We start from the raw sequence: 57,671 nt of genomic DNA on the forward strand, positions 1-57,671 counted from the left end.
TGACGCCATCCAAGCTGCCGAGCAGCTCTTTTAACTTGTCCACGCTCAAGTTGTAGGCTTCCGCCATTTTTTGGAGTTCTTCCTCCACCTCTTCATCGGTTACCTCGATGTTTTCTGCTTTGGCGATCGCTTCGAGCGTCAAGGCCGCACGCACCCGTTTTTCGGCGTCTTCTTTCATTTGCTCACGCAGCGCCGCTTCATCCTGACCTGAGAATTGATAGTACAGCTGCAAGTTCAGCCCTTGCATTTGCAGTCGTTGATCAAATTCGCGAAGCATCCGGTCCGTCTCGTTTTGCACCATGACAGCCGGAATATCGATTTCCGCATTGGCTGCCGCTTTTTCGACGACCGCATTGCGCAACGCCGTTTCCGCTTCATTCTTTTTCGCTTCTTCCAGACGGGCGCGGATTTTCGCTTTCAGTTCGTCAAGCGTTTCAACTTCTTCATCGACGTCTTTCGCAAACTCGTCGTCCAAAGCCGGCAATTGCTTCGCTTTCACTTCATGCACTTTCACTTTGAACGTCGCCGGTTTGCCAGCCAGCTGCTCAGCGTGGTATTCTTCCGGGAACGTCACTTGAATTTCTTTTTCTTCGCCGGCTTTCATACCGACAAGCTGTTCTTCAAACCCCGGGATAAAGGTGCCTGAACCGATTTCGAGCGAATAGTTTTCCGCCTTGCCACCTTCAAACGGTTCACCGTCGACAAATCCCTCGAAATCGATGACGGCCGTATCGCCGTTTTCCACCGTTCCGTCTTCTTTCACGACGAGTTCGGCGTAATTTTCTTGCAGGCGTTTCAGCTCGTTTTCGACGTCTTCATCCGTTACCGTCGCATCCATTTTTTCCACTTCAAGCCCTTTGTATTGGCCGAGCTTCACTTCCGGTTTTACCGTCACTTTCGCTTTAAAAATCAGGCTTTTCCCTTTTTCCATTTGTTCAATGTCGATTTCCGGCATCGATACCGGCTCAATGCCTGCTTCTTCGACCGCTTTCGCATACGCTTCCGGCAGCAAAATATCGAGCGCGTCTTGATAGAGCGCCTCAACGCCAAACCGTTTTTCAAACAGGACGCGCGGCACTTTCCCTTTGCGGAAGCCCGGCAGCGCAATATTTTTCACCACTTTTTTAAATGCGGCATCCAAGCCTTTGTTCACTTGCTCGGCGTCGACTTCAACCGTCAATACGCCCTCATTTCCTTCGAGCTTTTCCCATTTGACTGACATACTGTTCCCTCCAACTAAAATCATTGCGCGGATCCATCATGCCATCCGCTTGTCCATTATCCTCTTATTATGCTCTGATTATGTAGCAAGTATGCGAAAACAAATACATAGCACAGCCATTATATTATAACATATGAAAGCCATGTTTCAACATCGAACCCTCTATTTAAAAAAAGGAAAGTTTCTCTACCTCGTGCAACTTTTTGCAAAGTTCCGCCATCTCCGCTTCTGTGACACCGTAGCGAGCCGCCACGTCATTCGTTTCGACGTCGATGCCTTGAAACCGGCTCGCCATCCAGTGAAGGGCAGCCATCCATGCCTCGGCATTGGCGGGCTCCGGTGGAAACGGATATAAGATGTAGGCATAACGGAGCCAAATTTCCGCCGCTGTCTCATATAGGCTCGGGCTGTCTGCAGAAAGCCGCTGTTCCAGCAGGCGAAGCAACATGGAAGCAAACTCCGTCTCCGTCTGCTCGTTTAGCGCGGATGGCACCACGTCAATGCGGCGGCCGAATTTTTCGACTGTCACCGCTTCGTCGACCCGTTTGACGGTCAGCAGGCGAAGCAGCATCGTTTTGGCCATCGGGCTTTTGTCCGGCTCGCGCAAATATTGCTTAAGCAGCGGCAATACGGGGCTGATTTCTTCTTTTTCCAACTGCTTGATAAGCTGCATTTGCTCGGCGATGTCTCCTGACTCAAGCAGCCGCTTAGCCTGTTTCCATTCGGCAGGCGGCAGCGGGCGAGCGCTCATTTTTTCGCTGAAGCGGAGAAGCTGGCGAAGCTGTCCGCGCAGCGAAACGGAAAGCGAAGGACGCTGCAAAGCGGCGCGAATGGCTGCTTCCGCTTCGCTGTACCGGTTCGTCTGCAACAAAAGCGCAATATACATCTGCAACAGTTCGCTGTTGTCCGGCTGTTCCTCAAGCAAAGCCGCCAAGCGCCATTCGGCTTCGTCGTGCTCCCCGAGCTCGTAGCAGCAAACGGCAAGCCCGAGCCGAACCGGAAAGCTGCTGTCGCCGAGCTGCTCAGCGGCGCGCAAAAAGCGGAACGCTTCCTTGTACCGCTTCGCCTCAAGCGCCATAAACGCTTCTTCGATCAGCCGTTCCTTTGTTTGTGGAAACATAATGATTTTTCCTTTTTTTTCGCTTCCCATCTTCGCCCGCTCCTATTTTCATTTACTACAAGTGTAGCAAGTTTTCCCCAGCGACACAAGCTGTGGATTGCAGCACACCGCAGCGACATGATGGAAGCACGCCCATACGTTCACAACCGGACAAAGAAACGGGGCGGCGTTAAAAGGCGGTCTGCCTTCAGACGGGAGGCAAATATAGCCCGAAAGGCCGGAGGAAAATGACGGATTCGCCGGATTGATAAGAAATCGCCAGAAGATGAGGGGATGGCGCCGCGATATTTCTGAATAGAAAAAACGTTGCAGGAGGGCCATGTCCCTTTTGACGATCGACTCGTTATAAAGAAGCGCCAGCGCGTGAACGGACGATAAAAAGGGTGCCCCGTCGCTTTTGGGACACCCTTCGTCCATCCCGCCTTGCCGCGCCAAACGCATAACGGCTACGGCCGTGGGCAATGTTTTTGTTCGTACGCGGCAATGTAAGGTTCATATACAAACGTCAAATCGATTTCATCCCATCCTTTTAACAGCAGCTGCCTCCGGTACGGGTCAATGTCAAACGGGCGCGAAAACCCTTCGTCATCGAACACGCGCTGCTCTTCAAGCGACACCGTCAACTCATAGTCAGCGCGCTCACTTTGGCGCAATAAGTAGCGGACATCTTCCCGATCGAGCCGGATCGGCAGCAGTCCATTCTTTAAACAGTTATTGTAAAAAATATCAGCAAATGACGGGGCGATGATCGCGCGAAATCCGTAATCTTGAAGCGCCCAGGGCGCGTGCTCGCGCGACGAGCCGCATCCGAAGTTTTCATCGGCGATCAAAATCGTCGCTCCTTCGTTCTCCGGGCGATTCAGCTCAAACTCCGGATTTGGTGTGCCATCGCTCAAATACCGCCAATCATAAAATAGAAACTGGCCGAATCCGGTGCGCTCGATTCGTTTTAAAAACTGCTTCGGAATGATCTGGTCCGTATCGATGTTCGCCCGGTCGATGCCGGCGGTTTTCCCGCGGTGAATCGTAAACGGCTTCATCCCGTCTCTCCCCTTCCGTCCCGTGTATCGTTCGTTTCTATGCCGCTTTTGAGAAGATAGCCCCAAAACGGGGGCGGCCATATCAAGGAGCACCCGTCATCGGACCGGCTCAGCTTCAAGCTGGCGCACATCGACAAAATGTCCGTAAATCGCAGCCGCCGCGGCCATCACCGGGCTGACGAGATGCGTGCGCGCTCCTTTTCCTTGCCGCCCTTCAAAGTTGCGATTCGACGTTGACGCACAGTGCTCGCCTTCCGGAATGATGTCCGGGTTCATGCCCAAACAGGCGCTGCAGCCGGAGTCGCGCCATTCAAAACCGGCGTCGATGAAAATTTGCGCCAACCCTTCCGCCTCGGCTTGTTTTTTCACTTGCTGCGATCCAGGCACGACGAGCGCCCGTACACCCGGAGCCACTTTTTTCCCTTTCACGATGCTCGCCGCCGCACGCAAATCGCTGAGGCGTGAGTTGGTGCACGAACCGATGAAGACGTGCTGCACCGGAATATCCGTAATCGGCGTGCCCGGCTTGAGCCCCATGTACTCAAGCGCCCGGCGCACCGCGTTTTGCTCTGTTTTGCTTTCAAACTGCTCGGGATGCGGCACGACGCCATCGACCGATGTGCTCATCGCCGGGGTTGTACCCCATGTCACCATCGGGGCGATCGTCGACGCGTCGATTTCAATCGTCTTGTCGTATTCCGCCCCCTCGTCGCTGGCGAGCGCCCGCCACCGTTCGACCGCTTGCTCAAACGCTTCGCCTTTTGGCGCATATTTGCGGCCGCGCAAATAGGCGAATGTCGTTTCATCCGGGCTGATGAGCCCGGCTCTCGCCCCCGCTTCAATCGACATGTTGCAAATCGTCATCCGTTCTTCCATCGACATGCGGCGGATCGCCTCACCGGTAAACTCAATAATATAGCCGGTGCCGACGCCGACGCCATAGCGGCCGATAATGGCCAAGATGACGTCTTTGGCGGTCACCCCTTTGCCGAGACGACCGTTGATGCGGATTTGCAGCGTTTTCGGTTTATGCTGCCAAAGCGTTTGCGTCGCCAGCACGTGCTCGACCTCGCTTGTGCCGATGCCAAACGCCAACGCGCCAAACGCCCCGTGCGTCGACGTATGGCTGTCGCCGCAGACGATCGTTTTCCCCGGTTGGGTCAAGCCGAGCTCCGGACCGATGACGTGCACGATTCCTTGCTCTTCGCTATGCAAATCTGCCAGTGGGATGCCGAACTCGCGGCAGTTGCGCTCAAGCGCAGCGATTTGGTTGCGCGCCACTTCGTCGGTAATCACAAATCGGTTAACGGTCGGCACGTTATGGTCCATCGTCGCAAACGTCAAATCCGGCCGCCGCACCTTCCGCCCGTTTTGCCGCAGCCCCTCAAACGCTTGCGGCGAGGTCACTTCATGCACTAAGTGCAAATCGATGTACAGCAAATCCGGTTTGCCTTCCTCGCGGTAGACGACATGGTTTTCCCATATTTTATCGATGATCGTTTTTGGCTTCATTGGCTTTCACCTCGCGCGTTTTAGGCATAAACGGTCATAATTTGCGCAATGGCTGTGTAATCGAGCACCGCGTTTTTGATTTCTTCCACCATTCTATCTGTCGACACCGCGCGGCCGCCAAACGCCAAATCCGCAGTGCGCAAGCCTTGATCGAGCACCTGCCACACCGCGTGCTCGACCGCCTCCGCTTCCGCAGTGAGCCCGAACGACAGGCGAAGCATCATCGCGGCCGACAAAATCGCGGCAATCGGATTGGCTTTGTTCATGCCGGCGATATCAGGCGCTGAACCGTGCACCGGCTCATACAAACTCGGCCCGGAAGCGGATAAGCTGGCTGACGGCAGCATCCCGAGCGAACCGGACAGCATCGAGGCCTCGTCGCTCAAAATATCGCCAAACATGTTTTCTGTCACAATGACATCAAACTGCTTCGGCGCGCGGATGAGCTGCATCGCGGCATTGTCAACAAGCATATGCTCAAGCGTGACGTCCGGAAATTCCTTCGCCACCTCTTCGGCCACTTCTCGCCATAATCGGCTTGACGACAGGACGTTCGCCTTGTCGACCGACGTCACTTTTTTCTTCCTCCCGCGCGCAAGCATAAACGCCATGCGCACGATCCGTTCGATTTCTTCCTTTTTATATAAGAGAGTGTCAACCGCTCTTTCTTCCCCGTTTTCCACGACGCGGCCGCTCGGCTGGCCAAAGTAAATGCCGCCGGTCAACTCGCGGACGATGATAAAATCGACGCCGCGGATGACATCCGGCTTGAGCGGCGAGGAAACAGCCAAGCTGTCATAACAGACAACCGGCCGCAAATTGGCGTACAAGTCGAGTTGTTTGCGAATCGAAAGCAGCCCTTTTTCTGGACGCAAGTGCGGAGGATTTCCGTCCCACTTCGGACCGCCGACCGCCCCAAGCAGCACCGCATCGCTCTGTTGGCAAAGGCGAAGCGTCTCTTCTGGGAGCGGCGTCCCGGCTTCATCGATCGCGGCTCCGCCAATCAATCCATACTCAAACGCAAACTCGTGGCCAAACCGGATGCCGACCGCTTTTAATACCTCGACCGCTCCGGACGTCACTTCTTTGCCGATGCCATCGCCCGGCAAGACGGCAATCCGATAGTTTCCCATGTTTGAATCCCTCCGTTTTATGATGTTGCCACCTTTTCGTTTTCAGCACGCATCGCTTCGATCATAAACACGCGGTTCATGGCGTTGATGTACGCTTTCGCCGACGCCTCAAGCACGTCTTGCGCCGTTCCGCGCCCGCTCGTTTCAACATCGCGCACGCGCACTTTCACAAACACTTGCGCTAGCGCATCGCGGCCGCCGCCGACCGACTCAATCCGGTAGTCAAGCAGTGTCACCGGCGTTTGGAAGCAACGTTCCAATGTATTGTACAGCGCCTCGACGCTGCCGGCGCCGGTCGCCGCTTCTTGGATTTCATTCCCCTTCCCGTCTTTCAGTACCACGACCGCTGTCGGAATTTGATTCGTCCCGTATTGCACTTGAATGGAAGACAATTGATAAAAATCTTTGAAGTGGTCGAACTTCTCTTCGAAAATCAACGCGATTAAATCGTCGTCGGTAATATCCTTCTTTTTGTCCGCCAGTTCTTTAAAACGGACAAACAGCTGATTGATCTCTTCATCGGACAACGTGTAGCCGAGCTCCTCAACCCGGTTGCGAAGCGCATGGCGGCCGGAATGTTTGCCGAGCACCATCGAATTCGACGGCACGCCGACGAGCTCCGGTGAAATGATTTCGTACGTCGTTTTTTCTTTTAAGACGCCGTCTTGATGGATGCCGGATTCATGCGCAAACGCGTTTTTGCCGACGACCGCTTTGTTGGGTGGAACGACGACCCCGGTCAGCTTGCTGACGAGATTGCTTGTGCGCTTAATTTCTTGCAAATTGAGGCGCGTTTCCACTTGATAATAATCTTTGCGGATGTGAAGGGCGACAGCGATTTCCTCAAGCGCCGCATTGCCGGCCCGCTCGCCGATGCCGTTGATCGTGCACTCGACCTGCGTCGCTCCATGTTCAATGGCCGACAGCGAGTTCACCACCGCCATGCCCAAGTCATCATGACAATGAGCGGAGAGTGAAACATTTTCAATATTCGGAACATTGTTTTGCAAATAGAGGAAAATTTCCCCGTATTCTTTCGGCGTAATATAGCCGACCGTATCCGGAATGTTGATGACCGAGGCGCCGGCTTTGATCACTTCGGCGACGATTTTCGCCAAAAACGGCAGCTCGCTCCGGCACGCATCTTCCGCTGACCATTGGACGATCGGGAAAAAGCGCTTCGCGTATTTCACTGCCTCAACCGCCGCTTCAATCACTTGTTCCGGCGTCATCCGCAATTTATGCACCATATGGATCGGCGAGGTGGCGATGAATAGGTGGAGCCGCGGCTCCGCGCCGCCTTTTAACGCCTCCCACGCCGCATCAATATCGCTTCGGACCGAGCGCGACAGCCCGGTGACCGAGCATGTTCTCACCGTTTCGGCAATTTGTTTGACCGCCTCAAAATCGCCTTTCGATGAGGCGGGGAAGCCCGCCTCGATGATGTCAACCCGCAGCCGTTCAAGCTGACGGGCAATTTCCAACTTTTCTTGCAAATTCAAGTTCACACCAGCGGATTGTTCCCCATCACGCAATGTGGTATCAAAAAACTTAATGTTTCGCACCTGGCACCACCGCCTCGATTTGTTTTGCCTTCACAAACGGCATCATGCTTCGCAGTTCGCGTCCGACAATCTCAATCAAATGCTCATTCTCACGCCGGTTGATGGCGTTGAACTCCGGACGGTTCGCTTGGTTTTCCAAAATCCAGCTTTTCGCGAATTTGCCGGTTTGGATGTCATAGAGCACCTTTTTCATTTCCGCTTTCACAGCGTCGTTAATAATGCGCGGGCCGGTGATAAAGTCGCCCCATTGCGCCGTATCGGAAATCGAATAGCGCATCCACGACAAACCGCCTTCATAAAGAAGATCAACGATGAGCTTCATTTCATGCAAACACTCGAAATAGGCGACTTCCGGCTGATACCCGGCTTCAACGAGCGTTTCAAACCCGGCCTTGATGAGCGCCGTCAGCCCGCCGCACAGCACCGCTTGTTCACCGAACAAGTCGGTTTCCGTCTCTTCTTTGAACGTTGTCTCCAACACCCCAGCTCGAGCAGCACCAATCGCTTTCGCATAGGCGAGCGCCGTTTCTTTCGCGTGTCCGGTTACATCTTGATAAACGGCGATGAGCGCCGGCACCCCGGCTCCTTCCGCATATGTGCGACGCACGAGATGGCCTGGTCCTTTCGGCGCCACCAAGAAGACATCGACATGCTCCGGCGGGACGATTTGGCTGAAATGAATGTTAAACCCGTGCGCAAACACAAGCGCGTTGCCCGGTTCAAGCCCCGGTTCAATCTCTTCCTTGTAGACAGCCGGCTGTTTCTCATCCGGCAGCAACACCATCACAATATCCGCTTGTTTTGCCGCTTCGCGCACCGAGTATACTTCAAAGCCGTCCTGTTCCGCCTGCTCCCACGATTTCCCTTTGCGCAACCCGACAATGACGCGGACGCCGCTGTCGCGCAAGTTTTGCGCATGGGCGTGGCCTTGTGAGCCGTAGCCGATGATCGCGACCGTTTTCCCTTGCAAATATTGTTCGTTTGCATCCCCGTTATAGTAGACTTTTGCCATGATTACCCTCTCCTTTGTCGTGTAGTGTAAATGGGCCGCCATGCGCCCTCATTGCGCACAGGCGCGGTTATTCGTATCGACAATGTTTTGACAACGATCATTGCAACGGAGACAGCGGCCGTTAAATGATAAACGCCGTTTTCTGGTTGGCCGCCGCTTTTTGCGCCCCGCGGGTGAACGCGGTCGTACCGGTGCGCGCCACTTCTTTGATGCCATAGGGGCGCAACAGCTCAATCAACGCCTCGACTTTTTCCGGCTCGCCGGTGACTTGAATGACGAGGCTGTCTTTGCTGACGTCGACGATCGAGGCGCGGAACGGCTCAATGAGCGTGTAGATTTCTTGGCGGATCGCCGGAGCAGCCGCCACTTTCACAAGCGCCAGCTCACGGGCGACGATCGCCTGATCCGTGATGTCATTGACTTTCAATACATCGATCTGCTTGTTTAGCTGTTTGATAATTTGTTCCGCGGTCCGTTCGTCGTCGACATTGACGACAAATGTCATCCGCGAGACTCCATCGATTTCCGTATGCCCGACGGTGATGCTTTCGATATTGTAATGCCGCTTCGTAAACAGCCCGGTGATGCGGTTTAACACGCCCGGGCGGTTGTTGACCGTCATCGTGATAATTCTTCGCACGCTTTCACCCCCACCATTTCATGAAGCCCTTTGCCGGGCGCCACCATCGGATACACGTTCTCGTCGGCGCGGACGTGGAAATCCAACAGCACCGGGCCGTCCATCGCAAACGCTTGTTTTAACACTTCAGCTGCTTCCGCCTCCGTCTTCGCCCGCAGCCCCGGTATGCCGTATGCTTCAGCGAGTTTTACAAAATCCGGCTGATTCGGGATGAGCGAATGGGAGTACCGTTTTTCGTAAAACAGCTCCTGCCATTGCCGCACCATGCCGAGCGCCTGGTTGTTGACGATGACGATTTTAATTGGCAACCCCAGCTCTTGAATGACCGACAGCTCTTGAAGCGTCATTTGGAAACCGCCGTCGCCGACGATGGAAACGACGGTCGCGCTCCGATCCGCCAGCTGGGCGCCGATCGCTGCCGGAAGCCCAAAGCCCATCGTGCCGAGCCCCCCGGACGTCACCCACCGGTGCGGTCGATTGAACTTGTAATATTGCGCCGCCCACATTTGGTGCTGGCCGACGTCCGTTGTGACGATCGCTTCGCCATTTGTCAATTCGTAAATCATTTCGACAAGCTTTTGCGGCTTGATCGTCCCGGCTTCCGGCTCGTAATGGAGCGGGAAGCGCCGCTTCCACTCATTGAGCTGTTCGAGCCACGCCGCGTTGTCAGCCGGTTTGCCTTGCTGGGCGATCAGTTCCTGCAGCGCCGCTTTGGCGTCGCTGACAATCGGAATTTTGGTCGGCACGTTTTTGCCGATTTCCGCCGGGTCGATGTCGATATGAGCGACAGTCGCCTTTGGCGCGAAGTATTTCAAGTTGCCGGTGACCCGGTCGTCAAAACGGGCGCCGATGTTGATAAGCAAATCGCACTCATAGAGCGCCATGTTCGCCGTGTACGTCCCGTGCATGCCCGCCATCCCCAAGAAAAGCGGATGGTCTGCCGGGAAGCCGCCAAGGCCAAGAAGCGTATGAACGACCGGAATGTTTTGCTGCTCGGCGTACTGCCGCAATTCGTTTGCCGCGTCGGCGTGCAAGACGCCGGCGCCGGCTAAAATGACCGGCCGCTTCGACTGGCTGACCGCCTCGACAAGACGGCGGATTTGCCAATGGTTCGGCTGCGTCGTCGGCTGATACCCAGGCAAGCAAACTTCTTCATCGTAATCGAATTCCCCTTCGGCCGTTGTGATGTCTTTCGGAATATCGATCAACACCGGCCCCGGCCGTCCAGTCGTTGCGATGTGGAACGCCTCTTTGATGATTTTCGGCAGCTCACTGATGTCGCGCACTTGGTAGTTGTGTTTCGTAATCGGCATCGTAATCCCGACGACATCGGCTTCCTGAAAGGCGTCCGAGCCGATGACGCTCGTCGCTACTTGCCCAGTGAACACGACGAGCGGCAACGAATCCATCATGGCGTCGGTCAGTCCGGTGACGATGTTGGTCGCTCCCGGCCCCGATGTTGCGATGACGACCCCCGGTTTTCCCGAAATGCGCGCGTACCCTTCCGCCGCATGAATGGCTCCCTGCTCGTGCCGCGTCAAGACGTGAAACACACCGGCTTTATACAGCTCATCGTAAAGCGGAAGCACCGCGCCGCCCGGATAGCCGAAAATGACTTCGACTTGCTCCGCCTTCAGCGCTTCGATCAACATCATCGACCCGCTCATCCTCGTCTTCGTCTTCGCCTGCTCCTCCACGTTCATCTTTGCCATCGTCGATCCTCCCCGTTGGTTGTGATCCATATAAAAAACCTTTTCACCCACCATGACTGGCATTTCCAGCCAAAGGGGCGAAAAGGTTTCCTTTCCGCGGTACCACCCTTCTTCACGGCCATGACGGCCGCCTCAGGAGCAGCCAGCCGAAACCGGCTGCTCGTTTTTTGTAACGGGTGAAGCGCACATCCCCACCCGTCCGGCCCTACTGGCGAATCTGCGTTCAAGCCGGCGCTCGGAGGTGAGTTCATCAAGCGGCAACATCACCGGTTCGCAGCTCCCCCGGCTCTCTGTGGATGTTGGCCCCGCTGACTACTTATCCTCGTCAACGCTTTCTCGCTATATGGTTGTCATTCTTGCTCAACTGACATTGGCGTTCGTCGGATACACCTTTACTCCTTCGACGACTACGCGGCGGCGGAATTCTTCAAGCAGCCGCTTCGTATGCGGACCCGGCGTCCCGTCGCCGATCGTCCGGCCATCGACTTTAATGACGGAAATGACTTCGGCTGCCGTCCCGGTTAAAAACACTTCATCTGCCACATACACGTCATGGCGGGTGAACGGCTCCTCTTTCACCGTATAGCCGAGATCAACGGCAATTTCCATAATCGCCTGACGCGTGATGCCTTCCAGCGCCCCGACATACCCTGGAGGCGTGTAAATGACGCCGTTTTTAATGATGAAGACGTTGTCGCCGGAACCTTCGGCCACATATCCTTGGTCGTTTAAGATCAGCGCCTCGCTCACGTTGGCCAAATGCGCTTCGATCTTCACGAGAACATTGTTCAAATAGTTGAGCGATTTGACCTTCGGACTCAGCACATCAGAGCGGTTGCGGCGCGTCGCTACTGTCACCACTTCGATGCCGGTTTCATATAAATGTTTTGGAAAGAGCGCGAGCGGCTCCACGATAATGACGATTTGCGGCGTTTTGCATTTGTACGGATCAAGGCCCAAATCGCCGACCCCGCGCGAAACGACTAAGCGAATGTATGCATCCTGATAGCCGTTGCGGCGGATCGTTTCGAGCACGTGGCCAATCATTTCTTCCTTCGTGTACGGAATGTCGAGCAAAATCGACTTGGCCGAATTGTACAGCCGATCTATGTGCTCCTCAAGGCGGAAGACGTTGCCGCTGTAGACGCGGATGCCTTCAAATACGCCGTCCCCATACAAAAATCCATGGTCATACACGGAAATTTTGGCGTTTTCTTTTGTCACAAATTCTCCGTTTAAAAAGATCCATTGTTCGCCCACTTCGGTTCCCCTCTTCCTTGATCAGTCAACGGTTGCTTTAAACGGCTCGGTGATGTGTTTGAGGCGTTTCTCTTGTTTGAAAATTATAATAATCCGAAACGACCGCGCCGTCAATAACGTTTTTTTGAAAATTTCGATTCGTCAAACTACTTGTATGCGCTTACAATGTGATAGAATCAAGGATTTGCCGTTTAAAAAATTTTTTCTTCGCCCAGCAGTGAAGAGGGAAGAAGCTATGTTTCCCCATTCGCAAAAGCAACGCAACGCCGCCGGCTCGAGAAACCCGTCGGCCTCTTGAAAACGTCCGGAAAACGAAAAAGGCGGACGCTTTGTCCGCCTAGATGGAAAACGTTTGTTGCAAGCCTGGGACCGGCTTCCCTGCTGTGTCGTAAAATTCCACTGTCGCCCGGCCGTTTGCAGCGGTCAGCACCGCGTACGTTCTTTCTTTTCTCCCGCGCGGCAAGGCGATGCTGCCGGGATTGATGAACAGCACCCCCTCGATTTGCTCGGCCCCAGCCAGGTGGGAATGGCCGAAACAAACGACATGGGCGCTCGTTTCTTTCGCCCGGTAGTAGAGGCGCAGCAGCGACGTTTTGACGCCGTACAAATGGCCGTGCGTGATGAGAAAGCGAAGGCCTTCCGCCTCCTCGGTCCGCTCATTCGGAAACGCCGCTTCAACATCGCAGTTGCCGCGCACGACAACAAATGGAGCAAGTTCGGCCGCTTGAGCCGACAGCTCGGAATCGCCGCAATGAATAAACAGATCGGCTTCATGGCGATGGCGCTCGACAATGGCGGAGAGTTCGCCGCTGAGCCCGTGGCTGTCGCTTACAACGACCGCTTTCATTCCGTCCGTCCCTCCCCTCCCATGATGTCATCCCATTGCTCGTCAAGCTTGGCCAGCGCCTTCGCCCGGTGGCTGATCTCATTTTTCTCTTCCGGGGTGAGTTCCGCCATCGTCTTCCCCTTTTCCGGAAGATAAAAGACGGGGTCATAGCCAAAACCGCCTTCTCCCCGCGGCGCTTCGGCGATGTACCCTTCGCACGCCGCCTCCACAACGGCCGTCGGCCGCCCGGGGATGGCGACCGCCAGTGCGCAATGAAACCGGGCGGTGCGCTGTTCTATCGGCACGCCTTCCAACTCGTGAAGCAGCTTCGCGATGTTGCGCGCATCGTTTTTGTCTTCACCGGCATAGCGGGCTGAATAGACGCCCGGCCGGCCGCCGAGCGCATCGACCACGAGCCCGGAATCATCGGCGATCACCGGGCAGCCGAAACGGCGAGATATGGCTTCCGCTTTTAACCGGGCGTTTTCGGCAAACGTGCTTCCCGTCTCCTCGACGTCCGGAACGTCCGGAAAATCAAGCAGCGATTTGACGTCGATGCCCCGCTTCGCAAACAAAGCGGCAAATTCGCGCACTTTTCCGGCATTTTTCGTCGCGATCACAATCTTGTTCACTCTGTCCCCTCCTCCTGCTTCGCTTCTTGCTTCGTCCCGATGCGAGCCGCCCAATCGCCCAAAACGCGGCGCTGCACGGCGATCAGCTGTTCAATGCCGATGTGCGCCGCCTCAAGCAATTCATCGAGCTCGGCGCGAGAAAAAGTCGCTTCTTCCCCGGTCCCTTGAATTTCAACAAACTGGCCGGATCCGGTCATGACGACGTTCATATCGACTTTTGCCCGCGCGTCTTCATCGTAATTCAAATCGAGCACAACGCCATGCTCCGGATCGATGCCAACGGACGTAGCGGCAAGAAAATCGCGGATTGGAAGCGCCTCGAGCTTCCCTTCGTCAACGAACTTGGAAAGCGCCAGCACGAGCGCCACGTAGCCGCCGGTGATCGAGGCGGTGCGCGTTCCGCCGTCCGCCTGAATGACGTCGCAATCGATCCAAACCGTTCGTTCGCCAAGCCGCTCCAACTCAACGACCGAGCGGAGCGCGCGGCCGATCAGGCGTTGAATTTCCATCGTCCTCCCCGACACTTTCCCTTTGCTTGCCTCCCTCGCATTCCGCTGCTCTGTCGCCCGCGGCAGCATCCCATATTCGGCGGTGATCCATCCTTTTCCGCCGCCGCGCATAAACGGCGGCACTTTTTCTTCCACCGTCGCCGTGCAAATCACTTTCGTGTCGCCGATTTCAATCAACACGGACCCTTCGGCATGTTTCACATAATGCGGCTGTATATGTACAGGGCGCAGCTCACGGTTATGTCGTCCGTCTGCTCTCATTCACTCTTCCTCCTTTTTCCTTCCCGTTTGCCAGCAGGAGCCGGTCGGTCCTGCCTCCTTCCCTGCATCACGACTCCGTGCCGCCGTTGCCAAAAAACAAAGAGGCGGAGCACGCTTCCACCTCTTTGTTATACCATAACAGCCTATTCGTTTCCAGCTTGGGTGAACACCCCACCACCTACGCTTCGCTTAGAGGCGGGGGCTTCAAGCGACTTGTGCGTGTTCGCCGAACGGTAAGCCACACACAAGAACCCTTTACGCTTTCCTTCGTTCCGAAGGGGTCCGTTCTAACCTTATTTTATCCTATTCGTTGGCTAACGCCAACCGACATTCATCTCCCACTTTCACTTTGCTTAGAAGCGGGAGACTTCTTTCGGAAAGATGTTAAAACGCCCCGGTATTGACGTTTTGTGGGCGGGCGACCGGTTTTGTGAGCGGTTTGCCGTCTTCCGTAACAAGATCGGCTTTGCCGTTCACCGTAATCGTGACGCTCTCAACGCCGCTTTGCTCGGTGAGCGACAACACAAGCGAGTTCAAGACGACGTCAGAAATCACATTTTTCTTGTTGCTGCCAAAAATGCCTTCGTTAAAATTGAGCGTGACTTGGCCATCTTCGTATTTTGGCTTGTCAAGCAGCTTGGCGTCCGGCTGGAAGACGCCGACAAGCCCGCTGCCATGTTCCGGCCCTTGAATAAGTTCATGGACCGCCGCCGCGATATCATCTTTCTCTTGGTTGGAAACACGTCTTGTCACAGGGACATAATACGTCGTTTCTCCCTGTTGGGCAACAAAATACACGGTGACGGGATGCGTATTCGTAATGTCCGGCACACCGCCCGCCTCCATGTTGATGCCGTCGGCGCGGCTCACCCCGTCTTGAATCGGCGTTTTATTGACCGGCATCACCTCTTGGTCATAACCGTTAATGCGGATTTTGACGCGCTTAATGTTGTCAAACTGCGTCAACGTCCACACAATGGCTTGCAAAATCCGCTTTTCGTCTTCCGGTTTGTATTGCTTGAATTCCGGTGAAAAATCGGCGATCAACGTCCCGTCTTTTTCAAGTTTGGTGCCAAGCACGGTTGTCCCTGCCGGAATGACGGCGCGGAAACCGTTCGGCAACATATTCGACACCGGGCCGTCTTCAACCAAATACTCAAGCACTTGTTTCGCAACAGCCTGCGTTTTTGGCAACTCAACCGTTTGCGGCACGACATATCCGTTTTTGTCAATCAGGTAAAGCTCTCGCTTGACCGTCTCGGTCGCCTTCGCTTCCTCTTTGGCCCCCTCTTTCCCTTTCGTTGCCTCCTCGAGCGCCTGGCCGTCTTTTACATAGCTCGTGTCTTGCGGCGGATCAATTTCCTTCACTGCTTCATCTTGGCCAAACAAGCCGCAGCCGCCGAGCAGCAAAAGCGAAGCGAGCACCGGCGCCGTCCATCTATGAACCGTCCGTTTGCCCATTGACGTTCCCTCCTACTCGTGGTTTGTACTACTATGTATACGAGCCGCTGTCCAAAATAGAATAAAAAAATCCTTTAGCGTCTATGCGCTAAAGGATTTTTTTGCCTACAGGCGAATCGATTCCACCGTGCCGATCGGTCTGCCAAACCACTTTCTTGAAATCTTTTCAAAAAGCTCTTTCGGACCGGTCGTAAAAAACAAATGCTCCGGCTCGCGCTGGCCCGTATAAAGAAGGTGGCTGTGATGCAAAATGGCGCTCACTTCGCGGGCCGTTTCACCGCCCGAGCAAATCAGTTTCACTTTTTTGCCCATGTAGGCCCGGATCAGCGGGGCAAGCAGCGGATAATGCGTACAGCCTAAAATAAGCACGTCAATCGGCAGCGGGCGCAGCGGAGCAAGCGACTCGGCGACGACCGCCTTCGCTTTCTCCCCTTCAAAATCGCCGCTTTCGACCAGAGGGACAAACTTCGGGCACGCCAAGCTTTCGACATGGACGTGCGGATTGATCGATTGGAGCGCCTTTTCGTACGCCTTGCTTCTCACCGTGCCGATCGTGCCGATCACGCCAATATGCCCATTTTTTGTCGCCTTCAAGGCGGCGCGGGCGCCGGGATGAACGACGCCGAGCACTGGAATGTCAAGCCGCTCCCGCACTTCATCGAGCGCGACCGCGGTTGCCGTGTTGCAGGCAATGACAAGCATTTTCAACGGATATTGCCGCAAGTAGTGAATCATCTGCCATGTAAATCGGCGAATTTCTTCAACCGGGCGCGGCCCGTACGGACAGCGGGCGGTGTCGCCAAGGTAAATGATCTGTTCCTTTGGCAGCTGCCGCATAATTTCTTTGGCGACGGTTAAGCCGCCGACTCCTGAATCAATGACACCAATTGCTCTTTCCAAGTGATCGCCTCATTCTTTCATCATTTCTTGATGCAGTTTGCGCAAACAGCGCTCAAAAACGACAATTTCTTCATCCGAAAAGTTTTCCAGCACTTGGGCCAAATCGCGCTGGCGTTTTTCAATCACTTCCTCAATGATGCGCTCGCCTTTTTCGAGCAGGTGAATGCGGACGACGCGCCGATCATGTTCATCACGCACTCGGGCGACGAGACCGTTTCGCTCCATACGATCGACCAAGTCGGTCGTCGTGCTGCACGCCAAATACATTTTGTTCGATAACTCGCCAACCGTCAAGTCCCCTTCTTCAAGCAGCCATTGCAACGCGACAAACTGCGGAGGCGTGATGGGGTAGTTCGTTAAAATTTCGCGGCCGCGCTGTTTTAAGTTGGCGGCGATATAGCGAAGCAATTTTTCCAACTCGGCAACCGTTTTTTCGTTCATCGCAGACGACATACAATCTCCCCTTGATCATTTTCGCGGCCTGGCCCCAAAACAACGTGCCTCAGCCAACGGCCATTCTATTTTTCATTTTACAATACCGAGGGACATAATCAATACAAAATAATATAGAACGCCGCTGCAGACAAAAGGCCAGACAGGCGGCAAAGCCTCGTCCGGCCGCAAAGGAACATAACAGCCGGCCACCCGGAAAGGGAAAAGCCGGCATTGTTTAAAGTTTCAGTTCGCCCATTCGAAGCAATTCAATCACAGCTTGCGAGCGCCCCTTGACCCCAAGCTTTTGCATCGCATTCGTAACATATTATGATTGCATAACGAACATTTTAAAAAAAATTCACGTGAATTTACGTTAATGTTCCGAGTGGTGTAAAGATCTCGGTATTTCCGTGTTTATCCACGGTAATTTCATCGACGATCTGTTTTAAAACGAGCTGGAGTTCCGCTACATTTTCATAATTCAAATTGGCTAAATCGTTTAGCGCGTTTTTGATTCTTCTTTTAACCAGTTCATCGTCGTGTTTTTGTTCTTTGATTTTTTTTAACTTATTTAATCGTTTTTCCAACGCTTCAATTTCTTTTTCGTATTCGACTTTTTCAAATTCATACTGCTCTTTGGATACGTCCCCATTTTTAAATTCTTTTCTCAATTCGAATAGGTGTCTTCTTGTGTTCAGCAGCTTTCTTTCCACTTTTTCGATTTCTTTTTCTGCGTCTTTTTCTTTATTGGAAGCAGGGATCGTAAGGTTTTCGGTAATGTTTTCTACATCAATCCATTTCTTTAATTGCTCGGTAATGTGGGCAAGTAGGGAATTACGAAATTCTTCAAGCGGAATCCAAAGATCGTTTTCGCATGCTGCTGCTCCCATTCGTCTTCTGCTGGAACAAATTAAATAACGATATTGTTGCCCTTTCTTTCCTCGTTTACCGGATAACATCGAAACAAAACTGCTTCCGCAATGTTTACATTTAATCAAACCAGAAAACGGATTGACTTTAACGTTTCTTACACCACCTCTTGTACCTCCACCGCGTACTTGACGGATTTCCTGCGCTTTTTGGAATGTATCCTCATCAATAATCGCTTCCCAATCTTTCCCTTCGTTTCTCATCCATTCATCCTTGGATTTTTGGACCAAACGTTTTCTTCGGTTTGTAGGATTATTTAAATCATAAATAAATTGAACAGCATATTTACTATAGACATTTCTTCCTGTATATGCTTCATTTTGCAGAATTCGTTGAATGGTCGTTACTCCCCAAAGACCACCACGAGGAGACGGAATGTTTTGTTCATTTAACGCGTTGACAATCGCTTTTTCTCCCATGCCATTATGGACATACCAGTGATAAATTAAACGAACAATCGCTGCTTCATCTTTGTTAATTTCTAACGTTTTTTTGCCGTCTTTGATGACTTTTCGATAACCATAAGGAGCAAACGACCCAGTAAAATTTCCTTGCATTGCTCGTGCTTTGATCCCACGTCTTGACGCATTTGAAATTTGTTTTGCGTAGTTTTCATTGATCAACTGATGTAATTCGAATTTATTTGAATCCTTATCTACTAATGAATCAAAATTTTCATCGACCGAAATTAACCGAATCCCCAATGCATCTACTAAAATTCGCTTCATATTTAATGAATCGGTTAAGTCACGCGAAAAACGAGACAAAGAAGCAAAAATAACCGTTTTAAAGTAACCTTTTTTCGCATCTTCCAATAGTAGTTGCATGTCTTCCCGTTCTGTGATGCTTGTTCCAGTAGATCGGTCTTCATAGTAATATTCCACTTTTAGCCCTTTTGATTCCGCTTCTACTTCACAAATTTTTCGCTGGTTTTCCGGTGAAAGTCTTTGTTCTTCTTTCTCGGTCGATACACGTACATAAATGGCGGCGATGTTTTCGCTACTCATCCGTTTCACCCCAATCACAATAAAAAAACCTCATTGTTTTGCAATGAGGTTTCGTTTCTTCTATTATACTATACTTCGTTTCTCTCTTCACTTAGAACTTTCTGGATCGTCCGATGGACTAGCTCCTCGACCACTTTCTTTCCATCTCGGTCCTTTTTTGACGGTTTGATGATAAATGTGAAGCTCGGCTTTTTCTTAGGAAGTCCCATTCCGATCCCCTCCCCGCTTCTCTATATCTCTATTCCCAACCCCGTTTGTCTGATTCCGTTATTAATGTTGTTTTTATTTTTCATTATTTATGTGTTATATGTTATATACATTTTCATTTTATAGCAATTGTTGTATAAAATCAAATTTATTTTGCGTTAGATGTTAAAAAATGATATAGTAGACATGGAATAAATAAAAGGAGGAAACACAATGTCGGTGGAGTTTGCTGCATTCGTGAAACAGGTGCGGTTAGCAAAAGGGGTTTCCGGAAGGGAACTTTCCAGGCGAATCGGAATGAATGGCACTTATATCGGACAATTAGAAAAAGGGTATATCAAAAATATACCCGTTTCGGTTGCCAAACGAATTCTAGAAGAATTGGATGTAAAAAACGAGGAAGACGTTTTGATGAAATTTGGAATTATTGACAAATCGGATCGTTTAATGCTTCTCTTCGATCAAGAAGAAGTGGAACGGAAACGATTACTCGATTTAATTAAAAACGATTTGGAAAACATGCCATTTGAACAAGTCAATGCGATATATACCTTATTCAACCAATATCGAAATTTACTGATGGATCTTTATCGATTACATGAAATAAGCAAATACACACAAAGAAACAATCCAATAAATTCTCTGAAAGACTATCTAGAATTTTTGTTGCAAAAACACGAAGAAAACAATATGCACAAAACGGAATAAAACAGAGAAAACAGTATATACTAACATTAAACGGAGAAGAAGGTTGGTACATGCTTCATTTTTTCCTCTCATTCCTCCTTTTTTCTTTTTTCATATGATCACCTCGACCTGTCAAATGGCAGGTTCTTTTTTTCATTTTATGTTATTTTATTTTACTTTATTGTGATTTTTATTGATTCTTTGCGAATAATTTTCAATCCAATGATGTTTTTACTGTTCTTTGTGTTTGTTTGTTAATTCTAATATCATTTCGTTTACGCATCTTTATTGGTGAATTATGAATCTGAATTGAAAAAGAGTGATCAAGCTACCCTTCGTTTAACTAAGACACGTTTCTAACAAACCTTTTTTCTTGTTACTTTATTTATATAACAATTCGCTTTTTATTAGCTTAAATCATACGAAAACATGTAACCGACGAGCAAAATTGGTTCTTACGCAATCTTGGCGACAGGGGGATAGCTAATTGAGAAAGTTAGTGTGTAAATTAGAATTTTTAAGCTTCTCATTCTCGATTATCTTGACTTTTCACCAAAAGAACATGAGAGCCAGTTTTATTTAGCAATCACAAAACATAACATATTACAAAGAATAATGGAGAGAAATCGCTTGTAGAATGTAAAAGACACAATAAATCCGAGTAATAAGTCTGAATGTTAGAAAATCTAACAGCACACTGATGGATTGCCATGCTCTCCAAGTATAAAAAAGGAGTTAGAAGCTATGTCATTTCAACCACCATCAGAAAGAAGAAAAAAGAATTCAGTTGATCCAAAAGAAATTATCGAAAAAGTAGATAAAGAACATGAAAGAAAGATGAGGGAAATTATAGAAAATTTCAAAAAGGAAGCAGAAAAAATAAAAAACGAAGGTAATGAATAATTGATTTGCCTTCTTTGATTGGAATCATGTTTCTTTCAAGTTATTGGATGGTTTCTAACATTCATCTAAATTTTCCTTTTAGTGGATTTTAAAGCTTCAATAGGATTTTTAAGGCTCCAAAAAACATCCATGAGTAAGCTTTTACTCGCCACCCAAGCATGAAAATAACCGCTCATGGATTCATTATTTTCACAGAAAAGATCCATGGGCAGCGCGCTTTGCCCTCCACCCGGGGATGAAAATCTCGCGTCAGTCCTGCATTTTCACGGAAAAGATCCATGGGCAACGTTTTGCCCTCCACCCGGGCATGAAAATGACCAATCCAAGCACGTGCATTTTCACGGAAAAAGAGATTATTTTGATTCATTTCCCATCAAAATCATATTCTGATAATATACATTATCGGAAGTTTATTACTTTCCATTCCTGATCTTCTGGTCTTATTGTTCATGGATGTTTATTTTGAATACGGATAAGGAGGTGTAAACTGGCTTGGTTATCACCAAGCCAGGAAAAGCGATGATGTCCATTCAACAAAGGTATGGAAAAGATATTTGGGAATTTATTGTTCAAGCAGTGGTGGATCATGCAGAATTTCCAGTAGAATCTCATGAACTTACTCCATATACCTATGTTACTGAATTATTTTCCTTGACTTCTCCAACCGGAAAAAACCGATTGGGAAATGTATTATTTGACGTGTTTGATCGAGTAAACGAGCTTTGTGGCATTGATTTAAAAATCGATTATCCACCAAGAAGTGAATTTCATCTTTTTCCTCAATTAAAAGATATTTGGAATTATTTTATCAGGCGATTAGAATCAGAATGGGTATCTCAAAAAATACAGCGTTCGAAAGAAAAAAAATCAGCCAAAGGAATCATCATTCCATTCCCAGAAAAAACAGACCCCAAAAAAACAGAGTAAATCATAATGTAAATTTTCATTTTATTTTGCTTTCACATTATCGCATTATTTCATAGAAATATATTTACAAAATTAAATACACGGCTTTACATAAAGTGGCGGACATGTTAGGCAAAATGCCTGGCGAAACAAGGAATGGCGGTCGCCCCTTTCGCCAGATGTCCGCAGATGCTTCATGCCAGTCCATCTTAACGACTCTTTTGTAAAAATAAACGGAAAGCTTTACGCAATACTCCAGATTTTTGAGGAAATAAAGCGCAAAAATTCCTTTAAATTTGCAAGAGTCTTTCTAAGCCAAATCCACTTACCTAGCGATATCCTTCTTTGATGTACCCTTTTGCTTCCCTAACCGCGTCGCGTCCCCTTTTGTTTTGACGAAATCCATAACTGTTTTCCGAAAACGCAGGGTCATAAATCGGTATGAGCACTTGGGCAATTGCTTGTTGGATGAAACGGTCTGTCACGGTAGGAATTCCTAGCAGCCTTACTCTACCCGTTCGCTTTCGGTATTTCGATTCGACGGACCGGAGAAGGTTGGCAGGTTTCCTCTCTTGACGCTTTCCATAAGGTTTTCCAGTTTTCATGGAAGTGCCTTCGCAGGTCTTTTGCGGACATACCATCTATGGCATGACTGCCTTTATTGCATTCCACTTATTTTAAAGCTGTTAAAAGATTTTCCTTTTCTACGCAAACGATATCCCCTATTTATTCCAATCTCTGCTCTCCCCCTCTTGAAGTTCCCATGGGATTCGCCATTTCCTCCTTGATAGATTACACCCATGCCGGGCGCACAAGAAAAAAGAAACAGCGAAAAATGCCGTTTCTTTCGATTAAAAATCATTTTTTAATAATTCGCCCGTCTCAATTTATTTTGTATTGCCCATTCTTGAATTTGTTTTAATCTATCCCCCATGGTCTGACTTAATGGGCTAGTTTGTTCAATTTCTTTTAATAAATACGTCATTTCTAAACTTTTTTGATCATAAGCAGCCTGGAAAATGCCTTCATTAATTAATGCCTCGATTTCACTGCCAGAAAACCCTTCGGTTTTTTCCGTAAGCAAGTCTAGATCAAATTTTCTTGGATCATATCCCTTTTTCTTTAAATGAATCGCAAATATTTCTTTTCTCTCTTGTTTTTTTGGAAGATCGACGAAAAAGATTTCATCAAATCTTCCTTTTCTCATGAACTCTGGAGGAAGATTTTCGATATTGTTTGCGGTAGCTACAACAAAAACAGGACTCTTTTTTTCTTGTAGCCATGTAAGCAACGTAGACAAAATCCGTTTGCTTACTTCATGAGTATTGCTGCTAGTCGGATCCGGAATTGCTTTATCAATCTCATCGATAAACAAAACGCAAGGAGCGATGTTTTCTGCTAATTGAATCGCTTTTCGAATGTTTTCTTCACTCTGCCCTAACCATTTGTTCATCAAAGCCCCGATATCTAGCCGCAGCATCGGCACTTCTAAAAAGTTGGCAATCGCTTTTGCCGTGTAGCTTTTTCCGCACCCTTGAATTCCAGTCATTAACAGCCCTTTTGGCAAATTCAATCCATACTTTTTTCGAATCTCTTCATTATAAGCAATTTTTCGCTTTTGAATCCAATCAATCAATGGCTTTAGACCACCGATTTCACTGATCGACACATCGGGTTCGTAATATTCTAATACCCCTTCTTTTTCGACGATTTGACGCTTTTCATTGGCTACGGTTTTCGGATCAATTTTTCCTTTATTTTTCAACATCGATTTGATATACGCGTTAAAAATTTCCGTTTCGGTTAAACCTAATGACGCATTAATGATTCTTTCTTTTTCTTCTTTGCTCATCTTACGCTGTTCTGTTGTTTTTTTTGTAATAACATCAATCATTTCTTCAATTTCTTTTCGACCAGGAAGCCCAAAACGGATGACATGCATTAATTTATTCAATTCCAAAGGAACTTCTTGTTTCGGCGACGTAATGACAATATGCTTATAAATACGATGATCCACGTTAGAATAACGCTTCCACAAAAATTCGTTGGTCACCGGAACCGCAATATGCAATACCGTATCTTTTAATTCCAGCAATATTTCTTTGTTTTGAAAGAAAATATGAAAGTCATGCAATACAAAGATTGCATTTCTTGGATATCCTTTTATTTTTTTAAACAAATCCAAAGGATTACGAACCTCTTCGGTTTTTATTTCACCAGTTTCTAATACCAATCCACTCGAATAATTCCACGTTAGTACATCATATTTTCTCGAATATTTATTGGAAATCCAATGAAATGTTTCGATCACCGGTCTTTCATCGTCCGTAATAACATGCAACAGAGGATATCCAGATAAAACGACATCTCTTATTTCTTCCTTTGTTTTTTCATAGCCCATGCTTTCCACTCCTTTTTTTGTTTTTAGCTCTGTGTTAATTATTGATTTTTGACCAAATGGAAAGTCACATTATTTGATGGTAAGGTCTTTTTTGTTCTTATTTTATTCAACTATCTATTCCTGTTAGTACCAATAAGTGTTTATTGAAAAAATCGCCTTAATATCTATAGGGAAGACTTATACGTAATTAAAATAAACGATATCTGTCGTTTCTCGATTCTAAGTCTTGATGCAAGTTTAAATAAACAATAAAAAATGACGTGCTAAAACTTATGTCAGTTCGCACGTCATTTTGCATGCCATTTTTTGTTTTGCGCCCGAAAACAAAACCCGTTAGAAAACTTCTATCCCTATTTTTTCGTGCAAAAATGCCCCTAATTTGATTGTGAATTTTATATAGTAAAAGCATATTGATATCTAGGGATCTCCCGTTCATTAAAATGATATAAATGAACATATGGAAACATTGTCTCATTGATACAGCGACCTAGTTCGACTGCAAGTCCTGCTGGACCTGCATAAAACAAATGAATTTCATTAACATCATGTTCTTGACGAAGCCTTAATATCTCATTTTGAAACGTTTCCTTGATTCTTTTCACATCATGATGAAACAACACAGCATCAATTTTAGGTTCAGGAATATAGATATTAAGATGCTTATACGGTTTATTTTCTAAAGCTGTCACTACATCGGACGGGCGAATTTTGCTGGTAATTTCTATTGTAACCACCAAAATATCCGACTCGTTTGGTGAAAACGAAACCTCTAACTCCAATTCTTTGACTTCTTGATCTCTAGGGGCACTTCTTACCCACACCTGTTTACTTCGGTCATATTGATAAATCTCGACAGGAACTGTATCAGAAATTAGTTTTCCGAAGTGAACCAGCAATGGAATTGGTGATAATGGAAATACAGTAATCGTTGCCCCGTCATATTTTTGTTTTACTTTCATAACCTCAGTATAAAATTCCTCGTTTTTCTTTTTTGCCTCTTGCCAACCTTCTTTTGAAAAATCATTAAATTCTTCCTGAAGACTTACGGCATCCATTAATAAACAATTTATCTGATCCGCAATCGAAATGTGATCAATAGGTCCACCCTTCCTTTTGTGAATGACTACAATAGAATTTCCATACAACTCCAGACGCTTTTGAACGAACTGCTCATGTTCTTTTTTAATCCGAAAAAGTTCATGGGGCGGATACTGCTCTGGATTCTGATCAATGATTTTATGGTGTGTTTCACATAACAATATTAAATTTTCTGGAGTATCTAACCGATCCTCTGTTAATCCGTACTCTTCCATATGTTCACGACGTGGACCCCTTTTTCCCTTCGCGATAATATGTGCCCGTTCACCAATGTTGATTTTTTTTCCGACATCGTCAAGAATTAACTTTCGTTTACAAATGGCACACATTCCCCCTGAGTTAACCCATAAATAATAATTTTCCGCGTTCGAGAGATCCATCGTTTTAACTCCTTTCCATTAATGTTGCCGTAATAATCTTCCCGTTTAGTGAAGATACTTCCCATACCTTTATTTTCTCTGTCCCTACAATGATGAAAAAAAGTCGATCTACACCTGTAATTTCTTTTATAATTCGCTTCCATTCTTTTCTGTCATGGGGAGAAGGAGTAGGCGAAGGTTCAGGATGTGTATGCCACTCCCCTAGATAATTCTGTGTCCCATTACTTTCTATCCATTTTTGAAGAAGAAATTGCTGATGCTCTTTTTGATTCCTTTTAAAAAAACATCGCTTTCTAATATCGTTGGGCATAGGAGTCGAAACATCATCGACAACTACATCATTGGAATCAAGAATCCATCTGCCAACCAAAATGCCTCCTGCTTCTAAATCCTTTTTACCAATTTGCCGATAACCCAACATTGTTTGAAGTGCATGATCACTGATTTTTAGTTTGCTGTTATTGTTTGATAAGAAAATCATGATCCACCATCCTGTCCGCAAATTGGACACTGTTGTGCTTTATAGTGATAACGGGTATTATTTAATTGTTCTGTTGTTAATTCATAACGTTTCGACAGTTTAAATCCGTGCTCGAGAAAATCCGTACTGTCACCTTTCCAGGAACACAATGGATTGTCTTTTTCTTTTCCTGTCAAAACTGATAGCGCCAGCCGTGTTGCTAAAATTGCGGTTTGGAGTGCATCCATAGATCCATAAGGGGTAAAAGCAGTTTGACATCCAGAAATCATTTTCCCAAAAAACTGGTTTGGCGCTGCAAAGGACGCCTTGTTATAAAGTGCGCAGTCAGGATCGAATGGATTGGTATAAAGGCACTCATAACAACCATTATTCCCATTATTGAGAGTCAAAAGCGCATGCCCACCGATACCTAATGGTTCCAACCATGTAAAAATCACAGGAGGCGGATCCGTTAAAGTTCGAACCACGCGGTTAAAGTAGCGTTCAACGGTTGGATTTCCAATAGCAACAATGATCAAATCAAATTGCTCAAATTGGTGGATGTCTTCCCGAATTAAATCCAAGATATTTTTAACTTTAGGCTCGACATCAATAAGAGGATATTTTTCCTTTAGTTCTTGATACATACCGTAAACTTTTGGCACCTTTTGAAGTTGGTGTTGTTTCTGATCAAAGAAATATAATCGTTCGGATCCTAACTCATGGCGAAATACATTATCAATATCAAGTACGTCGTCATCAATGAGCGTAAATTTTGAAACTCCCGCCCTTGCTAGTTCCATCGTTATACGACTACCTACTGCTCCTAAACCAATGACTGCGATATGTTTATTATGAATTTCATCGTATCCAATTGTCCGTTGCAGGAGATATGAAGGATGATGACGTTTTAATACTAAAGGTGTTAATTTAAAATCGGACTGCACCTTGATTAATGGATGTCGAAATGATTTATTGTTTTTTAGCCCTTTTCTCGCCTTAAATTCAGACAATTCAATGCCGACCAGTGCATGATATCCATTGGGTTGAGGTACAGATAAAAGAATGTATTCTTTGGTGTTTCTATAAATCCTTTTTTGTTTCAATATTCTTTGAAGCTCTCTTTTATTGGAACTCGTTATATTCGAAAAAATAATATCTTTTATCTGCCCAAATCCCCACGGCGATGAATATGAAGGCGGAAGTAATCTCGTACCTTCACGAAGTGGTATATAGATCCCCTTTTGTTTTTCGATACTTTCATCTAAAATATCGTAATGAAAAAGGTTTTTCGCATAAAAAATGCTTTTTTCATCCAACGCATCAAATATAAAAACAGGACGATGCAATTTCGGATCATACAAAACATAAATTTCTTTTACTCGTTCTCCTAACGATAAGATACAGTCTACAACTATTTTTGTTTTTTGCCGCGCCCAATACACCTCGAATTCATTATATAAATCGTCATAATTATCTTCACTAACACCCATCTCTAATGTTCGAATCGCTCTTGCCAAACTGTCTTTTACGATACCAAAGGGGTTGTCTTGATCCAAGAGCAACCCCTCTTCATGTACGTAACAGATAAATCCATCCGGTTCGATATGCGGAATAAACCCAAATACATCTCTGTCTTCTAAAAAAATATCGGGTTTACGAATAGGAAAATCCTTTTTAAAAGCAATGTATACACTAGCCTCTTGATCGCCGATAGCGATAGTGCCTTTCAATGCGTAGACATAATTATCTCGTGGCGGTACAACAGTAACTTCGATTGTTTCTACACCTTTTATCAAGTCAGGACATTGTGCTTGAAGTTTCATTTTTATTTCTTCAAACAAGAACATTCCCCACCTCTAAGCTGATGAGCTTTCGGTTATGATTGCAGGACGATCTTTCCTCTCTCCTGTTTCCTCGATTTCTGGAACTGGAAAATCATCCCCAAATTGCTTTTGTAACGTTTTGCATGCTTCTACGGGATCTACTTCACTTTTTGCTTCCTGCAATGCAGTAAGTAATTTTTCTAATTTTTCTTTAAAAGTTTCCATTTGTTTATTTGTCATTTTTTCAAACAAATCTGTATACGGCGGGACCGGAAGATTCACTATTAAACGTAACACCCATTTTTCCTCTTCTTCAGAATATACCCATTTAAATGCATTGATCAGGGCTTGTACAAAATCTGTTACAGCCTGTAAATCATCGGGGTAACGTGTGTTGGTAAAAGCATCATAGACATATTTGGGAGAGAAATAATCCAATGCAGCAACAGTTAAGCCAATACCTGATGGTTTTTTATCTACATTATTAAACTTTATATCCTTCCACCTTTTTAAATAACGGATTGCCCTCCTGAATTGCGCCCGATCATTCTCATCGTCTAGATGGTTTTGGATCCGGTCGATTAGCTCTTTTGGATTCGATTCTTCCCAGTATTTATTCTCTTCACTGCTATATTTTTTTCCTCTTGCTAAATATACTTTTTTATCAGGATTATCAGCGGCATAAACTGTTAGATCCACATGATAGGCTGGTTCTCCGTCTTCTTTATACGTAACGGTTACACATGGATGTTTAATCCTAACATCATGAGTATGATCTTTCAAAGCATCATACACCCATTGTTTAGGGACCAATGGATCTGGATAATCTTCCTTAGACATATTAAACCACAATCCTACATCGATATCGTACTGCCCGCCTTCCAAAGGTTTGATTCCTGTGAACATGGCATAACTCCCCTGATTAAACGTCGAAAAACTCGGCGCATCTTCCGGCATGTTTTTTTTCAATTTATCTATGAGAATATCCCTTTTTTCGCGTAAGGTGTCATTATCTTCGTATTCCAATTTGATTTTTTTATGAAAATCTTCAAAATACTTTTGAAGATTTGCCATAAAATCACACCTCCTAGGTATATGGAAATAAGGAATGTCATAGGGAAAAGTAAAGAACTTCTTATAAATGTAAATTCCTCGGTTAAAAAAGAAACTAAATTCTTAATTCACTCTCCTTATCACCATAAATAACGCTTAATCTCTTTTTATTTTACATAAATAACAAAATTTTTAAAAGTCTGATTAAATAGGTTAGAAAGACGCGTATTCTAATAGGGGTTCGCCCCTGTAAAATAAACTGTTTGAGTCCATTTGATGGTCCGCTCATTACCATACCTTTTCTCATGGAAAAGTGGCTACGAACAGAAGTTTGCCAAAGCAAAACGAATCAAAAATGTTCCTAGAAGAAAAACAGATGTGTCCGACGAGGAATGGATCGCCAAACTATTGAGTCATATTCTGATTGAAAAAAGTTTGCTGCCTCCGGAGGATATTTGGAATTTACAGGATTTGACCTGTTTGCGTAAAAAAAATAAAAGTGCCCTTGCATGGGACTTCTCCTTTCAAAATGTAGAGTCGTACTTTCATTTTAAAGGTTTTTCCCATGCAAGAGCTATTTTTTGTGGTCACCAATCTTTATCTAGCACCACGGGGTTCTTTCTATACACCGCCTCTAACCCCTTGATTGTCTTGTTCGAATCTACATCATCATGTGGAATTAATAAATATACCCATTCTTTTCCGTTGTTTTGACGAGCATGATCGGATGCATATTTGCACCAAGTGATAGCCGCTTGTGCTTTCAGTGCTACTTCTCGATCTTCTTCTATTCTGTTTGTTGCCTTGATTTCACATAAATACATTTTCTCTTCTGTTTCCACAATAAAATCCGGGATATATGCTTGTGTTTGATTATAATAAATTTTAATATGATTTTTCGTTGGCTTCAGCCATTTTAAAACGGACGGATCGTTTTCGCAAATGACCGCAAATCTTCGCTCTGCATCAGATTCAAATTTTTGTGTTCGATATAAACATTTTTTAAATCCCCCAAAACACATGTTCCGAATCGCCGCTTTATTTGCTACTGGTTGGCGAAAATCGCGCACTTCTTCATTGACATCTACAGTGACACTGCTGTCTTTTAACGTATCAAACCCTATTCGAACAGTCACTTCATAATTCGTTTGCTCTTCATAATAATGTTCTTTCATTTGCTTATAAATCAATTCTGCTAAACGTTTTTGATTGTAAATTACTACGTTTTTGACGTCATCTTCCGTTTTTAAATAACTTCGAAGATAATTAATTAACTGTCCTGATAACTTATACAACAATTCAGCATGTTCTTCATAGGAAACATCTGGATAATCAATTAGATGAAAGACAAGATAATCTTCTAAACGTTCTTCCGTCATATTCGTATCTTTTTGAATTCGCAACACTTCTCTTTGATGTGTACGCAAATGTTCAATTAGAATATTTTCGGCAACAGGCTGAAATTTTGGAATTAAATCGCAGTTTAAATCAAAATCACGGTACCCCCACGAGATTTCTCCTGTAGGCTGCACAATAATTCTTGGAATTTCCATAGTCAAATTAGGAAGTACCTCGACTGCTTTTGCAACCATGCTCTCAATCATTTTTTCAGGTTCTTCCTCAAATATAGACAATTGTGATACTGTGTATATTCCTTTCACATCGCTAACAATTTGTTGTTGTACTTCAGGATCTTTTAATTGTTTAGAACTATGTAATGTTCGTTGCTTAGAAATGGCTTTTACTATTGTTTCCGCAATGTTTCTTTTCATTTCTATTTTCTTTTTGTCTTCTGGGGAAGTGGATTCCGTCGTTCCAACTAGTTCATCAATTAATGAACGTTCTGCGTTTGACTCAACAGTAACTATTTTTTTCTCTGTCTGTGCCACATCACGACCAATGACAACCCCGCGACGAATAATAGAAGTAGGATTATTCGCCTCATCAATAATTTCTTGGAATTTATCATGCGCAATAATCGTTAAACGATCGACTGCCGGAACTCCCGTCCGTTTTCCGTATGGGAGACGAAGTCCTCGACCGATGGACTGTTCCACTAATGTTTTGGAATTTGCCGCACGAAGTGGAATAATCGTGTATAAATTCGTTACGTCCCATCCTTCTTTTAACATGTTCACATGAATGACAATCTCTATTTTTGAATTCGGAGCCTCAAGAGCAAGCAATTGCTTAATTGTTTCGTCCTTTTCTTCGCCACGCTGGTTGGAATGAACAGTAATGACTTTACCTTTATAACGTCCTTCAAAAAAATCATCACTTTCAATGATATTCATTAACTCTTCCGCATGATTCGTATCTTGAGCGACGATAAGAATAAACGGCTTTACTAATTTTTCGTTGTTTTCCCGAGCGTACAATTCTAGCTCTAATTTCGTTTCTTCATGGACACGGATACCGTCTTCTAATTTTAAACGTTCTAACTCTCGTTCGTTGAATCTTGCTGGATTAAAATTTTCTCTCGTCGCTACAGCTGGCTCTTTCACATATCCGTCTTCCATCGCTTTATATAAAGGATAGCTATAGATTATATTTTTAAATGGTATCGTTCTGTTTCCTCTTTCCACTTGTGGCGTAGCCGTTAACTCTAGACCAAGAATCGGGTTCAGTTCATTGATCGCTTTCACCCCAGCTGATGCTCGATACCGATGCGATTCATCCATTAATAAAACAAGATCAGGAAGGGATTTTAAATAATCATAATAACTCTCTCCTAAATATTCACTTAACCGTTTAATTCTTGGAGCTTTTCCGCCTCTAACTTCGCTGTTAATCTTAGATATGTTGAAGATGTTAATGTTTACAGCTAACGGATCAGCTAAAAAGAGGGCTTGCTGATCATAGTTATCCCCTGTAATAATGTTCGGTTGTTTATTAGCAAACTCAGAAAGCCCCTTAAATACATATTTCGGTGTATTAGGCGTAAAATCTTGGATTAATTTTTCATAAATTGTTAAGTTAGGTGCTAAAACAAAAAAATTACGAATTCCTTTTGCCATATGTAAGTAAGCAATAAACGCTCCCATCAGACGTGTTTTACCGACACCAGTGGCTAACGCAAAACAGAGCGATGGAAATTCTCGTTCAAAATCAGTAACACTAGGAAATAATGCATTAACAGCCGCTAACTTCTCTTTTAACGATTGTGGATCATTTTGTTTATCTAAGCCGAAGTGTTCAATCACTTCGGCGAGAATTTCCAATGATTCTTTTTGCGGTTTACGGAGACTAAGCCGAGATGAGATAACGTTAACGATACGATTCATGACCTCTTCCCCCTAAAATAACTCTAATTGTTCTGGTTCTTTTTCTTTCATTGGTAAGTTGTTGACATTTAAACTGTAATCGTCGCGACCAAACTCACATTTGTTTAAAATAGCTTGCGGAATTTTTTTAATCGTCACTTGCGGGAAATCCTCAACGTTAACGTTATATGCTTTACAGCAAATGAGTAATGTTTCATTTTCTTTCATTTGCTCGACGATACCTTCTACCATTTGTTGCGTGACAAGCTGTGTGGTTGTAAAGATAAAATCGTTCTCCGTAGACTGACCTTGCTTCCAAAACACTTCCGGGTCTGGATTATACATAAATCCTTCATGTTTACACATTGCTTCCGCCAGCATTTCGGCGTTGTATTCCGGATTAATAATCCAATTGCCAAACTTATCTTTCTTCAACAAGCTTGGCGCCAATTTGTAATAGCGAAAACCACCTCCACCTTTCCAATTCACTGCTTCACTAATTCCGCCTTGATCTGTCCCATCAATGACTTGTTTCATTCGCGGAATAATATGTGTATGGCAGTGCTCACCAAGCTCAATCATAATCCAGCGCCGACGCATTTTATGCGCCACCGCCCCAGTTGTACCTGAGCCGGCAAAAGAATCAAGAACCCAATCTCCTTCGTTTGTTGCAAGTTCAATTATTCGCTGAATTAATCTTTCTGGCTTAGGAGTAGCAAATTTCTCTTCATTTGGTACAAGCCTAGCAACTTCATTTGTAGCTTCTCTTGTAGTACCCACCTCATTGCCAAACCATATAGTTTCAGGAACCCTTCCTTTTTGCTCAGATAGATATATTTTTCTTAGAACTCTTGTTTCGTTATCAACAAAAATAATTTCGCCAGACTCCACTTTTTTCCAGAACGTTTCTTCATTCCATCTCCAACCGTTTTCTGGTGGTTCAATTACATTACCGCTTGGGGTTACAACTTTATACCTTAAATTTTCACGATAGTTTGGACTCCTTACATCCCCGCTTCTCCAAGGACCTTTTGGATCGTTATCCGGATTTCTATAAGCCGTATTATGTTCTTCCGTTCTAGGGAGACGGTTTAATACGAATTTTTCTGATTTTCTATATACGAGAATTGAGTTATGATGTAAAGAAAAAAACTTTGCGTCATTTTTAGACTGTACGCTATGTTGCCAAATAATATTTGCTAAAAAGTTGCTTCTACCGAAAATTTCGTCACACATTACTTTTAAATAATGTAGCTCTGTATCATCAATAGCTATCCAAATAGAACCATCATCGGACAACAAATTTTTTAATATTTCTAATCTGCTCTTCATCATATTTAACCAAATAGAGTGCTCTAAACCATCATCATAGTGTTCAAAGGCATTTCCGGTATTATATGGAGGATCGATAAAAATACATTTTATTTTCCCAGAAAACTCCTGTTCCAATGCCTTCAATGCTAATAGGTTATCCCCGAAAATAAGCCGATTATCAAAAATATCATTTTCCGTCACTCGTTCTTTTGCGTGATAAGAAAGCTTTGGATCTTCAAGAAGAATGCGCGGTTCGAGTTTTGGTTGTTCGTCTTTGCCAATCCATGTTAATTCTAGTTTTTGTTTTCGTGCCAATGTAATCCCTCCTGTTGCTACACGATTCTCCATTTGATTGTAAAAAGGTGCTCAGTTGCCGTGCGCTGTTCTAGTTTTTTCTCTACTTCCTCGAATAAGCGATCTTTTTGTTCATCAATTTCATCTTGCTGATCATAGAGATTTCTCCGCATCTCGTTGCGCTTCTTTTCCAATTCCTTAATTTGCTTGTTTTTTTCCAGCTTTTCAGCTAAGTTGCGTGTAAGTTTTGCTTCTCGCTTCAAATGTTCAATTTCTACCGTCATTTCATCTATATCTTTTTCAAGTTTATTTTTCAAGTCTTGCGACCACTTTTCCAACTTTTCTAATTCAGAATCAAGATAAGCCGATGCTCTCTCCATAATTTCATTTAAAATTGCTTCTTGTTGCCCTTCGCTAATCCGGCGAAGCGTATTGCAAATCGAATCGGAAATTTCCACCTCTTCCCCTTCAACGGCAGGCAGTTCAAACATTTTTTCGCACATTTCCTGATCGAGCTGTTCACCTTCTGTATCAATTGCTGAAAAAATAAGGTGCTGTTCGCTTTCTAATGACTGTACATGAAGCAAATCAAGCGATAACCAACCTTCTTTTCCAATCAATCGCTCTAAAATACTGACTTTCCCTTTATAATCCGAATAACGGAACGTAATTTCCTTTGGCAACAGTTCCCGGCTTTTTGCTTGCTCGATCCACTTTTGTGCAAGCGGATGAGAAAAACGAAAATGATGAATGTTTGGGCTATTTTGCTTCTTCGCTTGTGATATCATTTGGTATGTTTCATGATCTCTGACAAAACTCAATGTTTCATCATCAAATATTGCCTCTCTTGCTCCTTCATATTTTGATAGATTCCAAAGGTAACGTTCCATACGATTGAGGTGTAAACTTGTTTGATGATAATGATCTCTTAGTTTCTCTCTTACCTCATCATCGAAGTTTTCCAATAGATGCATACGTGTTTCTTTCATTTTTAATTGAATTTGCTCATCTAACTCCGCTTGCAAGTTTTTAAACGCTTGTTCAATTTCTTCCGCCGTGCGACACGTCTGATAAATTTGTTGAATCCGTTTTTCAAAATCGACACCGGACTCCAGCGAACCTAGCACCTCATCGGAAGAACCAAAAACCCCTTCAAACAGCTTAAATTTTTCGGAGAGAATTTCATACACTTTTTTATCGGCTTCATTTTTACAATTTAAAAAGTTAATCACAACGACATCATGCTTTTGACCGTAACGATGACAACGTCCGATTCGCTGCTCAATCCGCTGTGGATTCCAAGGTAAATCGTAGTTAACGACTAGGCTGCAAAATTGCAAGTTAATTCCTTCCGATGCCGATTCAGTCGCAATCATAATCGACGCTTGTTCTTTAAAATATTCAACAAGCGCTGCGCGCATATCTGCTGTCTTCGATCCAGTAATTTTATCATCATGCCGATGCTTTTCTAACCATTGCTCATAAATTTGTTTTGCCTGTTCATCTTGGTTTTCGCCATTAAATAAAACAATTTTGCCAGCGTAGCCATTACGTTCAAGAAATTCACGTAAATACATCTGTGTTCGACGTGACTCTGTAAAAATAACCGCTTTTTCATTTGCACCTAGCATTCTTAATTTTTCAAATCCTTTTTCAAGCGCAATAAGCAATGCTTCCGCTTTTGAATTTTCTTTAATTGATTTTGCTAGAGAATAATATTGTTCTAATTCTTCTTTTTCTTCTTGAATAAGACGCTTCATTTCATCTGGCGATAATTTGTCTATGTATGATGGCTGATCGTCTTCTTCCCACTCTTCCACCGTATCATCAAATTCATCAACATCAGCATAAACGTTTGAGTGTTCTACAGTTATCTCTGTTTTTCCGCTATCTAATTGTTCTAACAATTGCTCAAGTCTTTTGATGAGAGAAAGCAATGTATCGGAAATAGCAAACGAAGAAGAAGCTAACAATTTACGGACAACAAGCGTCATTAATGCCCGTTGGCTTGCCGGTAACGCAAAAAGATGTTCTCTTTGTAAATATGCAGATACTTTTTCATACAATTCCCATTCCGCATTCGTTGGCATAAACTCTTGAGTGATCGGAATACGCTGTGTATAATTCACATACTCAGTCACTTGCCGTCTTAATGTACGATGGCAAACAGGCTTAATTCGTTGTTTCAAATCAATAAAATCCTTTTCCGACATTTCTTTCGTTCCTCGAGAAAACTGACGTCTAAACGTCGTTTCATCACCAAAAATATGCGGATCAATAAAACTGATAAGTCCATATAATTCCATTAACGAATTTTGCAACGGCGTAGCTGTCAATAAAATTTTGGGATAACCAGCTGTAGCTTCTCTTAGCGTGCGAGCAATTTTATTTGATTTTTTGTATACATTCCGCATACGATGCGCTTCATCAAAAACGATTAGATTCCAGTTGACCTTTCGTATCATATCCGCTTTATTTCGAGCGTACGGATAAGAAGTAATCACAACTTGATCTTGTTGCAAAAAAGGATTACGGTGACCGGAACGTACCATTTCGTTGAAGTTTTTACTTTCTAGTATAATGGATGGGATATAAAATTTTTCCCATAGTTCCTGATGCCATTGTTTTCTTAACGGAGGCGGTACGATAATAAGAATATTTCGCTTCCGTTCTGCCCACAATTGACTGATAATCAATCCCGCTTCAATTGTTTTTCCCAATCCTACTTCATCCGCTAAAATCGCTCCTCTCTCCAATGGAGCACGAAAGGCAAATAAAGCAGCTTCCACTTGATGCGGGTTTAAATCGACCGTAGCATTAATGAGAGATTGGCTTAACCGTCCTATCGAATTTGAAGCGTTTTGTTTTGTTAATTCGTAAGCAAAGTATTTGCTTTGGTATGGCGTTATCATTAACTAGCCCCCCCAAATATAAAGTCCCAACGTTACTAGCATACCGAACGTTATGCATATTTTTATTATATTAAAAGCTATCTTTCAATAACAGGCATTTGATAACTGATAACAATGTTTTTACCCATGGTGCTAGTTGAACTCTATTGTTCAACTAGACCAAGGACAACAAGCGTGTAAGCCAGTAAAATACCATCTAATGCCGTTTCAAAACTTTCTACGCTGTTTGCACGGATCGACGTGATGTGAAACTGATCCACAAGTACAGAAAAGGTTGTTTCAACGATCTTGCGTTTTCGACGCACCTATTGCCCCGACTCTTTAGAATGGGAAACACATTGATTTTTGCGAGGCGGCGTCCAAAAAGCAATTCCATATTCACGCTGAAGCTTCTCTTGTAATGGTTGACTGACATATCCTTTGTCTCCCAGTGTATATGGATGTGGAAGTTGAGCCATGACTTCTTCTGCGAAGTTTCGATCGTGACAAGAAGCAGCGGTGACCTTAACTTCTTACGCTGATTAAATCATAATACAAACAACGAACTGCCTCACGTTCTTTTTAAAATAAACAAGAGCGAGGAGGCTATGATATTCACACGTGCTTTACTGTTCTCTTTTGTTTTCTGTTGTTATTAAGTAGTAATCTGTTACGCTCCATAGGTATAAAGCGCTTTTTTCCCATGTCACAAGAAAATTTATATCCTTTGATATGGATTCAATTAATTTTTTAAAACAAAAATCCAAGAAATCTTTACATCTAACTTTTATACTCCCAAATAACTGAAAAATGAATGAAGGACTTTTTCTTTTTTCTATGTAATAAATAGAAAAAAGGTAGGGAATTTCGATGAAAGTGATTTCATGTTTCAATTTTAAAGGTGGAGTTGGTAAGTCAAGTTTATTGATTAATCTTGGCTTAACGCTTGCTTATAGTAAGAAAAAGGTATTATTTGTTGATCTTTGTGAAAACAGTGATACAAATCGACGTCTAGGATATGAAAAAAGTGATTTTGATACTAGTGTATATGGGTGGTTAACCGGAGAATATCCAGTGAATAAAGCGCTTTATGAATATGAACATCAAAGTAATCTCTTATTTATTCCAAGTGATTTCAGAATGAATGATTTAGTCAGTAAAATCCAAAAGAAAAAAGATTGGTATTTGTTATTAAAAGAACAGTTAAATGTCTTTAAAGGTCATATTGACTTTGTACTCATTGATAATCATCCGGGAAGAGGCGATAAACGACATTATCTTAGTCTTGCAGCAAGCGATTTAGTGTTAATTCCTTGTGATGATGATCCATCAACGATTGATGAAACACTGGATTCGATTCAAGCCGTCGAAAGCTTTCGAGAAAACGGTTTTTTAATTGATTATTTTGTGGTTCCGTATCGGCTTAAATCCAAAATAGAACTTGATTATGTGATGAAAGAATTGAAAGATTACAAAATTGCACCACCTATTCGACATACCAGTGCTTTTAAAAATGCGCTAAAGAAAAAACAAACGATTTTCCAGTACAATAGCGTTTATATCGAAAAATTAAGAGAAGATATTTCTTTACTCATCAAGAAGGTGATCGTATGAGTGATTTAAAACCAAAACGAGTAAGTAACTTTCCAGCACCAGAATTGGATCTAAAAGAGATTAAAAATCGACAAGATTATTCCGTTTATAATGTGAATCGAAAACCACATGCAAGAAGCAGCGATCAACGAAAGAAGATTCAATTTTATGTCAATGAACAGCTAGATATATCTTTAGAGATCTATTGTTTAGATACGTTCCAAACGAGAAGTTCGCTGATTCGGAAATTGTTGTACGATTATTTAACAGAAAAAGGAGCGCTTTTATATGGGGATAGCTTGGAATTGGCGAAAAAGCGGATTGAAGAGATGAATCAATAATATCTCATCATCTATATCTCCTCTTTTTGAAAAAACAGGAATGTTTTATACCTCCACCCTCTCCTTACGGAACATGTTCTGCAAGGAGAGGGTGAACGTCATTCATCATCCAAAATCTCTTTCACTAAAAAATGAGCAATACTCCTAATTTCCAATTAAGCAATAAAACGGCAAACGAATATAATCATTTCGAACTCCAAACCGATTTTTTCTTAAGTAAATAATGTTGATTTCTTCTCCGATCTCGGGTTGATTTTCATCACGGAATATGATGATTTCAAGGGGGTATCATTTAAATAGTTGTTTTGCGTAACGAATAATACATAATATAATTTAAGAAAAAAGAGGTGAAAAAATGAGTTCAATCTATTACGCGGTGATCAATCGAAACGAATCAGTTGTTTTTCTAGGAACAAAAGAAGAAATTGAACATGTGCTGAACATGAATATGCAATCCATCCAATCCCATCATCATCTTAAAGTAGAATCATTTGAATTATTTAACTTCGGACAAAAAAGATGGATTCAGCAATTCAAACAAAAAAATGCAGACCAACCATATTTTTATCTTTTTTGCAATCCCGGATTATATAACGACGCCACCTATTATCAATACATTCAATCCAACGAAGCAATGCAAATAAAGGCATTGAAACGTCCTGGTCTTTATCCATGTTTAAGATGCGGCGGGACAGGAGTTTTTGCAAAAAGAAGACCAAACAGAAAATTGTATAGAGGCGCATGCTTTTACTGCAATCAAGGAGAAGTTAGTTGGGAAATTTTTCAAAGACAATTGCAAAACAAAATATCCGTTTTAAAAGACGAACAGGAACGAAAAAAAGATCCCATTTCTTTCTTAATGAAAGAAAATGAAAGGGTTTTTCAGCAATCATTAACCAGAAAAGAAGCAGAAGAATTATATAAGAAACTAAAAAAAATCGATGAAGAAGATGGTAGGGTTCCTTTTTGATTCAAAGACTATTGTACTTGGATCTAATTTTAGTGGCAGAGTTATTTTTGGTTCGCTATGAATCCAAAATAATCTACTACTTTTTTATATAATCCAATATTAGTTTCCTACTTTCTTATCAATAAGACAGTACATGATAAAGACAAGTGAAAAACACGATTGTGCTGCTATTTTTTTAGCGAATATAAGATACGGAGTACAATACTCATGATGATACGCCTGATGATTCGCATATAAAAAAGCACTCCAAACGAGTGCTTTGGATGATCCGTATTTTTCAATCAACAATCTTTTTCACATAACCCATTCGCACAAAGTATTTAGAACTAAAACGATGCTTTCTATAACCAAAGACGAGATATTCGCCATTTAAATACTCTTTTGATTTTAAATTTTTCACTGCAATTTCTCTTAAACCAATGTTAGCAGATTGACCTGTTCCTAGAAGTTCTAAAGTGTAACCTCTTTTTTCTAACTCTTGAGCAATGATTTTTGTTTCTGTTGATTTTGGATACTTGTTATTTAATTCTTTTAAAAACTCGATTTCTTTTTCCACATCTTTTCTTTTAATAGTATTCATATCATTACCCCCTTTGTTTGCCCACGTATTAACTAACATTTAAAAATGTCAAGACCTCCACCCTCTCCCTTCGATAAGGAGGGAGGGAGAAGGTTATTCTTTTTCAAAAATCTCTTGATCTTCAAGTAATTTCATCCATTCCATCGCAATAATTTCTTCGCGTTCTACTTGGATCTGCGGAACTTTCAAATCACCAATTAAACCAATCTGAGGAATAAACGGTAAACGAACAAGTTTTTCTGCAATTCCAAATCGGTTTTTCCTTAAGTAAATATTGATTTCTTCTCCTACTTGCGGTGGATTTTCATCTCGATAGATAATCATTTCAAGAGATGTGTCGTGTAGCAATTGTCCAGCGTAACGCAATTTTGCCCGTTTTGGATCTGGTTTTTGTGTTTGTTGATCTGTTACTTGACTAAGCAGTACGACTGCGACATCTTTTGCTACTTTTACTGCTTGACTAATGGTTTGAGATGCATTATTGTAAGCCCATGATTCATTACCGGATTCATCAATTCTAATGATTTGAAAGTAATCCACATAGATGATGTCGAATCCTTCCTCTTTTGCCGTTTGAATGCGTTCCGCCAATTCTTCTGCTGTGTAACGATGATCATCGATAAACAGTTTATCTTTTACTACACTCGCTAGCCGTTTTGCTTCAATACGAACATCTTCTATTTCTGACTTTGGAATATTAAAGAAACGCCATTTTTCGTAACTCGATGGCTGATCGATCCATTTTTTTGATTTTTGATCTTTCTCTTTTCCTAAATCTAATCGTGCTAGAAGTTTCTCTGCAATAATTTCTTTGGTTAACTCCTGACTAATGACAAGCACTTTATAACCTTGAAACGCCTGATGCAGACTCATCATTTCCATAAAAGTTGTTTTCCCGTTACCGCTTTTTCCAGCGAGGATGGTAAAGAATCCTCGCCAGAGTCCGCCTCCAGTCAAATCATCAATTGCTTTATAACCTGTTGGAATTGGCGCTTTGCTTTGTTTTTTTTCGGTATAATGTTGATCGATAATTTCTTCTAACGTATATGCCCGTTTTTGCTGTTTTTGTTCTTTATTTGAAACTTTTTTTACTTGTTTCATATAAATCCCCCCAATCTTTAAAACAAACGATCTAATGCCGGATTTTTTTCTTCTTGCCGCAAATCCACCGGCTCGAAGATGTATTCTTTTAGATTTTCTGCTTTATAGAGAACGCTAAACAAACGCGGATCTTCTTGATATTTTTCTTTATTATCTTCTGTTGTGTTGTTGGTTGTGACAATAACAAGACCTTCGAATGCTCGGATTAAGTCGTTGTATGCTTTCGATATTTTTTCGATGTAAATTGGCGAATCGCTTGAAAGTTCGGCGGCAAAGTCATCAATCACAAGAATTTGCTTATTTTTAATTTCTTCAAAAATTTGATCCAATGCGGTTTTATCATTGAAATGAAAGACGGCTTTTTCAAACGATGAAGTGGGTAAAAAGTAACTTTTGATTTCTTTTCTCGCCGCAAGGTAAATGAGTGTGGTTGCAAAAGCGGTTTTCCCGCATCCAGGCTCGCCGACTAAAAAGATTCTGCTTGGCGCTTTTGGATTGATTAGTTCTTTTAAATTAGATTCCATTTGTTTTAGCAAATCTTTGTAAAGAATGTATTCGTCCAATCCTTTTTTTCGATTGTAAATTTTAATGTCTTTCATGTTTTCGAAATCCAAGATGTTTTTTTCGTCCGCACCAGATAATTTAAAAATTTGAAACACTTGATATTCCATGGCACATTGACACTTTCCAGTGAAGGCGCGCGCCGCCGGATCGTACAGCCAGCCCGCCACGCAATTTTGATTAAACACACACATATTGATCAACCCCCTTATTTTGTTAGAAACCATCATTCATGTTTGTTGTTTTTTGTTTCATTCCACCATTTTGTGTAAATGACGGATTTTTGATCTATCCTACATTTCGTTTTTTTGATTTCCAATTATTTAAGATGTGGTTTTTGTTTCATCTTTCATATTGCTAGAACAATAGATAAAGCTTGTCCAACCATTTTTGCTATTTTTTCATTGGAATGATAAAACATCATGATTGGATTTAAAATTAAAAAATGATGCCATTTTGTTAAAATTTAAGCCGTTTCTTTAGGATTTTAACCATTATGATGATTTTCATTTGTTTTCATCCTTCACGTTGCTAAAATCCTAAAGATGTTGTTGATCCAACCGTTTTGTTTTTTTGACTAAACAATTAAACCTGGATGGTGAAGCGAAAGCTTCACCATGGCTTTTATGTTTCCAACATACAGCTAGATCCGTGGATTTAAATTGTATCCATCATTCTAGTTAAATGTTTTGATTTTAACCTTTAAGCCTTGCAAAGCGTTAGCTTTGCCATCTTTTATGGTTTATGTTAAAATAAACTATAGATGTTAACGTAAACTTTAGGATTTTCACATTATGTATGATTTTTGCTTCATCCTTGGATGAAATTTATTCCTGTTCATTTTGTTTGAACAAATCTCTTATGTTGGATATGGATCTAACATTTTTTGTTGCACCTTTTGATTTTTCTGTTATCCTTTTATTAGTAGAAGTTACGTCATCGTTTTTGTTTTTATTTTGAGTCGATTTCATCGACTCATTTTTATTTTTTGTTTTTCCTTTCATTTTGCTAGAGTCATAGATGTTTGTTTTTTTCGAATCATTTTTTGTGTTGCTTTTTATATATATATCTGTTGTATTATCTGGTATAGGTTTGGTCAACTTAACCCGATCGTCGGTGCAACTCGACCCGTTCCATTTGGTCAAATTGACCTGATCCATTTGGTCAATTTGACCAGATCGATCGGTCATATCTTTCTTTTCGGTTTCTTTGTCCATCAGTTGTTCAAACACTTCATAATTGATGCGATACCATTTACTTTTGTCGAAGCCCCTTTTGTTGTAGTTTCCTACAATCAATAAGTTCATTTTTTCTAAATTTTTGATGGTACGCTTGATGGTTGCTTCCGACCAGAAAGGAAATTGTTCTTGCCACTTTGCATAAGAGTTAAACACCCACACATGACCGTCACGAACATTTTGACTTTTATCCAACCAATAATGGATCTGTTGCAAAATGATCGCTTCATTTAACCCAATTACTTTTGCGATCGTCGGTGATACTACCAAAGGTGGCTCATCAAACAAGTATTTGCTTCTGAAATTCTTCATACACATCACTTCATTTCTATGAAAATTTGTTTCCACGTTTCATCGCTTCTCATTTTGTTTCATCCTCCTTTTGGATTTTTAGAAGATCATAAATATAACTTTCCAAAATCGCTTGAATTGTTGTTTCATTTTCTGCAGCATACAATTTTAAACGTTTGCGAACTTCACTTGGGACGTACACGCGAATGGTCGGCATATCTTGTTTTAATTGTTTCATGTTTATCCCCCCTTTCGCTTATATGCCCATTTCATTTGTTAAAATTTAAGGATTTTTTGAAAATCCCTTTACGTTTCATTGTTATACGTTATATGTTATACAACTTAATTATAAAAATAGTCTTGTCCATTTGCAAGACGTTTTACATCCTTTTTTGAATTTTTTTCATCGCTTTTTTATATCATAATCCAATTTTTTGCATTGTCAACATTTTTTGTACATCCATATGGATTATTCGATATCGATACAATAGAAGAGGTTTGCTTCGATTTCTTCCCATTCCTCTCTTAAGATTTCTTCGATCGTATCTTGTTGGAAGATTTCTCTTTGACATTCTTCACACACCATTTTCTGTACTGAATCGATCGCAACAAACACATGTATTCATTTTTTCGCCCCCTTTCTCTTTTTTATACATCCACACCCAATTTTTGTAAATCATATTTTTTTTTCACATGTTCGTGGAAGTGTGCAGGTTTAAAGCACAGAACATTTATTTTTTACCTTTTTGAAGAAAAGGTACTTGATTTTTCCATAAATATAGGACTATGTTAGTGATATGGGAAAGGAAAAGAACGGAGAAAAGAAAGAGAAATGGGTAAGTTTATCGTTATTGTTGTAGTTTGGTATCTTATCTATCGAACTCTAGGTCATACACCTAAATATCCCCTCTCTTGCGAGAATGGTGGTTTGTATGACATGTGTGATTATCCAGAAGATTACAGGATCAATCTTTTTGGATGGATATGGTTGTTTACACCCATCTGGTTTCCATTGGTTATGATCATTATAAGAAATTGGGAAAAATGGAAACGTAAAGTCATCGCTTGTCTTGGATTCATTGGAATAAGCGTGATGGTGTATTTGTCTTTCGTCGATTCTTCTCCTTTTATTTTCACGCCGACCGAGTTAAAAGAGAAAATTGGAAAACAGGTAAAGGATGCTTATTCTAATTATTTTGAAGGAGTTAAATTAAAAGGAGATCATTACGAGCAAGTGATCATTCAGTTCAATCCAAAATTTGATCGATTAAAAGGAAAAAAGCAAAAAGAAATTTACGATCATATCTCACTTGAAATCGTCGATGATCTATGGAAGAAATTTAGTCAGCAACCAAAATACGTCGATAATGAAACAAGAATAAAAGGAGAAGATCAGCAGGAAGTTGAAGATCATCCTTAAATGTGGATGTTTAAATTTTAATTCAAGAAAGAAGAAGGCAATCTCGCCTTCTTTTTTATTCCTTGTAAGCTTCTTCTTTGATTTTACTCCAATCCCGAATGATCGTTTGGACCTTTTCGTTGGCAAATTCGCTTGCTTTTCTTAGCAGCTTTTGTTTTCTTGCTTCTTGCTGTTCTTCTGTCATTTGATAATGAGAAGGATCATGGTACAAGTTTTTTAGGAAAAATTGATATGCTTTCTGTTGTAAGATTGTAAAGACCTCTTCCATGTTTTGAATTTTATCAACCCGTTTGATTAAAATTTTCTGATTTACCCCAAATACTTCTCGGTGTTTTTTCCCTTCATATTGATGTTTTTCTTTACGTACATTTCTTGTTTTGATCGAATCGTAGATCCATACATATAGATACTTTGGAATGATATTTCCATTTTTATCACGTACATTCCCGCCACCGCGGGAAACAAACCAACCTTTTGTTTCTTTATTCATTCCAATCTCCCCCTTTTTTCTTTTGATAACCATTTATTCCCATTCCCTTTTCTCTTACTTTATACCTCCACTTTTCTAATTTGTCAACAAAATTTTCCAATTTCCCTTTTATCGCGATGGATGCTTTGAAATGATCGAGAAAGAAAGGAGAAGAAAAAAATTTTTTTGGAATAGAAAAGTATAAAAAAAACGATGGCGGAAAAAAATATAATCAGAAACATAACATATAACACAAAACATTATAAAACACACGGAGGTTGATGTAAAATGATGTTGAAAGCAGTTCCAGGGGTTTATGCGATCATCAATCGCAACAATCGCAAAATGTATATCGGGAGAAGCAAAAACATTCTCGCTCGCTGTGAAGCACATGCATGGAAACTGAAAACAGGAAATCACGGCTGCGATGAGTTGCAGGAAGACTTTGATTTTGGTAATCAAATTGATTTTGTGGCTTTGTTAGAAATGCCAGGAGCAAGTAATGAAGAGCTGAAAGAGATGGAGCAACATTTTATTTACATTTTCCAAACGTACGATCGTGAACATGGTTACAACAAAAACAAACGACCGACCTCAGCGTCGATTGCCATTTAAGTTGATTGCCATTTGAACAAAACACCGCCGAAAATCCGGCGGTTTTATACATTTCATGAACACAAAACAATGAAGTTTCTTTCCTTGAAAAAAGCTTTGAGCTTAATGCCCAAAGCCTTAGCGTTTATAATATTCTAATTCTAACTCTCGTTCGATATTGTCTTCGATAAGAAGAATTTTCCCTAATTCCAATTCTTCCAGCTCTTTCGCCATTTGTTCTAATCTTTTTTCTTCCATTTTCATCTCTATTGCAATTTCTTTATTCCATGTTTTATAATTATTGTAAATGTATTCAAGTTTTTCAAGTTGAGCGGCAGTGTATGGTCGCTCTTTTTGTGTTACTTCATATCCTTTTTGGATCCAACGTTCCCTTTTTCTTCTTCCTCTTTGTTAAACATCCACTTTTCATCCATGGACAATTCCCCCTTGTTAATTTTTTACACCTAATTATACCATTTATTTCCATTTTTATGCAAAAAACATAAAAAAATAAGAGGCATTATGCCTCGATTTTTTCAAGATGACTCATGAAGTGAGAATATAGTCCGAATAAGTTTTGGTACAAATGAAAACTGATCTTCGGGATCGTGATTCCGTAATGTTGCCGGATATAAAGACGAACATGTTGAATAAATTGCTTTCCTTGCGTTTTATTGAGAATGGATGTTGGTGTAAAAGGATGTAAGTCATCCCACTTGATATCATGCCGAATGGCGATAATCGTGAAAAACATCAATTGCCAAAGTTCTTCTTCCAGATCCAAACGATCAACCTCCTTTTACCTTTATTATAACACATTTTACCAATATTTATGTATTCAAAATACATTACGTTCGAAATATGGTTGCGAACGGTTTTTTCACTGATGAACAGTTCTTTGGCGATTTCCTTCGTCGTCTTATCTTGCACGAGCAATTCGAAGACTTCTTTTTCTCTCTTTGTCAGCAGCGGCTTCGATTGAAACGATTGATCCTTCAACGGTGGTAACCCTCCTTGCTCTCAATGGGCCCGAACTGCCGGATGGGTATTTCCTCGCCATATCGTATGTGAGAGCAAGGGCGGCGGTGACGAAATTTTGCTTATCTAATAGAAAAATAGGTCTTTTTTTCGCCTCCCCACCTGATCAAAGACAAGGGGGCTGGGCAAGCGCAAAATCCCCTCCATGGCTGGCCACGGAGGGGATGAGAGGTTCAACTGTTACGCTTCGTCGCTGCCAAAGAAATCGCGGAACATTTGGATCGTCGTGTCGCGGTTTAACGCGGCGATTGACGTCGTCAGCGGAATGCCTTTCGGGCACGACTGCACACAGTTTTGCGAGTTGCCGCAGTTGGCCAAACCGCCGTCGCCCATAATCGCCCGCAGCCGCTCGGCTTTATGCATCGCTCCGGTCGGATGGGCGTTAAACAGCCGCACCTGCGACAGCGGCGCCGGGCCGATAAAGTTCGACTTGCTGTTGACGTTCGGGCACGCTTCAAGACAGACCCCGCACGTCATGCATTTGGACAGCTCGTACGCCCATTGCCGCTTCCGCTCCGGCATGCGCGGACCCGGACCCAAGTCGTACGTTCCGTCGATTGGAATCCATGCTTTGACGCGTTTTAGCGCATCAAACATCCGGCTCCGGTCGATGACCAAGTCGCGGATGACCGGGAACGTGCGCATCGGCTCCAGGCGGATCGGCTGCTCTAATTTATCAATGAGCGCCGCACATGCTTGCCGCGGCTTTCCGTTAATGACCATCGAGCAGGCCCCGCACACTTCTTCCAAACAGTTCATTTCCCAGGCGACCGGCGTCGTTTTTTCCCCTTTGGCGTTGACCGGATTGCGGCGAATTTCCATGAGCGCCGAAATAACGTTCATGTTCGGGCGGTACGGAATGACAAACTCCTCTTCATATGGAGCGGAATCCGGACGATCTTGGCGCGTGATGATGAACCGAACCGTTTTGTTTTCGCTCATCTTACTTCACTTCCTCTTTCTTTTTGCTGTAGTCGCGTTTGCGCGGCTTAATCAACGAGACATCGACATCTTCGTAATGGAACGCCGGACCGTCTGGCGTATAGCGGGCCATCGTCGTTTTCAGCCATTCTTCGTCATTGCGCTCCGGAAACTCCGGCTTGTAGTGCGCCCCGCGGCTTTCGTTGCGATGGTACGCGCCGAGCGTAATGACGCGGGCAAGCTGGAGCATGTTGTACAGCTGGCGGATAAACGTCGCCCCTTGGTTGCTCCATCTCGACGTATCGGTGACGCTGATGTTTTTATACCGCTCCATCAGCTCTTGAATTTTCTCATCGGTCTTCAGCAGCCGGTCGTTGTAGCGGACGATCGTCACGTTTGCCGTCATCCATTCACCGAGCTCTTTATGCAGCACGTAGGCGTTTTCCGTGCCGTCCATCGCCAAAATGTTTTCCCATTTTTCCTGCTCTTGTTTGACATAACGGTCGTACAGCGTCGACGGCATCGCATCGGCCGATTTCTCGAGGCCGCGGATGTAGCGGACTGCATTCGGGCCGGCGACCATTCCACCGTAAATCGCCGACAGAAGCGAGTTTGCCCCGAGACGGTTGGCGCCATGAATGGAATAATCGCACTCACCGGCGGCAAACAGCCCTTTGATGTTCGTCATTTGGTCATAGTCGACCCATAAGCCGCCCATCGAGTAGTGAACGGCCGGGAACACCTTCATCGGCACTTTGCGCGGGTCTTCGCCCATGAACTTCTCGTAAATTTCGATAATGCCGCCGAGCTTAACATCCAACTCTTTCGGATCTTTATGTGACAAATCCAAATACACCATGTTTTCGCCGTTGATGCCGAGCTTCAAATCGACGCAGACGTGGAAAATTTCCCGTGCGGCGATGTCGCGCGGCACCAAGTTTCCGTAAGCCGGATATTTTTCCTCAAGGAAGTACCACGGTTTCCCGTCTTTATACGTCCAAACGCGGCCGCCTTCCCCGCGCGCCGATTCGCTCATCAACCGAAGCTTGTCATCGCCCGGAATGGCGGTCGGGTGAATTTGGATGAACTCGCCGTTCGCGTAGTAAACGCCTTGCTGATAGGCGATGGAAGCCGCCGATCCGGTATTGATGACCGAGTTCGTCGATTTCCCGAAAATGATCCCCGGGCCGCCGGTCGCCAAAATGACGGCATCGGCAGGGAACGCTTTAATTTCCATCGAACGCAAGTCTTGCGCGACAATGCCGCGGCAAATTTGTTCGTCATCCAAAACGATCCCTAAAAATTCCCAATGCTCATATTTCGTCACAAGCCCCGCTACTTCATGGCGGCGCACTTGTTCGTCAAGCGCATACAAAATTTGCTGTCCGGTCGTCGCCCCGGCGTACGCCGTGCGGTGGTGCTGCGTCCCGCCGAAACGGCGGAAATCAAGAAGCCCTTCCGGCGTGCGGTTGAACATGACGCCCATCCGGTCGAGCATGTAAATGATCCCTGGCGCCGCCTCACACATCGCTTTGACCGGAGGCTGGTTCGCCAAAAAGTCGCCGCCGTAGACGGTATCGTCAAAGTGTTCCCACGGCGAATCGCCTTCCCCTTTCGTGTTGACCGCTCCGTTAATGCCGCCTTGGGCACAGACGGAGTGAGAACGCTTTACCGGAACGAGCGAAAACAACTCAACAGGCACTCCTGCTTCGGCGATTTTAATCGTGGCCATCAAACCGGCCAACCCGCCGCCGACAACGATGATTTTTCCTTTTTTCATGGCTACTCACTCCCTAGAAAATTGCTGCTTTTGCTTCAATGTCCCTCGGTTTGCCTCTGTCGATCAAGCGTTCGTTCGACAAACGGCTGCAGCGCGATCCATCAAGAGCCAACGCAGCGGTTCATGTCATCCAACAGCTGAAATCAATTTTTTACGCAAAAGCCAAAATGGCGCGAATGCCGACAATCGAAAGCGCGACAAAGATGATCATCGTAATGTACGTGAACACTTGCTGTGAACGAGGGGATACCGTTAAACCCCAGCTGACGAAGAACGACCATAAACCGTTGGCGAAGTGAAAGACGGTCGACAAAATGCCGATAATATAAAACCAAAGCATAAACGGATTATCGACAATATTGGCCATCATATCATAATTCACTTCAGCGCCAAACGCGGCTTTCACCCTTGTTTCATACACGTGCCAGACGACAAAAATCAATGTGATAATGCCCGTAATCCGCTGAAGCATGAACATCCAGTTGCGGAAATAGCCGTACTGGCGCGTGTTGAATTTGGCTGTAAACACGATGTAAATGCCGTATACCGCGTGGAACAGCAATGGAAGGAAAATAATGAAAATTTCCAAAAAAATACGGAACGGCAAGTTTTCCATAAACGCAGCCGCCCGGTTAAACGCTTCCGGCCCGCGCGTCGCAAAATGGTTGACGACCAAGTGCTGCACTAAAAACACCCCAACGGGGATAACCCCGAGCAGCGAATGGAGCCGGCGATAATAAAACTCGCGATTCCCTGCCATTATGTAAACCCCCTTTAACGTAAGTAAAAATAAATTCCCCTCGTTACAGGATGGAAATAGAAACGCCTTCCATTTCCATCTTGCATTTGTCACATTCATTGTACTCCCACATTGTACAAGCGTCAAGAAAACATCGTCACAAAGTGTTCAAACATTCTCCGTTCACGTTTTTTGCAAGAAAGAGAGTGCATGCCGGCAGCTGTTTGGCTATAATGGGAAAATGGATAGAAAGAGGGGAACATGATGAGACAGCCATCATTGGAAAAACAGTACGAAACATTTCGATCAATTACCCAATCGGCGTTTGGTGCTGAGCTGCTCCGCCATTCGCTTCTTCCCGAGCTGCTCGGCAAAAACGCCCCGTCCCTTTTATACTGGGCGGGCAGACAGTTGGCGCGTCGCTATCCGCTTCGCGACTTGGAACAAATCGCCGCTTTTTTTGAGGAGGCCGGCTGGGGAACGCTGACGGCCGGCGAAGAACGGAACGACGAGCTGCCCATCGAGCTGTCCGGCTCTATCATCGCCGCTCGCTTTTCCTTGTACGGCAGCTGCTCGTTTCAGCTCGAAGCCGGATTTCTTGCCGAACAGATTGAGCAGCAAAAACGTCTTGTCACCGAAGCGGTTGAACTGCCGGCCAAGCGAGCCGGCCAGGCGCGCATTTTAGTCAAATGGGACCGGAAGCAGCCCATCGAGTAACGAAAGGGCGTCCCGGCTCGGCCGGACGCCCTTTCGTTTCCGTTTGCAGTTATTCATGCAGCTTCTCATAAATCTTCTCCGCCACCGCCCGCGGAATGTTCGCCTGTTGCAGCTCTTCCACCGTCGCCTCTTTCATCTTTTTCACCGAGCCGAAATAATTCAAGAGTGCTTTTTTCCGCTTTTTCCCAACACCCGGGATGTCATCAAGCACGGAATGGAACATCGTCTTCTGCCGCGCCTGGCGGTGGAACGTGACCGCAAACCGGTGCACTTCGTCTTGAATGCGCTGCAATAAATAAAACTCTTGGCTTTGCCGGTCAAGCGGCACGACCGTTGGCGGGTCGCCGACCAAAAGCTCAGATGTGCGGTGTTTTTCGTCTTTCGCCAGCCCGGCCAGCGGCACATCGAGGCCAAGCTCGTTTTCCAATACATCCCGCACCGCCGACAAGTGGCCTTTACCGCCGTCGATGATGATCAAATCGGGAAGCGGCAATCCTTCTTTCAACACGCGCGTATAGCGGCGGCGCACAACTTCGCGCATCGTTTCATAATCGTTCGGTCCCGCCACTGTTTTTACCTTATATTTCCGGTATTCTTTTTTCGCTGGCTTGCCGTCAAGGAACACGACGAGCGCCGAGACCGGATCGGCCCCGTAAATGTTCGAGTTGTCAAACGCCTCGATGCGGCGCGGCGCTGGAATGCCGAGGCGCTCTCCGAGACGCTCGATGGCTTTGATCGTCCGTTCTTCGTCCCGCTCGATGAAATAAAATTTTTCTTTCAGAGCAATGGCCGCGTTTTGGCTCGCCAGCTCCACAAGCTCTTTTTTCTTCCCTTTTTTCGGCTGGACGACGGCTACGCCGAGCAATTCACGGGCAAGCTCCCCGTCAATGTCGGACGGGAGGACGACTTCTTTCGGCTTCAAATGATGCGCTTTCGCATAAAACTGGCCCAAAAACGTCAGCATTTCCTCATCCGGGTCTTGGTAAAGCGGGAAGATCGACACGTCGCGCTCAATCAGCTTTCCTTGGCGGAGGAAAAACACTTGCACGCACATCCAGCCTTTGTCGTACGCATAGCCGAATACATCGCGGTCGATGAAATCATTGAACATCATTTTTTGCTTTTCCATCGTCATCTCAATCGCCGCGATTTGGTCGCGGTATTCTTTCGCCCGCTCAAATTCGAGCGCTTCCGCCGCCTCGTGCATTTTCTCGGCCAACTCCCGCTTTACGTCTTCATAGCCGCCGTTTAAAAAGCGGACGATTTGTTCAACCATCGCCTTATTTTGTTCGTCCGACACCGGGTTGACGCACGGGGCGAGGCATTGGCCCATATGGTAATACAAACAGGCGCGCGAAGGCATCGTCGAACATTTGCGGAGCGGATACAAACGGTCGAGCAGCTTTTTCGTTTCGTTCGCCGCCTGCACGTTCGGATACGGGCCGAAATATTTGCCGCCGTCTTTTTTCACTTTGCGGGTGATGAGCAAGCGCGGATGTTGTTCCGCGGTGATTTTAATAAACGGGTAGCTTTTATCATCCTTGAGCATGACGTTGTATTTTGGATCATGCTTTTTGATCAAATTCATCTCCAAAATGAGCGCTTCGGCGTTTGACGAGGTGACGATGTATTCGAAATCGGCGATTTCCTCCACAAGCCGCTGCGTTTTGCCATCATGCGTCCCGGTAAAATACGAACGGACGCGCGCCTTCAACGACTTCGCCTTGCCGACGTAAATGACCGTTCCGTGTTTGTCTTTCATTAAATAGCAGCCCGGCTGTTCCGGGAGCACGGACAGCTTTTCCTTCAGCCGCTCGTTCATTGGCCATCACCTCACTGCTCCATCAACCCATTCGTACAGCGTAATCGTCCCATACACCGGATCAGCAAGCAAACTGGAACGATACGTTTTCACTTTGCGCACATGGCGGGAAACATCGATCCCTTGAGCCTCGAACCCTTGGACAACGTGATTGGTCATATATATCGCAGCATGGCGGTAGTTTTCTTTGTCTTGCAAAAAGAAGGAAAAATGGAGCACGTCTTTATGTGGAAAGGGCACGTTCAAATAGTCTAGGACGCGCGTCTCTTCCCACGTATATACCACAAACGGCTGCCGTTTGTCACGCAAATCGTCGGCAAGCTGATACACTGCCGGCGGCGTCTTTGCCTGCTCGCGCAACAGCCCGATGCCGATTGTAGACTGCAGCATCACCACTGCCGCGGCAAGAACAAACCGCCATGTCCGGGGCGCGGCCAGCAGCCGCCCCCACACGAAAACGAGCGCAATGTGAACGAGCGGAAGGAGATGACGCGGCTTGTCAATGTTTTGTCCGAAAAGCGCCCACAAAGCATACAGCAACGCGGAAACGACAAGCGGGCGCGGAAGCCCCAACCGCCCCGCGCGCCAGGCGATGGCGCCGACCACTGCATAGGCAGCCAGCAGCCAAGCATTTCGGCTGGCCATGCCGGTCCAAAGAAAGTTGTCAAGGACAAAGCGGCACACCCGCTCCCAAAATGGAAGAGGGCTCGCCGCCGCCGTTCCGCCCCATTCGCTGAAATGACCGGCAACAAACGCAAAGCCAAGCTTGAAAAACGGCCAAAGGCCGCCTTCCGTCGCCGCGACCGCCGCCACCCAAACAAATTGAAAGGCGGCCGCCGCCAACAGCGATGCCGCCACGCGGCCGAGGCGGCGGTGCGTTTTCCAGTCTTCATGCCAAAGGATCAACAACGCGGCAGCAAACGGGGCATAAGACAAACGGATGCCCATGAGGATGCTAAACAACGCGGACGGCCAAAGCTGCGCCGGCCATGTCATTCGCCGCCGCGCCCATTCCACCGCCCATATGTACCACCAAAGCACGCCAAGCGCCGCGCCGTCCGACATCGGCCGGGCGGCGGCCAGGAGCACATAGCTTGAAGAGAGCACGGCCAAAGCGGCGAGCAGCGCCGCCGGGAGCGAAACGTTCCGGCGCAGCAGCCAAACGAGCGGAAAAACGGCGGACAAGAGAACGAGAACATTCAACACGGAAAGCGCCTTAGCCGGATTGGCGATGGCCGTGTGAACGGCCATGCCGCCTAAAATGAAATACGGATAGCCGGGAAAATGCGGCTGCATGCCTAACAAGTCGTAGCGCTCAAGCGCCAGCGCAAAATCGACTTCATCCCATGTGGCCGCATACGGGCTTGCCCAATACAACGCGGCGCCGGCCAAAACGGCGGCCAGCCCGATGCTGAAACAAAGCCAAAGCCGGTCGTGCAGCAGTCGTTTCACGAGATTCCCTCCAAAGAAAAAATACAAGGCGCAGCGCCTTGTACCTTTACAGAATGCCTTTCGTCTTTTCCTTAAGCGCCGCTGCCGACGGGTGCTCTTTGCTGTTCTTTTGGCCTTGGCGGCTCGTCACGAGCAAGTAAATCACGACAAAATAACCGATATAGGCGATCATTTCCTCAAGCGACGGCATCGACGAGTAGCCGAACAGCGCTTTTAAAAAGACGCCGACTTCACCGGAGAAGATGGGGGCCACACCGTGGTCGCGCAAATAATGCTCATAATCGATCGGGTGTTCCGGAAGCAGCCATGTCAAATCATATACATGCGGCATGACGCTGCCAATGAGGCCAATGTCCTGCATCATCGAAATCGCTTGCACGAGCAACCCGGCAGCAATGAGGACGATAAAAGCGCCGGTCACCTTAAAGAATGTCTTGAGCGGGATGCGCATCGTTCCCTTAAAGAAGAAGTAGCTGACCAAGGCGGCGATGGCCATGCCTGTCGCGGCTCCCCAGCCTTGCAGCGCCGCGCCGATGTTGCCGTGTGTGATGGCGGCGAAGAAAAAGACGGTTTCCACCCCTTCGCGCAACACGACTAAAAACGAGTGGATGACCATGCCGGCGACATTGCCGGCTGTGATGAACTGATCCATTTTCCCTTCGACGCTTTTTTTTATGTCCTGGCTATGCTCGGCCATCCAAAACACCATTTGCGTCAAAAGCAACGCGGAGACGATCATGATGCCGATTTTTAAGTAGATTTCACTTGCCATCGCAGCGAAGCCGGTCAACACGACTTGAAACAAAATAGCGACACCGACGCTGGCGGCCACCGCCAAGGCGGCGCCAAGCCATACGTATTTCGTATACTCGCGATGGTTCACCCGTTTCAAATACGACGTAATAATCCCGATAATAAGCAATGCCTCGAGCGCTTCGCGAAACGTAATGAGCAGCGCTTGAACTTCCATGCCCCCGCCTCCCCCTTCACAAGTAGACTAAGTCCGTTTCCGACGCCGTACATAAATCAAGACAGCGCCAATGATGATCGCAACGATCACAATGAGAGGAATCCAGTTTTTCAATTCTGACAAGTCGGTCCATTCCTTTTTTCTCACTTCATCCGGTTTTTCCGTGGCGCTTTCCGAAAAATGGCCAACTTCTAAGCTTTTCAAACCGAATTGCTTCTGCAGCGCCGTTAAAATCGTCTCTTTGCTTTGTTTAAACGCATTGATGTCCGATTTTTTCTCCCCGACGCCGAACAGCCCCGGATTGCCAAGCGACTGAAGCGCCTTGTCAAACTCGGTGCGCAGCTGTTTGTCAAGCGCAGGGTCTTTCCCTTGGATGATTGGCGACAGCGCCTCATACGTCGCAAACGCCTTCGCCAACAGCCGCTTGCTCGTGTCGTACTGATCAAAGTTCGCCTCAATATTGTCCAAACGTCGGGCGATATTGAGCACTAAAATGTTTTCCATGTCTTTGATCACCGCCTGGCGGTCCTTCGCTTCGATGGCTGCAAGCACGGCCTTGGACGGCTCAGGTCCCATATGCATGTCGATTTCTTCTTTTACGGTTTCGAAAATTTCCTTCGCTGCGGCAAAGTTCGGCGGCTGCTCGTTCAACTTTTCTTTCATCTCTTTATACGCCTCAGCAACCGCCTCTTTGTTCGGGTCTCCATACGAATAGGCGAACGCTTTCAGCGGAATGAGATTGAGAATAATGATCACTGCTATGTAAAAAAAGAAACGGGATGTTTTCACGTTTCTGCCCCTCCTATCAAGATCAATGATAATCATTATCATCATCGTTGTCAATATAGAAAAAAACGGCCGGCGGCCAGATGCGGCCGCCCCTCACGAACAATGGCGCTCCCGCTCCAAAGAAAGCACATGCGCTTTGGGGTCAATGACAGCTTTTTTGACCGGGCGGCGCATTTCCTTCCAGATGGCTGGAATGACCGCGGTTATATAGGCGGTGAACTTGATGAACGAGCGGCCGGTCGTCCGCACTTGATAGCGGATCGGCACTTCTTTCAAGCGAAACCCTTTGCGCACTAAATTGAGCGTCAGCACTTGGGCGTAATTGTAATCATGAATGATTTCCGCCTCTTCCATCGCTTGGCGGGAAAACGCGCGCATCCCCGACTGTCCGTCATACAGCCGCTGTCCGAGCAGCAACGACTGCAGCCAAGTGAACAAATAATTCCCAAGGCGGCGATGCCATTTCATGCCGCGAATCGTGCCAAGGAAGCGCGAGCCGATCGTATAGTCCGCTTCACCGGTGAAAATCGGCGCCAAAAGGTCAGGAATTTGTTCCGGCGGATATTCGTTGTCAGCATCGATCATCACGCCGATATCCGCGCCAAGACGGACACACTCTTCAAGCCCTCGCCGCACCGCCGCACCGAGGCCGCGGTTTTCCGGCCAGCGGCAAATGTAGTCCGCTCCCGCTTCTTTCGCCGCTTCAGCGGTCCGGTCGGTTGACCCGTCATCAATGACCAAGACGCTGACCTCTACATCGGGATGGAAATGACGCGGAATGCGGCGGATGACATCTCCAATCGCTTCTTCTTCATTGTGCGCCGGCAAAAAGACGATGACGCGCTGCTTCTTCATCGCTCTCCTCCTTTCTCATCGCCTCGATCAAAACCGGACCACGGCTATGGCTCGGATACGGCGCGCCGAGCAAATAGGCGATCGTCGGCGCCAGCGAAACGAGGCTTTTTTTCTCATCGACTCGTTTTCCTGCCTCAATCGCCGGGCCGTATAGAAAAAACGGCACATACCTCTCCCCTTCATCGAGGTGGCCGTGGCCGCCGATGCCATCCGCTTGGCCATGGTCGGCGCAGACAATCAATGTCGCGCGCTCGAGCTCGCCCCGTTCCTCAAGCCAGCCGACAAACTCCGCGATCAACGCGTCGGCTTCTTCAATTTTTTCGATATACTCGTCATACAGCACACCGCGGCTATGGCCGGTCTGATCGGTGGCGATCAATTGCACGACAAGCAAGTCTGGGTGCTGCTCTTCCACAATGCGTTTCGCCCGCTCGATGATATAACGGTCGGCGAGGTCGTTCGGCATGACGGCCGTCACCGTTTCGACATCGTCGCCGAACGAATCGACCAAATGAGCGATGCCAAGCAAGCGGCCGGTTTTTCCGATTTTCCGGAGCGAATCGAAAATCG

52 protein-coding genes, 4 pseudogenes and 1 other annotated feature (2 of these 57 cut by a window edge) are annotated in these 57,671 nt (G+C 45.0%); of the genes and pseudogenes, 10 read left to right on the forward strand and 46 right to left on the reverse strand.

All coding sequences use genetic code 11. The features are described from left to right. The 18 genes and pseudogenes from tig to CV944_RS01380 all read right to left on the reverse strand — a co-directional run. Positions 1-1,222, reverse strand: the 5' portion of a protein-coding gene (gene tig, locus CV944_RS01285; RefSeq protein ID WP_033010630.1) for a trigger factor. It extends 65 nt beyond the left edge of the window; 1,222 of the gene's 1,287 nt are visible here — the first part of the coding sequence; it begins with the start codon at positions 1,220-1,222; the stop codon falls past the left edge of the window. Between the two features lie 166 nt (positions 1,223-1,388). Then, positions 1,389-2,372, reverse strand: coding sequence for a tetratricopeptide repeat protein (locus CV944_RS01290; RefSeq protein ID WP_100658961.1), 984 nt, complete (start codon positions 2,370-2,372; stop codon positions 1,389-1,391). 416 nt (positions 2,373-2,788) lie between these two features. Continuing rightward, positions 2,789-3,382 carry a 3-isopropylmalate dehydratase small subunit gene (gene leuD, locus CV944_RS01295; RefSeq protein WP_044744798.1) on the reverse strand — a complete coding sequence of 198 codons (594 nt, stop codon included), beginning with the start codon at positions 3,380-3,382 and terminating at the stop codon, positions 2,789-2,791. A 96-nt stretch (positions 3,383-3,478) separates the two neighbouring features. After that, complete coding sequence (gene leuC, locus CV944_RS01300) at positions 3,479-4,894, reverse strand: 3-isopropylmalate dehydratase large subunit (RefSeq protein WP_033010633.1); 1,416 nt, start codon at positions 4,892-4,894, stop codon at positions 3,479-3,481. Between the two features lie 20 nt (positions 4,895-4,914). After that, entirely contained in the window at positions 4,915-6,027 is a 1,113-nt protein-coding gene (leuB, locus tag CV944_RS01305; protein WP_100663759.1) for a 3-isopropylmalate dehydrogenase, read from the reverse strand. 17 nt (positions 6,028-6,044) lie between these two features. Next, positions 6,045-7,592: a 2-isopropylmalate synthase gene (locus tag CV944_RS01310; protein WP_100663760.1), complete on the reverse strand. Its 1,548-nt coding sequence runs from the start codon at positions 7,590-7,592 to the stop codon at positions 6,045-6,047. Further along, positions 7,579-8,604: a ketol-acid reductoisomerase gene (gene ilvC / locus CV944_RS01315; protein ID WP_100658962.1), complete on the reverse strand. Its 1,026-nt coding sequence runs from the start codon at positions 8,602-8,604 to the stop codon at positions 7,579-7,581. The genes CV944_RS01310 and ilvC overlap by 14 nt, the downstream gene beginning before the upstream one ends. Before the next feature lie 121 nt (positions 8,605-8,725). Beyond that, entirely contained in the window at positions 8,726-9,244 is a 519-nt protein-coding gene (ilvN, locus tag CV944_RS01320) for an acetolactate synthase small subunit (RefSeq protein ID WP_033010639.1), read from the reverse strand. After that, a complete protein-coding gene (gene ilvB / locus CV944_RS01325; protein WP_033010674.1) occupies positions 9,223-10,956 on the reverse strand; it encodes an acetolactate synthase large subunit in 1,734 nt (577 codons plus the stop codon). The genes ilvN and ilvB overlap by 22 nt, the downstream gene beginning before the upstream one ends. A 70-nt stretch (positions 10,957-11,026) precedes the next feature. Then, positions 11,027-11,294: a binding site (T-box leader), on the reverse strand. Positions 11,295-11,316: 22 nt separating this feature from the next. Beyond that, positions 11,317-12,216 carry a branched-chain-amino-acid transaminase gene (gene ilvE / locus CV944_RS01335; RefSeq protein ID WP_100658963.1) on the reverse strand — a complete coding sequence of 300 codons (900 nt, stop codon included), beginning with the start codon at positions 12,214-12,216 and terminating at the stop codon, positions 11,317-11,319. A gap of 337 nt (positions 12,217-12,553) precedes the next feature. Further along, positions 12,554-13,063 (reverse strand): metallophosphoesterase family protein, encoded by a 510-nt coding sequence (locus CV944_RS01340; RefSeq protein WP_033010641.1) that lies wholly within the window; start codon positions 13,061-13,063, stop codon positions 12,554-12,556. Beyond that, positions 13,060-13,674 carry an XTP/dITP diphosphatase gene (locus CV944_RS01345; RefSeq protein WP_100658964.1) on the reverse strand — a complete coding sequence of 205 codons (615 nt, stop codon included), beginning with the start codon at positions 13,672-13,674 and terminating at the stop codon, positions 13,060-13,062. Before CV944_RS01345 ends, CV944_RS01340 begins: the two co-directional genes overlap by 4 nt. Then, positions 13,671-14,444: a ribonuclease PH gene (gene rph, locus CV944_RS01350; RefSeq protein ID WP_033010643.1), complete on the reverse strand. Its 774-nt coding sequence runs from the start codon at positions 14,442-14,444 to the stop codon at positions 13,671-13,673. The genes CV944_RS01345 and rph overlap by 4 nt, the downstream gene beginning before the upstream one ends. 384 nt (positions 14,445-14,828) lie before the next feature. Next, positions 14,829-15,905: a GerMN domain-containing protein gene (locus CV944_RS01360; protein ID WP_063330412.1), complete on the reverse strand. Its 1,077-nt coding sequence runs from the start codon at positions 15,903-15,905 to the stop codon at positions 14,829-14,831. 105 nt (positions 15,906-16,010) lie between these two features. After that, positions 16,011-16,805, reverse strand: a complete 795-nt coding sequence (gene racE / locus CV944_RS01365; protein WP_033010646.1) for a glutamate racemase — start codon at positions 16,803-16,805, stop codon at positions 16,011-16,013. Between the two features lie 9 nt (positions 16,806-16,814). After that, positions 16,815-17,258, reverse strand: coding sequence for a MarR family winged helix-turn-helix transcriptional regulator (locus CV944_RS01370; RefSeq protein WP_033010647.1), 444 nt, complete (start codon positions 17,256-17,258; stop codon positions 16,815-16,817). A gap of 217 nt (positions 17,259-17,475) precedes the next feature. Next, positions 17,476-17,565, reverse strand: a pseudogene (locus CV944_RS01375) (helix-turn-helix domain-containing protein); the annotation flags it as partial. A gap of 43 nt (positions 17,566-17,608) precedes the next feature. Continuing rightward, positions 17,609-19,177, reverse strand: a complete 1,569-nt coding sequence (locus CV944_RS01380; RefSeq protein WP_100663761.1) for a recombinase family protein — start codon at positions 19,175-19,177, stop codon at positions 17,609-17,611. A gap of 420 nt (positions 19,178-19,597) precedes the next feature. On the opposite strand from CV944_RS01380, the gene CV944_RS01385 reads away from it, so the two are divergent. The 3 genes from CV944_RS01385 (at position 19,598) to CV944_RS01390 (ending at position 21,901) form a co-directional block, all read left to right on the forward strand. Further along, positions 19,598-20,092, forward strand: a complete 495-nt coding sequence (locus CV944_RS01385) for a helix-turn-helix domain-containing protein (RefSeq protein ID WP_100663762.1) — start codon at positions 19,598-19,600, stop codon at positions 20,090-20,092. A gap of 723 nt (positions 20,093-20,815) precedes the next feature. Continuing rightward, entirely contained in the window at positions 20,816-20,974 is a 159-nt protein-coding gene (locus CV944_RS17240) for a hypothetical protein (protein ID WP_158236214.1), read from the forward strand. 522 nt (positions 20,975-21,496) lie between these two features. After that, complete coding sequence (locus tag CV944_RS01390; protein WP_145994811.1) at positions 21,497-21,901, forward strand: hypothetical protein; 405 nt, start codon at positions 21,497-21,499, stop codon at positions 21,899-21,901. Between the two features lie 311 nt (positions 21,902-22,212). Here the strand turns inward: CV944_RS01390 and CV944_RS01395 are convergent. The 6 genes and pseudogenes from CV944_RS01395 to CV944_RS01420 all read right to left on the reverse strand — a co-directional run. Beyond that, a pseudogene (locus CV944_RS01395) lies at positions 22,213-22,552 on the reverse strand (group II intron reverse transcriptase/maturase); the annotation flags it as partial. A gap of 193 nt (positions 22,553-22,745) precedes the next feature. Then, complete coding sequence (locus CV944_RS01400) at positions 22,746-24,281, reverse strand: AAA family ATPase (RefSeq protein WP_100663764.1); 1,536 nt, start codon at positions 24,279-24,281, stop codon at positions 22,746-22,748. Between the two features lie 392 nt (positions 24,282-24,673). Beyond that, positions 24,674-25,759, reverse strand: coding sequence for an SAVED domain-containing protein (locus CV944_RS01405; protein WP_100663765.1), 1,086 nt, complete (start codon positions 25,757-25,759; stop codon positions 24,674-24,676). 4 nt (positions 25,760-25,763) lie between these two features. Continuing rightward, a complete protein-coding gene (locus tag CV944_RS01410) occupies positions 25,764-26,240 on the reverse strand; it encodes a Mov34/MPN/PAD-1 family protein (RefSeq protein ID WP_100663766.1) in 477 nt (158 codons plus the stop codon). Next, positions 26,237-28,063 carry a ThiF family adenylyltransferase gene (locus tag CV944_RS01415; protein ID WP_158236215.1) on the reverse strand — a complete coding sequence of 609 codons (1,827 nt, stop codon included), beginning with the start codon at positions 28,061-28,063 and terminating at the stop codon, positions 26,237-26,239. Before CV944_RS01415 ends, CV944_RS01410 begins: the two co-directional genes overlap by 4 nt. A 15-nt stretch (positions 28,064-28,078) precedes the next feature. Next, positions 28,079-29,119, reverse strand: a complete 1,041-nt coding sequence (locus CV944_RS01420) for a nucleotidyltransferase domain-containing protein (protein ID WP_100663768.1) — start codon at positions 29,117-29,119, stop codon at positions 28,079-28,081. Positions 29,120-29,437: 318 nt separating this feature from the next. Here CV944_RS01420 and CV944_RS17555 point away from each other — a divergent pair. Then, positions 29,438-29,590, forward strand: a pseudogene (locus CV944_RS17555) (IS110 family transposase); the annotation flags it as partial. Positions 29,591-29,685: 95 nt separating this feature from the next. Here CV944_RS17555 and CV944_RS01430 read toward each other — a convergent pair. The 4 genes and pseudogenes from CV944_RS01430 to CV944_RS01445 all read right to left on the reverse strand — a co-directional run. Then, positions 29,686-32,382 (reverse strand): DEAD/DEAH box helicase, encoded by a 2,697-nt coding sequence (locus tag CV944_RS01430; protein ID WP_100663769.1) that lies wholly within the window; start codon positions 32,380-32,382, stop codon positions 29,686-29,688. Between the two features lie 12 nt (positions 32,383-32,394). After that, the gene (locus tag CV944_RS01435) at positions 32,395-33,990 is read right to left on the reverse strand and encodes a site-specific DNA-methyltransferase (RefSeq protein ID WP_233204965.1); all 1,596 of its coding nucleotides are present in this window, start codon (positions 33,988-33,990) and stop codon (positions 32,395-32,397) included. A gap of 17 nt (positions 33,991-34,007) precedes the next feature. Then, a complete protein-coding gene (locus CV944_RS01440; RefSeq protein WP_100663771.1) occupies positions 34,008-36,881 on the reverse strand; it encodes an SNF2-related protein in 2,874 nt (957 codons plus the stop codon). 143 nt (positions 36,882-37,024) lie between these two features. Then, positions 37,025-37,384 (reverse strand): annotated as a pseudogene (locus CV944_RS01445) (transposase); the annotation flags it as partial. Positions 37,385-37,730: 346 nt separating this feature from the next. Here CV944_RS01445 and CV944_RS01450 point away from each other — a divergent pair. The 3 genes from CV944_RS01450 to CV944_RS01460 all read left to right on the forward strand — a co-directional run bounded on the left by CV944_RS01450 (position 37,731) and on the right by CV944_RS01460 (position 39,764). Further along, entirely contained in the window at positions 37,731-38,474 is a 744-nt protein-coding gene (locus CV944_RS01450; RefSeq protein ID WP_100663772.1) for a ParA family protein, read from the forward strand. Then, entirely contained in the window at positions 38,471-38,794 is a 324-nt protein-coding gene (locus tag CV944_RS01455) for a hypothetical protein (RefSeq protein WP_100663773.1), read from the forward strand. Before CV944_RS01450 ends, CV944_RS01455 begins: the two co-directional genes overlap by 4 nt. 355 nt (positions 38,795-39,149) lie before the next feature. Next, the gene (locus tag CV944_RS01460; protein WP_100663774.1) at positions 39,150-39,764 is read left to right on the forward strand and encodes a hypothetical protein; all 615 of its coding nucleotides are present in this window, start codon (positions 39,150-39,152) and stop codon (positions 39,762-39,764) included. Between the two features lie 277 nt (positions 39,765-40,041). Here the strand turns inward: CV944_RS01460 and CV944_RS01465 are convergent, their stop codons facing one another. The 5 genes from CV944_RS01465 to CV944_RS17245 form a co-directional block, all read right to left on the reverse strand. Continuing rightward, the gene (locus CV944_RS01465) at positions 40,042-40,344 is read right to left on the reverse strand and encodes a hypothetical protein (RefSeq protein ID WP_100663775.1); all 303 of its coding nucleotides are present in this window, start codon (positions 40,342-40,344) and stop codon (positions 40,042-40,044) included. A 93-nt stretch (positions 40,345-40,437) separates the two neighbouring features. After that, entirely contained in the window at positions 40,438-41,445 is a 1,008-nt protein-coding gene (locus tag CV944_RS01470; protein ID WP_100663776.1) for a DnaB-like helicase C-terminal domain-containing protein, read from the reverse strand. A 17-nt stretch (positions 41,446-41,462) separates the two neighbouring features. Beyond that, positions 41,463-42,200, reverse strand: a complete 738-nt coding sequence (locus CV944_RS01475; protein ID WP_158236216.1) for an ATP-binding protein — start codon at positions 42,198-42,200, stop codon at positions 41,463-41,465. Between the two features lie 633 nt (positions 42,201-42,833). Continuing rightward, on the reverse strand, positions 42,834-43,592 hold the full coding sequence (locus CV944_RS01480; protein WP_100663778.1) for a hypothetical protein: 759 nt from the start codon (positions 43,590-43,592) through the stop codon (positions 42,834-42,836). A gap of 13 nt (positions 43,593-43,605) precedes the next feature. Then, entirely contained in the window at positions 43,606-43,773 is a 168-nt protein-coding gene (locus tag CV944_RS17245; protein WP_158236217.1) for a ribbon-helix-helix domain-containing protein, read from the reverse strand. Between the two features lie 594 nt (positions 43,774-44,367). Here CV944_RS17245 and CV944_RS01485 point away from each other — a divergent pair. Then, positions 44,368-44,955 carry a hypothetical protein gene (locus tag CV944_RS01485; RefSeq protein WP_100663779.1) on the forward strand — a complete coding sequence of 196 codons (588 nt, stop codon included), beginning with the start codon at positions 44,368-44,370 and terminating at the stop codon, positions 44,953-44,955. A 55-nt stretch (positions 44,956-45,010) separates the two neighbouring features. On the opposite strand, the gene CV944_RS01490 is transcribed toward CV944_RS01485, so the two are convergent. Beyond that, a complete protein-coding gene (locus CV944_RS01490) occupies positions 45,011-45,445 on the reverse strand; it encodes a hypothetical protein (RefSeq protein WP_145994812.1) in 435 nt (144 codons plus the stop codon). A gap of 267 nt (positions 45,446-45,712) precedes the next feature. Here CV944_RS01490 and CV944_RS01495 point away from each other — a divergent pair, with 267 nt between their 5' ends. Further along, positions 45,713-46,039, forward strand: coding sequence for a GIY-YIG nuclease family protein (locus CV944_RS01495; protein ID WP_100663781.1), 327 nt, complete (start codon positions 45,713-45,715; stop codon positions 46,037-46,039). Between the two features lie 117 nt (positions 46,040-46,156). On the opposite strand, the gene CV944_RS17825 is transcribed toward CV944_RS01495, so the two are convergent. The 6 genes from CV944_RS17825 to CV944_RS01520 all read right to left on the reverse strand — a co-directional run bounded on the left by CV944_RS17825 (position 46,157) and on the right by CV944_RS01520 (position 50,517). Then, a complete protein-coding gene (locus CV944_RS17825; protein ID WP_255408619.1) occupies positions 46,157-46,282 on the reverse strand; it encodes a hypothetical protein in 126 nt (41 codons plus the stop codon). A gap of 256 nt (positions 46,283-46,538) precedes the next feature. Beyond that, a complete protein-coding gene (locus CV944_RS01500) occupies positions 46,539-46,802 on the reverse strand; it encodes a hypothetical protein (RefSeq protein WP_100663782.1) in 264 nt (87 codons plus the stop codon). Next, positions 46,772-47,017, reverse strand: coding sequence for a helix-turn-helix domain-containing protein (locus CV944_RS01505; protein ID WP_100663783.1), 246 nt, complete (start codon positions 47,015-47,017; stop codon positions 46,772-46,774). Before CV944_RS01505 ends, CV944_RS01500 begins: the two co-directional genes overlap by 31 nt. A 219-nt stretch (positions 47,018-47,236) precedes the next feature. Beyond that, positions 47,237-47,998: a succinate dehydrogenase iron-sulfur subunit gene (sdhB, locus tag CV944_RS01510; RefSeq protein ID WP_033010649.1), complete on the reverse strand. Its 762-nt coding sequence runs from the start codon at positions 47,996-47,998 to the stop codon at positions 47,237-47,239. Between the two features lies 1 nt (position 47,999). Further along, positions 48,000-49,757 carry a succinate dehydrogenase flavoprotein subunit gene (gene sdhA, locus CV944_RS01515; protein ID WP_100658965.1) on the reverse strand — a complete coding sequence of 586 codons (1,758 nt, stop codon included), beginning with the start codon at positions 49,755-49,757 and terminating at the stop codon, positions 48,000-48,002. 151 nt (positions 49,758-49,908) lie between these two features. After that, positions 49,909-50,517, reverse strand: coding sequence for a succinate dehydrogenase cytochrome b558 subunit (locus tag CV944_RS01520; RefSeq protein ID WP_100658966.1), 609 nt, complete (start codon positions 50,515-50,517; stop codon positions 49,909-49,911). A gap of 243 nt (positions 50,518-50,760) precedes the next feature. Between CV944_RS01520 and CV944_RS01525 the strand changes: the two genes are divergently transcribed. Beyond that, positions 50,761-51,213: a YslB family protein gene (locus tag CV944_RS01525; protein ID WP_033010653.1), complete on the forward strand. Its 453-nt coding sequence runs from the start codon at positions 50,761-50,763 to the stop codon at positions 51,211-51,213. 49 nt (positions 51,214-51,262) lie between these two features. Here CV944_RS01525 and uvrC read toward each other — a convergent pair whose 3' ends face one another. The 6 genes from uvrC to CV944_RS01555 form a co-directional block, all read right to left on the reverse strand. Then, positions 51,263-53,035, reverse strand: a complete 1,773-nt coding sequence (gene uvrC / locus CV944_RS01530; protein WP_100658967.1) for an excinuclease ABC subunit UvrC — start codon at positions 53,033-53,035, stop codon at positions 51,263-51,265. A gap of 6 nt (positions 53,036-53,041) precedes the next feature. Further along, on the reverse strand, positions 53,042-54,487 hold the full coding sequence (locus CV944_RS01535; RefSeq protein WP_100658980.1) for a nucleoporin-interacting protein: 1,446 nt from the start codon (positions 54,485-54,487) through the stop codon (positions 53,042-53,044). A gap of 46 nt (positions 54,488-54,533) precedes the next feature. Beyond that, positions 54,534-55,457 carry an FTR1 family iron permease gene (locus CV944_RS01540; RefSeq protein WP_100658968.1) on the reverse strand — a complete coding sequence of 308 codons (924 nt, stop codon included), beginning with the start codon at positions 55,455-55,457 and terminating at the stop codon, positions 54,534-54,536. Between the two features lie 27 nt (positions 55,458-55,484). Continuing rightward, positions 55,485-56,246, reverse strand: a complete 762-nt coding sequence (locus CV944_RS01545; RefSeq protein WP_198518473.1) for a hypothetical protein — start codon at positions 56,244-56,246, stop codon at positions 55,485-55,487. A gap of 93 nt (positions 56,247-56,339) precedes the next feature. Continuing rightward, positions 56,340-57,101: a glycosyltransferase family 2 protein gene (locus tag CV944_RS01550; RefSeq protein WP_047818825.1), complete on the reverse strand. Its 762-nt coding sequence runs from the start codon at positions 57,099-57,101 to the stop codon at positions 56,340-56,342. Next, positions 57,058-57,671 carry the 3' portion of an alkaline phosphatase family protein gene (locus tag CV944_RS01555; RefSeq protein ID WP_100658970.1) on the reverse strand. Its footprint extends 883 nt past the window's final position, so 614 of the gene's 1,497 nt are visible here — the last part of the coding sequence; the start codon falls outside the window, past its right edge; its stop codon occupies positions 57,058-57,060. The genes CV944_RS01550 and CV944_RS01555 overlap by 44 nt, the downstream gene beginning before the upstream one ends.

Source organism: Geobacillus sp. WSUCF-018B, assembly GCF_002809985.1.
Lineage (GTDB): Bacteria > Bacillota > Bacilli > Bacillales > Anoxybacillaceae > Geobacillus > Geobacillus thermophilus.

What these genes read in the sequence shown, in the direction of transcription:
- CV944_RS01290 (WP_100658961.1), bottom strand. Translation starts at nt 2,372, where the DNA reads ATGGGAAGCGAAAAAAAAGGAAAAATCATTATGTTTCCACAAACAAAG.
- leuD (WP_044744798.1), bottom strand. Translation starts at nt 3,382, where the DNA reads ATGAAGCCGTTTACGATTCACCGCGGGAAAACCGCCGGCATCGACCGG.
- leuC (WP_033010633.1), bottom strand. Translation starts at nt 4,894, where the DNA reads ATGAAGCCAAAAACGATCATCGATAAAATATGGGAAAACCATGTCGTC.
- leuB (WP_100663759.1), bottom strand. Translation starts at nt 6,027, where the DNA reads ATGGGAAACTATCGGATTGCCGTCTTGCCGGGCGATGGCATCGGCAAA.
- ilvC (WP_100658962.1), bottom strand. Translation starts at nt 8,604, where the DNA reads ATGGCAAAAGTCTACTATAACGGGGATGCAAACGAACAATATTTGCAA.
- ilvB (WP_033010674.1), bottom strand. Translation starts at nt 10,956, where the DNA reads ATGGCAAAGATGAACGTGGAGGAGCAGGCGAAGACGAAGACGAGGATG.
- CV944_RS01340 (WP_033010641.1), bottom strand. Translation starts at nt 13,063, where the DNA reads ATGAAAGCGGTCGTTGTAAGCGACAGCCACGGGCTCAGCGGCGAACTC.
- rph (WP_033010643.1), bottom strand. Translation starts at nt 14,444, where the DNA reads ATGAGAGCAGACGGACGACATAACCGTGAGCTGCGCCCTGTACATATA.
- CV944_RS01360 (WP_063330412.1), bottom strand. Translation starts at nt 15,905, where the DNA reads ATGGGCAAACGGACGGTTCATAGATGGACGGCGCCGGTGCTCGCTTCG.
- CV944_RS01370 (WP_033010647.1), bottom strand. Translation starts at nt 17,258, where the DNA reads ATGTCGTCTGCGATGAACGAAAAAACGGTTGCCGAGTTGGAAAAATTG.
- CV944_RS01380 (WP_100663761.1), bottom strand. Translation starts at nt 19,177, where the DNA reads ATGAGTAGCGAAAACATCGCCGCCATTTATGTACGTGTATCGACCGAG.
- CV944_RS01385 (WP_100663762.1), top strand. Translation starts at nt 19,598, where the DNA reads ATGTCGGTGGAGTTTGCTGCATTCGTGAAACAGGTGCGGTTAGCAAAA.
- CV944_RS17240 (WP_158236214.1), top strand. Translation starts at nt 20,816, where the DNA reads ATGTCATTTCAACCACCATCAGAAAGAAGAAAAAAGAATTCAGTTGAT.
- CV944_RS01390 (WP_145994811.1), top strand. Translation starts at nt 21,497, where the DNA reads ATGTCCATTCAACAAAGGTATGGAAAAGATATTTGGGAATTTATTGTT.
- CV944_RS01400 (WP_100663764.1), bottom strand. Translation starts at nt 24,281, where the DNA reads ATGGGCTATGAAAAAACAAAGGAAGAAATAAGAGATGTCGTTTTATCT.
- CV944_RS01405 (WP_100663765.1), bottom strand. Translation starts at nt 25,759, where the DNA reads ATGGATCTCTCGAACGCGGAAAATTATTATTTATGGGTTAACTCAGGG.
- CV944_RS01410 (WP_100663766.1), bottom strand. Translation starts at nt 26,240, where the DNA reads ATGATTTTCTTATCAAACAATAACAGCAAACTAAAAATCAGTGATCAT.
- CV944_RS01420 (WP_100663768.1), bottom strand. Translation starts at nt 29,119, where the DNA reads ATGGCAAATCTTCAAAAGTATTTTGAAGATTTTCATAAAAAAATCAAA.
- CV944_RS01430 (WP_100663769.1), bottom strand. Translation starts at nt 32,382, where the DNA reads ATGAATCGTATCGTTAACGTTATCTCATCTCGGCTTAGTCTCCGTAAA.
- CV944_RS01440 (WP_100663771.1), bottom strand. Translation starts at nt 36,881, where the DNA reads ATGATAACGCCATACCAAAGCAAATACTTTGCTTACGAATTAACAAAA.
- CV944_RS01450 (WP_100663772.1), top strand. Translation starts at nt 37,731, where the DNA reads ATGAAAGTGATTTCATGTTTCAATTTTAAAGGTGGAGTTGGTAAGTCA.
- CV944_RS01455 (WP_100663773.1), top strand. Translation starts at nt 38,471, where the DNA reads ATGAGTGATTTAAAACCAAAACGAGTAAGTAACTTTCCAGCACCAGAA.
- CV944_RS01460 (WP_100663774.1), top strand. Translation starts at nt 39,150, where the DNA reads ATGAGTTCAATCTATTACGCGGTGATCAATCGAAACGAATCAGTTGTT.
- CV944_RS01465 (WP_100663775.1), bottom strand. Translation starts at nt 40,344, where the DNA reads ATGAATACTATTAAAAGAAAAGATGTGGAAAAAGAAATCGAGTTTTTA.
- CV944_RS01470 (WP_100663776.1), bottom strand. Translation starts at nt 41,445, where the DNA reads ATGAAACAAGTAAAAAAAGTTTCAAATAAAGAACAAAAACAGCAAAAA.
- CV944_RS01475 (WP_158236216.1), bottom strand. Translation starts at nt 42,200, where the DNA reads ATGTGTGTGTTTAATCAAAATTGCGTGGCGGGCTGGCTGTACGATCCG.
- CV944_RS17245 (WP_158236217.1), bottom strand. Translation starts at nt 43,773, where the DNA reads ATGAAACAATTAAAACAAGATATGCCGACCATTCGCGTGTACGTCCCA.
- CV944_RS01485 (WP_100663779.1), top strand. Translation starts at nt 44,368, where the DNA reads ATGGGTAAGTTTATCGTTATTGTTGTAGTTTGGTATCTTATCTATCGA.
- CV944_RS01490 (WP_145994812.1), bottom strand. Translation starts at nt 45,445, where the DNA reads ATGAATAAAGAAACAAAAGGTTGGTTTGTTTCCCGCGGTGGCGGGAAT.
- CV944_RS01495 (WP_100663781.1), top strand. Translation starts at nt 45,713, where the DNA reads ATGATGTTGAAAGCAGTTCCAGGGGTTTATGCGATCATCAATCGCAAC.
- CV944_RS17825 (WP_255408619.1), bottom strand. Translation starts at nt 46,282, where the DNA reads ATGAAAATGGAAGAAAAAAGATTAGAACAAATGGCGAAAGAGCTGGAA.
- sdhB (WP_033010649.1), bottom strand. Translation starts at nt 47,998, where the DNA reads ATGAGCGAAAACAAAACGGTTCGGTTCATCATCACGCGCCAAGATCGT.
- sdhA (WP_100658965.1), bottom strand. Translation starts at nt 49,757, where the DNA reads ATGAAAAAAGGAAAAATCATCGTTGTCGGCGGCGGGTTGGCCGGTTTG.
- CV944_RS01520 (WP_100658966.1), bottom strand. Translation starts at nt 50,517, where the DNA reads ATGGCAGGGAATCGCGAGTTTTATTATCGCCGGCTCCATTCGCTGCTC.
- CV944_RS01525 (WP_033010653.1), top strand. Translation starts at nt 50,761, where the DNA reads ATGAGACAGCCATCATTGGAAAAACAGTACGAAACATTTCGATCAATT.
- uvrC (WP_100658967.1), bottom strand. Translation starts at nt 53,035, where the DNA reads ATGAACGAGCGGCTGAAGGAAAAGCTGTCCGTGCTCCCGGAACAGCCG.
- CV944_RS01540 (WP_100658968.1), bottom strand. Translation starts at nt 55,457, where the DNA reads ATGGAAGTTCAAGCGCTGCTCATTACGTTTCGCGAAGCGCTCGAGGCA.
- CV944_RS01550 (WP_047818825.1), bottom strand. Translation starts at nt 57,101, where the DNA reads ATGAAGAAGCAGCGCGTCATCGTCTTTTTGCCGGCGCACAATGAAGAA.